Source organism: Sedimenticola selenatireducens DSM 17993 (genome assembly GCF_000428045.1).
GTDB classification, from domain to species: domain Bacteria; phylum Pseudomonadota; class Gammaproteobacteria; order Chromatiales; family Chromatiaceae; genus Sedimenticola; species Sedimenticola selenatireducens.
Genome location: NZ_ATZE01000004.1, coordinates 57,672 through 115,342 on the forward strand (window position 1 = coordinate 57,672; position 57,671 = coordinate 115,342).

At 55.5% G+C, this 57,671-nt stretch carries 50 protein-coding genes (1 of these 50 only partly in view); 24 read left to right on the forward strand and 26 right to left on the reverse strand.

Features of this window, described 5'->3' with window-relative positions:
* Positions 1-118: 118 nt before the first annotated feature.
* From A3GO_RS0104550 to A3GO_RS22530, 5 genes are all read left to right on the forward strand, one after another.
* Positions 119-1,144 (forward strand): TRAP transporter substrate-binding protein, encoded by a 1,026-nt coding sequence (locus tag A3GO_RS0104550; RefSeq protein ID WP_245621663.1) that lies wholly within the window; start codon positions 119-121, stop codon positions 1,142-1,144.
* Positions 1,145-1,220: 76 nt separating this feature from the next.
* Positions 1,221-1,715 (forward strand): TRAP transporter small permease, encoded by a 495-nt coding sequence (locus A3GO_RS22520; RefSeq protein WP_051301832.1) that lies wholly within the window; start codon positions 1,221-1,223, stop codon positions 1,713-1,715.
* A gap of 30 nt (positions 1,716-1,745) precedes the next feature.
* On the forward strand, positions 1,746-3,047 hold the full coding sequence (locus tag A3GO_RS0104560; RefSeq protein WP_029132400.1) for a TRAP transporter large permease: 1,302 nt from the start codon (positions 1,746-1,748) through the stop codon (positions 3,045-3,047).
* A 13-nt stretch (positions 3,048-3,060) separates the two neighbouring features.
* Positions 3,061-3,468 (forward strand): bacteriohemerythrin, encoded by a 408-nt coding sequence (locus A3GO_RS22525; protein WP_051301833.1) that lies wholly within the window; start codon positions 3,061-3,063, stop codon positions 3,466-3,468.
* 26 nt (positions 3,469-3,494) lie between these two features.
* Complete coding sequence (locus A3GO_RS22530; RefSeq protein ID WP_037374686.1) at positions 3,495-3,941, forward strand: MarR family winged helix-turn-helix transcriptional regulator; 447 nt, start codon at positions 3,495-3,497, stop codon at positions 3,939-3,941.
* A gap of 66 nt (positions 3,942-4,007) precedes the next feature.
* Here A3GO_RS22530 and A3GO_RS0104575 read toward each other — a convergent pair whose 3' ends face one another.
* The gene (locus tag A3GO_RS0104575; protein WP_029132401.1) at positions 4,008-5,033 is read right to left on the reverse strand and encodes a class I fructose-bisphosphate aldolase; all 1,026 of its coding nucleotides are present in this window, start codon (positions 5,031-5,033) and stop codon (positions 4,008-4,010) included.
* A gap of 178 nt (positions 5,034-5,211) precedes the next feature.
* Here A3GO_RS0104575 and A3GO_RS22535 point away from each other — a divergent pair, with 178 nt between their 5' ends.
* Positions 5,212-6,939 (forward strand): aminotransferase class V-fold PLP-dependent enzyme, encoded by a 1,728-nt coding sequence (locus tag A3GO_RS22535; protein WP_169720361.1) that lies wholly within the window; start codon positions 5,212-5,214, stop codon positions 6,937-6,939.
* 60 nt (positions 6,940-6,999) lie between these two features.
* Here the strand turns inward: A3GO_RS22535 and A3GO_RS0104585 are convergent, their stop codons facing one another.
* Entirely contained in the window at positions 7,000-8,628 is a 1,629-nt protein-coding gene (locus A3GO_RS0104585; RefSeq protein ID WP_029132402.1) for a methyl-accepting chemotaxis protein, read from the reverse strand.
* A 244-nt stretch (positions 8,629-8,872) separates the two neighbouring features.
* On the opposite strand from A3GO_RS0104585, the gene hrpA reads away from it, so the two are divergent.
* Entirely contained in the window at positions 8,873-12,781 is a 3,909-nt protein-coding gene (gene hrpA, locus A3GO_RS0104590) for an ATP-dependent RNA helicase HrpA (protein WP_245621664.1), read from the forward strand.
* 31 nt (positions 12,782-12,812) lie between these two features.
* Here the strand turns inward: hrpA and A3GO_RS22540 are convergent, their stop codons facing one another.
* On the reverse strand, positions 12,813-14,222 hold the full coding sequence (locus A3GO_RS22540; protein WP_037374687.1) for a diguanylate cyclase domain-containing protein: 1,410 nt from the start codon (positions 14,220-14,222) through the stop codon (positions 12,813-12,815).
* A gap of 218 nt (positions 14,223-14,440) precedes the next feature.
* Here A3GO_RS22540 and A3GO_RS0104600 point away from each other — a divergent pair, with 218 nt between their 5' ends.
* Both A3GO_RS0104600 and A3GO_RS26660 read left to right on the forward strand, forming a co-directional pair.
* The gene (locus A3GO_RS0104600) at positions 14,441-14,926 is read left to right on the forward strand and encodes a YchJ family protein (protein ID WP_029132404.1); all 486 of its coding nucleotides are present in this window, start codon (positions 14,441-14,443) and stop codon (positions 14,924-14,926) included.
* A gap of 346 nt (positions 14,927-15,272) precedes the next feature.
* Positions 15,273-16,040 carry an OmpA family protein gene (locus A3GO_RS26660; protein WP_051301835.1) on the forward strand — a complete coding sequence of 256 codons (768 nt, stop codon included), beginning with the start codon at positions 15,273-15,275 and terminating at the stop codon, positions 16,038-16,040.
* A 221-nt stretch (positions 16,041-16,261) separates the two neighbouring features.
* Here the strand turns inward: A3GO_RS26660 and purB are convergent, their stop codons facing one another.
* Positions 16,262-17,629 carry an adenylosuccinate lyase gene (purB, locus tag A3GO_RS0104615; protein ID WP_029132405.1) on the reverse strand — a complete coding sequence of 456 codons (1,368 nt, stop codon included), beginning with the start codon at positions 17,627-17,629 and terminating at the stop codon, positions 16,262-16,264.
* 353 nt (positions 17,630-17,982) lie between these two features.
* Here purB and acnB point away from each other — a divergent pair, with 353 nt between their 5' ends.
* Positions 17,983-20,571 carry a bifunctional aconitate hydratase 2/2-methylisocitrate dehydratase gene (gene acnB, locus A3GO_RS0104620; RefSeq protein WP_029132406.1) on the forward strand — a complete coding sequence of 863 codons (2,589 nt, stop codon included), beginning with the start codon at positions 17,983-17,985 and terminating at the stop codon, positions 20,569-20,571.
* Positions 20,572-20,670: 99 nt separating this feature from the next.
* On the opposite strand, the gene A3GO_RS22550 is transcribed toward acnB, so the two are convergent.
* The 14 genes from A3GO_RS22550 to A3GO_RS0104690 form a co-directional block, all read right to left on the reverse strand.
* Positions 20,671-23,253, reverse strand: coding sequence for an EAL domain-containing protein (locus A3GO_RS22550; protein WP_051301836.1), 2,583 nt, complete (start codon positions 23,251-23,253; stop codon positions 20,671-20,673).
* Positions 23,254-23,625: 372 nt separating this feature from the next.
* A complete protein-coding gene (locus A3GO_RS0104630) occupies positions 23,626-24,054 on the reverse strand; it encodes a hypothetical protein (protein ID WP_029132407.1) in 429 nt (142 codons plus the stop codon).
* A 360-nt stretch (positions 24,055-24,414) separates the two neighbouring features.
* Complete coding sequence (gene hflD, locus A3GO_RS0104635; RefSeq protein ID WP_037374688.1) at positions 24,415-25,032, reverse strand: high frequency lysogenization protein HflD; 618 nt, start codon at positions 25,030-25,032, stop codon at positions 24,415-24,417.
* The gene (gene mnmA, locus A3GO_RS0104640; protein ID WP_029132409.1) at positions 25,032-26,120 is read right to left on the reverse strand and encodes a tRNA 2-thiouridine(34) synthase MnmA; all 1,089 of its coding nucleotides are present in this window, start codon (positions 26,118-26,120) and stop codon (positions 25,032-25,034) included. Before mnmA ends, hflD begins: the two co-directional genes overlap by 1 nt.
* 3 nt (positions 26,121-26,123) lie before the next feature.
* Positions 26,124-26,687: a hypothetical protein gene (locus A3GO_RS0104645; RefSeq protein ID WP_157606710.1), complete on the reverse strand. Its 564-nt coding sequence runs from the start codon at positions 26,685-26,687 to the stop codon at positions 26,124-26,126.
* On the reverse strand, positions 26,684-27,298 hold the full coding sequence (locus A3GO_RS22555; protein WP_051301838.1) for a hypothetical protein: 615 nt from the start codon (positions 27,296-27,298) through the stop codon (positions 26,684-26,686). Before A3GO_RS22555 ends, A3GO_RS0104645 begins: the two co-directional genes overlap by 4 nt.
* Positions 27,285-27,734 carry an NUDIX hydrolase gene (locus tag A3GO_RS0104655; protein WP_029132411.1) on the reverse strand — a complete coding sequence of 150 codons (450 nt, stop codon included), beginning with the start codon at positions 27,732-27,734 and terminating at the stop codon, positions 27,285-27,287. Before A3GO_RS0104655 ends, A3GO_RS22555 begins: the two co-directional genes overlap by 14 nt.
* Positions 27,735-27,777: 43 nt before the next feature.
* Entirely contained in the window at positions 27,778-28,362 is a 585-nt protein-coding gene (locus tag A3GO_RS22560; RefSeq protein WP_037374689.1) for a pseudouridine synthase, read from the reverse strand.
* 314 nt (positions 28,363-28,676) lie between these two features.
* Entirely contained in the window at positions 28,677-29,597 is a 921-nt protein-coding gene (locus A3GO_RS22565; RefSeq protein ID WP_051301839.1) for a GGDEF domain-containing protein, read from the reverse strand.
* A gap of 458 nt (positions 29,598-30,055) precedes the next feature.
* Positions 30,056-30,862, reverse strand: coding sequence for a YciK family oxidoreductase (locus A3GO_RS0104670; protein ID WP_470406607.1), 807 nt, complete (start codon positions 30,860-30,862; stop codon positions 30,056-30,058).
* 19 nt (positions 30,863-30,881) lie between these two features.
* Complete coding sequence (locus tag A3GO_RS0104675; protein ID WP_051301840.1) at positions 30,882-31,592, reverse strand: HAD family hydrolase; 711 nt, start codon at positions 31,590-31,592, stop codon at positions 30,882-30,884.
* Complete coding sequence (gene ubiG / locus A3GO_RS0104680; RefSeq protein WP_029132414.1) at positions 31,585-32,301, reverse strand: bifunctional 2-polyprenyl-6-hydroxyphenol methylase/3-demethylubiquinol 3-O-methyltransferase UbiG; 717 nt, start codon at positions 32,299-32,301, stop codon at positions 31,585-31,587. Before ubiG ends, A3GO_RS0104675 begins: the two co-directional genes overlap by 8 nt.
* A 77-nt stretch (positions 32,302-32,378) precedes the next feature.
* Entirely contained in the window at positions 32,379-32,861 is a 483-nt protein-coding gene (locus A3GO_RS22570) for a hypothetical protein (RefSeq protein WP_051301841.1), read from the reverse strand.
* Between the two features lie 81 nt (positions 32,862-32,942).
* Complete coding sequence (locus tag A3GO_RS0104690) at positions 32,943-34,259, reverse strand: TRZ/ATZ family hydrolase (RefSeq protein ID WP_029132415.1); 1,317 nt, start codon at positions 34,257-34,259, stop codon at positions 32,943-32,945.
* A gap of 61 nt (positions 34,260-34,320) precedes the next feature.
* Here A3GO_RS0104690 and mtnA point away from each other — a divergent pair, with 61 nt between their 5' ends.
* The 8 genes from mtnA (at position 34,321) to A3GO_RS0104725 (ending at position 44,420) form a co-directional block, all read left to right on the forward strand.
* Positions 34,321-35,397 (forward strand): S-methyl-5-thioribose-1-phosphate isomerase, encoded by a 1,077-nt coding sequence (gene mtnA, locus A3GO_RS0104695; protein WP_394707555.1) that lies wholly within the window; start codon positions 34,321-34,323, stop codon positions 35,395-35,397.
* 173 nt (positions 35,398-35,570) lie between these two features.
* On the forward strand, positions 35,571-38,150 hold the full coding sequence (gene gyrA, locus A3GO_RS0104700; RefSeq protein ID WP_029132417.1) for a DNA gyrase subunit A: 2,580 nt from the start codon (positions 35,571-35,573) through the stop codon (positions 38,148-38,150).
* A 43-nt stretch (positions 38,151-38,193) separates the two neighbouring features.
* Positions 38,194-39,273 (forward strand): 3-phosphoserine/phosphohydroxythreonine transaminase, encoded by a 1,080-nt coding sequence (serC, locus tag A3GO_RS0104705; protein WP_029132418.1) that lies wholly within the window; start codon positions 38,194-38,196, stop codon positions 39,271-39,273.
* Between the two features lie 255 nt (positions 39,274-39,528).
* On the forward strand, positions 39,529-40,704 hold the full coding sequence (locus A3GO_RS0104710) for a phosphoglycerate dehydrogenase (protein WP_029132419.1): 1,176 nt from the start codon (positions 39,529-39,531) through the stop codon (positions 40,702-40,704).
* Positions 40,692-41,030: an excalibur calcium-binding domain-containing protein gene (locus A3GO_RS25645; RefSeq protein WP_335340006.1), complete on the forward strand. Its 339-nt coding sequence runs from the start codon at positions 40,692-40,694 to the stop codon at positions 41,028-41,030. The genes A3GO_RS0104710 and A3GO_RS25645 overlap by 13 nt, the downstream gene beginning before the upstream one ends.
* 280 nt (positions 41,031-41,310) lie before the next feature.
* Complete coding sequence (gene pheA / locus A3GO_RS0104715; RefSeq protein ID WP_029132420.1) at positions 41,311-42,396, forward strand: prephenate dehydratase; 1,086 nt, start codon at positions 41,311-41,313, stop codon at positions 42,394-42,396.
* A 33-nt stretch (positions 42,397-42,429) separates the two neighbouring features.
* Positions 42,430-43,542 carry a histidinol-phosphate transaminase gene (hisC, locus tag A3GO_RS0104720; protein ID WP_029132421.1) on the forward strand — a complete coding sequence of 371 codons (1,113 nt, stop codon included), beginning with the start codon at positions 42,430-42,432 and terminating at the stop codon, positions 43,540-43,542.
* Positions 43,542-44,420 carry a prephenate dehydrogenase gene (locus tag A3GO_RS0104725; protein WP_029132422.1) on the forward strand — a complete coding sequence of 293 codons (879 nt, stop codon included), beginning with the start codon at positions 43,542-43,544 and terminating at the stop codon, positions 44,418-44,420. The genes hisC and A3GO_RS0104725 overlap by 1 nt, the downstream gene beginning before the upstream one ends.
* Positions 44,421-44,719: 299 nt before the next feature.
* On the opposite strand, the gene A3GO_RS25650 is transcribed toward A3GO_RS0104725, so the two are convergent.
* On the reverse strand, positions 44,720-44,953 hold the full coding sequence (locus A3GO_RS25650; protein ID WP_084609774.1) for a DUF1289 domain-containing protein: 234 nt from the start codon (positions 44,951-44,953) through the stop codon (positions 44,720-44,722).
* Between the two features lie 256 nt (positions 44,954-45,209).
* Positions 45,210-45,410, reverse strand: a complete 201-nt coding sequence (locus A3GO_RS0104730; RefSeq protein WP_029132423.1) for a (2Fe-2S)-binding protein — start codon at positions 45,408-45,410, stop codon at positions 45,210-45,212.
* Between the two features lie 173 nt (positions 45,411-45,583).
* On the opposite strand from A3GO_RS0104730, the gene bfr (A3GO_RS0104735) reads away from it, so the two are divergent.
* The 3 genes from bfr (A3GO_RS0104735) (at position 45,584) to A3GO_RS0104745 (ending at position 47,418) form a co-directional block, all read left to right on the forward strand.
* Positions 45,584-46,051, forward strand: a complete 468-nt coding sequence (gene bfr / locus A3GO_RS0104735; protein WP_029132424.1) for a bacterioferritin — start codon at positions 45,584-45,586, stop codon at positions 46,049-46,051.
* Between the two features lie 25 nt (positions 46,052-46,076).
* Positions 46,077-46,562, forward strand: coding sequence for a bacterioferritin (gene bfr, locus A3GO_RS0104740; RefSeq protein WP_029132425.1), 486 nt, complete (start codon positions 46,077-46,079; stop codon positions 46,560-46,562).
* A gap of 247 nt (positions 46,563-46,809) precedes the next feature.
* Positions 46,810-47,418, forward strand: a complete 609-nt coding sequence (locus A3GO_RS0104745; protein ID WP_029132426.1) for a DUF4202 domain-containing protein — start codon at positions 46,810-46,812, stop codon at positions 47,416-47,418.
* 123 nt (positions 47,419-47,541) lie between these two features.
* Here A3GO_RS0104745 and A3GO_RS0104750 read toward each other — a convergent pair whose 3' ends face one another.
* Together A3GO_RS0104750 and A3GO_RS0104755 are read right to left on the reverse strand one after the other, a co-directional pair.
* Positions 47,542-48,735: a KamA family radical SAM protein gene (locus A3GO_RS0104750; RefSeq protein WP_051301842.1), complete on the reverse strand. Its 1,194-nt coding sequence runs from the start codon at positions 48,733-48,735 to the stop codon at positions 47,542-47,544.
* A gap of 292 nt (positions 48,736-49,027) precedes the next feature.
* A complete protein-coding gene (locus A3GO_RS0104755; RefSeq protein ID WP_462691998.1) occupies positions 49,028-49,459 on the reverse strand; it encodes an Lrp/AsnC family transcriptional regulator in 432 nt (143 codons plus the stop codon).
* 178 nt (positions 49,460-49,637) lie between these two features.
* Here A3GO_RS0104755 and A3GO_RS0104760 point away from each other — a divergent pair, with 178 nt between their 5' ends.
* The gene (locus tag A3GO_RS0104760) at positions 49,638-50,894 is read left to right on the forward strand and encodes a D-amino acid dehydrogenase (protein WP_029132429.1); all 1,257 of its coding nucleotides are present in this window, start codon (positions 49,638-49,640) and stop codon (positions 50,892-50,894) included.
* Between the two features lie 132 nt (positions 50,895-51,026).
* Here the strand turns inward: A3GO_RS0104760 and A3GO_RS0104765 are convergent, their stop codons facing one another.
* Positions 51,027-51,428 carry a hypothetical protein gene (locus A3GO_RS0104765; protein WP_157606711.1) on the reverse strand — a complete coding sequence of 134 codons (402 nt, stop codon included), beginning with the start codon at positions 51,426-51,428 and terminating at the stop codon, positions 51,027-51,029.
* Between the two features lie 199 nt (positions 51,429-51,627).
* On the opposite strand from A3GO_RS0104765, the gene A3GO_RS25180 reads away from it, so the two are divergent.
* Positions 51,628-53,361, forward strand: a complete 1,734-nt coding sequence (locus tag A3GO_RS25180; RefSeq protein ID WP_051301843.1) for a sensor domain-containing diguanylate cyclase — start codon at positions 51,628-51,630, stop codon at positions 53,359-53,361.
* 81 nt (positions 53,362-53,442) lie between these two features.
* On the forward strand, positions 53,443-53,913 hold the full coding sequence (locus A3GO_RS0104775; RefSeq protein WP_029132431.1) for an MEKHLA domain-containing protein: 471 nt from the start codon (positions 53,443-53,445) through the stop codon (positions 53,911-53,913).
* On the opposite strand, the gene ppnN is transcribed toward A3GO_RS0104775, so the two are convergent.
* From ppnN to A3GO_RS0104790, 3 genes are all read right to left on the reverse strand, one after another.
* Complete coding sequence (ppnN, locus tag A3GO_RS22580) at positions 53,888-55,324, reverse strand: nucleotide 5'-monophosphate nucleosidase PpnN (RefSeq protein WP_051301844.1); 1,437 nt, start codon at positions 55,322-55,324, stop codon at positions 53,888-53,890. The two genes, A3GO_RS0104775 and ppnN, sit on opposite strands and share 26 nt — an antisense overlap.
* Positions 55,325-55,678: 354 nt before the next feature.
* Positions 55,679-56,854 (reverse strand): vWA domain-containing protein, encoded by a 1,176-nt coding sequence (locus A3GO_RS0104785; RefSeq protein WP_029132432.1) that lies wholly within the window; start codon positions 56,852-56,854, stop codon positions 55,679-55,681.
* Between the two features lie 5 nt (positions 56,855-56,859).
* On the reverse strand, positions 56,860-57,671 hold the 3' portion of the coding sequence (locus A3GO_RS0104790; RefSeq protein WP_037374691.1) for an AAA family ATPase. Its footprint extends 34 nt past the window's final position; the window shows 812 of its 846 coding nt (coding positions 35-846); its start codon lies beyond the right edge, outside the window — the gene reads right to left on this strand; its stop codon occupies positions 56,860-56,862.

Below are 57,671 nucleotides of genomic sequence, written 5' to 3' on the forward strand. Positions count from 1 at the left end.
TCTTTATGTCGATATAGTTCGGCATTACCCCTTTTATTTTGGTGGATTGTTGTTGTTGACAAAGGTTGCATATGCAACTAAGTTCATTTGACAAGCAGATCCTGGAGGAGGGATGCACATGATAAAGAGAACCATAACAGCCGGCTTGTTGATCGCGGCCACTCTGACCAGTTTTGCTGCATCTGCAGCAAATCCGATTGAACTCAAGATGAGTCATTTTCTTCCATCGACACATCCGATTCAGCGGGATTTCCTGGAGCCTTGGGCCAAAGAGCTGGAAGAACGCACCAACGGACAGGTGAAGGTGCAGATTTTTCCGGCGGGTTCATCCTTTGGTCATGTAGCCAAACAGATGGACCAGGCGCGTGCCGGGGTGGTGGATATCGCACATGGTCTTTCCGGAATCCCGCGGGGACGCCTTCCCAAAACTTCGATTATCGATTTGCCCTTTCTGGTTCAAAGTGCCGATGCCGCGAGTAAAACCCTGTGGAAACTCTATCCGGATCACCTGACGGATGAATACAAGGGTGTGAAGGTGCTGGCGCTGCATGCGCACAATGCCGGCCTGATCCATACGCGCGGCAAAAAAGTGACCACCATGGAGGATCTGAATGGATTGCGGTTGCGTGCACCGTCCCTCGCCATCTCCATGATGCTGGAAGAGCTGGGTGCGTCTCCTGTCGGCATGCCACCCACCCAGGTGTATGAAAACCTTGAGAAGGGCGTGATAGACGGTACCGTGTTTCCCTGGGAGGCGGTGAACGGCTTTAAGCTCTACGAACCGTTGAACTACCATCTGGACGCCAAGGCGTATACCACATCGTTCTATTTTGTAATGAATGAGCGAAAGTACAGGTCCCTGCCGGAGGATGTCAGAAAGGTGATTGATGAGATGTCCGGACAGACCCTGGTAAACAAGTTCGGAGACTGGTGGAACCAGTGGGACCAGCCAGGCCTGGATGCCGCTGTCAAGAAGGGTAATGAGATAGCAAGCCTGACCGATGAACAGCGGGACAAGTGGCGGGAGCGCCTGGCACCGGTGATTGATAAGTATCTCGCCAGCCTTGAGCAGCAGGGTGTCAAGGATGCCCGCGAAATTTACAAGAAAGCTCAGGAGTATGTCGCCGAATTTGAAGGCAAGTAAGTTGCAGCTGTGGTGATGGGCGGCGTCCATCACCACATCCGCTCAAACCGACGCACAGGTTACTATGTTTCAACGAATGAACCGCGCTCTGCTACAGATCAGCAAATGGTCGGCCTGGAGTGGCATGATACTGCTGCTGGGCGCTGTATTTACCACCACGGCCGATATCCTGGCCAGAAAGCTGTTCGGTTTCACTTATCAGGGTACGATCGATATTGTTCAGCTGCTTGTTCTGTCATCCGCCTTCTTGTCCATTCCCTACGCCTTTATCACTCGCAGCCATGTCGCGGTCGCCATCTTCACCGATAAATTCGGTGATCGCGGACGGGCCGCTATCTCGGCTCTGGCAGCCTTTTTGGGTACCGTTATTATGGCGGCGTTCGGTTGGTTTGGTTTTAATCATGCAAGCATGCAGATGGAGTATGGCGATGTTTCCCAGACAATCGGCATTCCAATTGTCTGGTATTGGGTCCCGGTGATCTACGGTTGTGCCTTGTCCAGTCTGATTTCCCTGATGATGAGTGGTGAGTCGATTTATAAAACGCTGCTGGGGGAGCGTTCCCTGTCATGATTATTGCTGATTATTTCCCGGTGACTGTCCATGTCTGAAACAGCCATTGGATTAGTCGCCTTCGGGGTGATGTTTGTGCTGATCGGATTGCGTGTGCCCATTGCCATTGCCATGGCGACGGTGGGTGCGATTGGTGGTCTGATTCTCAATGGACCTGACAGTGTTATTTTTGTCATGGGATCGCTCCCATTTGAAACGGTCTTTCCCTACAGCCTATCGGTGATACCACTGTTCATCATGATGGGGGTGTTCGCCGCCCGAGCCGGTCTCTCAAAAAGCCTCTACGCAGCGGTGCATGCCTTTATTGGACACTACCGTGGTGGATTGGGCATGGCGACGGTCGGTGCCTGCGCCGCTTTCGGGGCCATCTGCGGCAGCAGCTTGGCCACGGCCGCCACCATGAGCAAGGTGGCCATGCCGGAGATGCGCAAGCGCAATTATCATGATGGTCTGGCTGCGGCAAGTATTGCGGCGGGAGGCACATTGGGCGTGCTGATTCCTCCCAGCGTCATTATGGTGATCTATGCCCTGCTGACAGAACAGTCCATAGGGCAGATGTTTGCGGCAGCGATTATTCCGGGGATTGTCGCCACGCTGCTCTATATGCTGGCGGTCTGGGGACAGACCCTGGTCAACCCCGCAGCCGGGCCTGCCGACGAGCGGGTGGGGATGCGCGGGCGTATTCAGGCATTAATCAACGTCTGGCCGGTTCTGCTGCTGTTCAGTGTGGTCATCGGCGGTATCTATATGGGTTGGTTTTCTCCAACAGAAGCCGCCGCCATCGGTGCTTTTGGCGCCTTCCTGCTGGCCGCGCTGAAGCGAAAACTGAACCGGGAAGTATTTCTCGACGGTCTCGGTGAAACCGCCACCACCAGCGGCATGATTTTTATGATACTGATCGGTACGGCACTGTTTAACTATTTTGTCGAGACCACCGGCCTGCCGCATCGGCTGGTCGGCTATGTGGGTGAGTTGGGCTGGGCTCCGTTTGCCATTCTGCTCATGCTGATCATTTTCTATATCCTGCTCGGCTGTGTGATGGATGCGCTCTCCATGTTGCTGCTGACCCTGCCATTTGTCTTTCCGCTTATCCAGTCACTGGGTTTCGATCCGATCTGGTTCGGTATCATCATGGTATCCGTGGTGGAGGTGGGTCTTATCACGCCGCCGGTCGGGATGAACCTGTTCGTGATTATGGCAACAACACCTGGCTTGAAGTTGGGCACGGTCAGTCGGGGGGTGATACCTTTTCTGCTGGCCGATGTCGTGCGGATTACGCTGCTGATCCTGTTCCCAGCCCTGGTGCTCTGGTTACCTTCGTTTATGCAGTAGCAAGGAACTGACTATGGCAAGATTGGAATGGAGTGAGAGTTACAGTGTCGGCGTGCCCCGGCTGGATGCACAGCACAAGGTGCTGATCCGGGTTATCAACCAGTTGGAAGAGGAGCGGCGTACCGGCGGCTTGATCGTCAGCGTATTTGCCGAGTTGCGACGTTATGTCAGGGAACACTTCAGGGATGAAGAGGCGATGATGCGGGCGGCCGGCTATGCGGACCTTGAGGCTCATATACAGGGGCATCGGCAGTTTGAAGAGTGGCTGACCTCCATTGAAATGGTTTACAACAGTGGCGGCGCCTCCGCTTACTACATTGCCGAGAGCGTGCATGACTTTCTCAAGGACTGGCTCATCACCCATATCCTGGCCAAGGATATGGCGTATAAAGAGACCTTGACCGGACATATACCGGGGTAAGCGGCGGCACGGGTCGAGGTATTACCATGAAACTTGCCAGTTTTCTGCCCTACCGGTTCTCTGTGTTGACGCACAATATTTCACAAAGTATTGCCTCGATCTATTCAAGTCGGTTTCACATCTCGGCCCAGGAGTGGCGCATCATTGCCAATCTGGGTAATGGGCCGCCGCAATCGGCCAATGAAATCGGCAGCCATGTCAATCTGGATAAGGTGCAGATGAGTCGGGCGTTGACCAAGCTGATCAAGAAGGGGTTGGTGTTGCGCACGTTCGACAAGCTGGATAAACGAAAATCCTCGCTGAAGCTCAGCAGAAAAGGTCTGCAGTTGTATGAAAAAATTGTGCCGATCGCGCTGGAACGGGAGCGGCAGTTAATCGCAGTTCTGAACCGACAGGAGAGGGCGCAACTGGATGCGATTCTGGAAAAGCTGGAGAGGCGGGCGGAAGCGCTGAATACCCTGAAGGTCGACTGACCACCGGATTTGACGTGGTGGCGGGACCGGCGTCAGATTGACTCCGGTCCCGGATGCTCCCTTCCTTTATTCACCTGCCGATTCCATCGTTGACTGATACTCACCGCGCCGTGCTGCGCCATTCAATGCGGCACGTCGGTACAGTGCGTCCTGGGCCGCCGCCACATTACCCGGATCACCCTTCCAGGCCTGCAGTGCAGGCTGTTGCAGCGCCCGTCCGTAGGAGAAGCTCAGCTCCCAGGGCTGCGGGGTGAGGCAGTTCATCGCGTTGAGATTGGCAGTGGCCTCCTCCGGTGTCTGACCACCGGAGAGAAAATTGATGCTGGGCAGGGCGGCCGGAACGGTGCGGCGCAGGATTCGCACGGTCTGTCTGGCCACCTCATCCGGTTTTGCCTGGCGTGCATGGTTTTTTCCCGGCGTGATCATGCTCGGTTTCAGCAGCGCGTGTTCCAGTACCACGTGATGCCGGTGCAGCGCGTGAAACAGGGCATGCAGCACCGCCTCGCTCACTTCCGCACAGCGAGCGATGCCGTGGTCGCCATCCATTAATACTTCCGGCTCGACGATGGGTACGATGCCCTGTGCCTGACAGATGGCGGCATAGCGGGCCAGCATCTCGGCATTGGCCTCGATCGCCAGTCGGCTCGGTGTGCTGTCCGAAATATGATAGACATTGCGCCACTTGGCGAAACGTGCCCCCTGTGCCTTATAGCCCTCCAGTCGCTGACCCAGGCCATCCAGACCCTGGGTGATCTCATCACCTGGCGCATTGGCCAGCGGTCCCTTGCCCTTGTCGACCTTGATGCCTGGCACCACGCCTTGTCGTGTGGCCAGCTCCGGCAGCAGTGTGCCGTCATCCGCGCGTTGTTCCAGGGTCTCCTCGAACAGGATGATGCCACTGATATAATCACCCAGATTGGCTGTCTCCAGGATCAGGCTTCGGTATCGGCGGCGCTGCTCCTCGGTGGATTCAACCCCGATAGCATCGAAACGTTTGGCGATGGTCGGGCTACTCTCATCGGCCGCAAGAATGCCTTTGCCTTTCTGTACCAACAGCTCGATGGTTGCCTGAAGCTGGTCCTGGATATTCATTTTCCCCACCCCCGATGCAGTCTGAACAATTTGACGATCTTCTGTGAAGTATAGACAGTGACCACCCAGGTTCCGACAAAATGGAACAGGGCGGTTGGAAAATAACTAATAGAGCAACAACTGCCCTACACAGGAGTGTAGGATAGGTACAGATAAAACGGTTATGGGTGAAATGGGAATGAAACGGCTGGAACCAGACTATTTACGCAGTCAGATTATTGGTGTGGATACGCTCCTGCAGACCCCTTTCGGCGAGCGGCTGATGGTCTATGCGGACTATACCGCGTCGGGCAGGGGAGTGCGGTTTATCGAGGATTATCTGCAGCGGATTTTGCGGCTGTATGCCAACAGCCATACGGAGGACGATACCAGTGGTCGCACCACCACACAACTGCTGCATCAGGCCGAGCAGGTGATCAAACGGGCGCTTAATGCCGGGCCGGATGGACGCATCATCGCCTGCGGCACCGGCGCCACGGGTGCCATTGATCGCATGCAACAACTGGTGGGTGTAAAACTGCCTGCGGCCAGCCGCCAGGTCATGATGTCACTGTTGCAGGGCTTTGCCGGGAATGCCCAGGCTGGAGCCTTTGCCGACTATTGCCGCGCGCACCAGCCGGTGGTGTTCGTCGGGCCCTACGAACACCACTCCAACGAGGTTTCCTGGCGCGAGAGCCTGGCGACCGTGGTGGAGGTGCGGTTGAGTGAGGACGGGGGTATCGATCTGGCGGATCTGGAAAGGTTGCTGAAACTGCCGGACTATACGGGGCGGCTGCGTATCGGCTCATTCTCCGCGGCTTCCAATGTGACCGGCATGAAGTCGCCGGTGCATGAGATAGCCGCCCTGTTACATCAGTACGATGCCCTGGCTTTTTTTGACTATGCGGCCAGTGCACCCTATGTCGAGATCAACATGAATCCGGAACCTGATCAGGTGGGCGGGGATGCCTCACTGGATGCCGTGTTCATTTCACCCCATAAGTTTGTCGGTGGCCCCGGTGCCAGCGGCGTGCTGGTGTTCAACCGCCACTGTTACCATCCCGAATTGCCGCCCAGCGTGGCGGGTGGTGGAACGGTCGACTATGTCGGACCGGAGAGCCATGACTTCATCAAGGATATCGAAACCCGGGAGAATGCCGGTACACCGGGGATACTGCAAACCCTCAAGGCAGCCCTGGTGTTTCAGATTAAACAGGCGGTGGGGCATGAGGTGATCGAGCAGCGCGAGACGGACTATATTCGCCGGGCGCTCGACCGCTGGGGCCACCATCCCGATATCGAGATCATGGGCAATCCGGATCCGGAGCGGCGCATCGGTATCGTCTCATTCAATCTCAAAGGACCGGGTGGACGCTACTATCATCCGCGTTTCATCACCACGCTGCTGGATGATCTGTTCGGCATCCAGAGTCGGGCCGGCTGCTCCTGTGCCGGCCCCTATGGGCACAAACTGTTGGGTATCGATGATGCCCGGGCAGAGGAGTTCAGGGCGGTAATCGCCGACGGGCACTGTGGCATTAAACCTGGTTGGTGCCGGATCGGCTTTCACTATCTGTTTGACGAGGCGGAGGTGGCCTATCTCTTGGAGGCGGTGGAGTTTGTGGCTGATTATGGTTATCGCTTTTTACCTCTATATCGGTTCGATTCCCCCACCGGCCTCTGGACTCACCGTGAGCAAGCCCAATCGGCGATCGAGTTTTCACTGGATGATGCGCTAGAAAACCCGGCTGAGCCCGAGCAATGTTTTACCGTGGAACAACGGCGTGAGCATTATGCGGCCAATCTTGCCGCGGCACACACCTACGCAGACGGTTTGGGTGATGCCTATCGCCATGAAGTGACTCTGGACGGGGAAGAGGGCGTCCTGCAGTTTTTTCTGCTTACCCGGGAGAGTCTGGCGGGCTAGAACCGGGCGGGTTGCGCAGGATATGCCGATATCTTCCTCAGGCCTGGCGCAGTTCAGTTCTTACACCTTGAACTGTCCCATCACCTGTTTCAGTTCTGATGCCAGTCCCGAGAGCTGCTTGCTGGTCTGGGCGATCTGTTCCGAGTGATCAGCCGTCTGTCCGGTGACATCACTGATGGCAGTGATATTCCGGCTGATCTCCCCGGCCACCATGCTCTGTTGCTGGGCAGCGGTGGCGATATGCTCATTCATCTGGCTGATGGTGTTGATTGACTGGGTAATCTTGTTCAGCGAATCACCGGCGTGGGCCGCCTCGGCGACACTGGTTTCCACCCGTTTCTGGCTCTGGGACATCATGTTGGCGGCATTCTGGGATTGGCGCTGCAGCCCCTCGATCATACTCTGGATCTCCTGGGTCGCCTTATGTGTGCGGGTTGCCAGGGTTCTAACCTCGTCGGCCACCACGGCGAATCCACGACCCTGTTCACCGGCTCGCGCTGCCTCGATAGCCGCATTCAGAGCCAGCAGGTTGGTCTGTTCGGCAATATTGGTAATCACCTCCACTACCTTGCCGATGCCGTCACTGTCCGACTCCAGCTGACGGATCACATCAAACGCCTGGTTAACATCTTCGGCCAGGGTGTTGATGCAGGCGATGGCGTTGTTCACCACATTGCCCCCTTCAAGCGCTTCCGCATCGGCCTGATTGGCCGCCTCGGAGGCGTTACCGGCACTACTGGCCACTTCATTGGAGTTGGCTTCCATCTCGGTCATGGCCGTGGCTACCTGCTGACTCTCCAACTGCTGGCGCCGTACGCCTTCGATGCTCTGGGTGGTGATATCGGTGAGGTGCCCGGACTCCTCGGCCAGTTTCAGGGTGGAGGTATTGACCTGATTGATGATGGAGCCGAACTTTTCCATCATCAGGTTGATGGCAAGCGCCAGCCGGCTGAGTTCGTCATTGGACTTAACCTCGGCCCGCAGGCTGAGATCGGATTGCTGCTCGATGGCGCGAACCACATCGGTGACCCGCCGCAAGCGCGAAACTACCAGTTTTTTCAGGATGAAACTGATGATCAAGAGCCCGGCAATCAAAAGTCCGGAGTTGAGTCCGATATTCATCCACAGTTCTTTTAGTACCGTATTGTCAAGATTCTTCAGCGAGTAATCCACCCGCACGGCACCCAGCACTTCACCTTCGGGTACCTGATGGCAGAGCAGGCAGTTGGTGCCACGATAATCCTTTTGCGCACGCATCGGCATGATGACGGTCAGCACGCGTCCGCTCTCGTCTTTATAAAGGGAGTCGATTTTTTCACCTGCCAGGGCACGTTTATCCAGTTCATCCTTGATGGTGTTCTGTTCGGTGCCGGCACCGAAAACCTTGATGATCCCCTCGCCGCGTATAATGCGGGCATCCAGCACCTCTTCGCGTGCAGTCACCTTCTTTCGGGAGATCTCCTTGTTGGCCATGCCGCCGGTCAGCATCAGGGTGTTGACGTTGTCGAAGTAGGAATCAGCCAGGGTTTCGGTCTGGTCCATGACCAGATGCTCCACCAGGTTACGCTGACTGTTAAACTGGTAAAGGGCGGAGACCACCAGGATCAGCAGAAACAGCACAATCAGGGCAAGGTCAATCTTGGTGCTGATGGAGAGACCACTGGCAGAGGCTTTACTGGCTTGTTTCATTTACAGATCCCCGGGTATGTCGGATTGTGTCAGTCACTGTCTCGATAATGAGAAGGTTGATTCGATGATTTTTCCTCTCTTTATTGCGACTTGCCGGATCGTTTCTTTAGGTATTTCCCTACATTTCACCCAAAAAATGATCTGGATCAATATCTCCGGGCAGGACGGATCCTGTATGGGGGATGTGTGTTCAATCAGTACAAATCTGTAAAATAGCCGCTCTTCTGCTAAACGGACTGCTGTTGTGAAGGTTGAGTCGACAATCCCCGCGCTTGAATTACTGGATAGCTGCCTGATTCAGGATCGCCATCCATTGCGCAAGCGAATCAGAACCTTGCACAGGAAGCAGCGTGAAGGAAAAACCCTGGATTCCGATCTGGCGCACCTGTGGCCAAGGCTTGAACAGTCCCGGAAGGCGGTGGAGCAGCGGCGACAGCTTCGGCCTGAACCCCGCTTTCCGGCGGACCTGCCGATTAGTGAACGACAGGTGGAGATTGCCGACCTGATCGCGCAAAACCAGGTAATCATTCTGTGTGGAGAAACCGGTTCAGGGAAATCCACCCAGTTGCCGAAGATCTGCCTGGGCCTGGGGCGCGGGATATTCGGGCGGATCGGCCACACCCAGCCACGGCGTATCGCGGCCCGTGCGCTTGCCGCCCGCATCTCCGAGGAACTGGGCAGGGAACTGGGGGATTCGGTCGGCTACAAGGTGCGGTTCCATGACCGGGTGGGCCCCAATAGCCACATCAAGCTGATGACTGATGGCATGTTGCTGGCGGAGATCCAGCAGGACCGCTATCTGAATGAGTATGACACCCTGATTATCGATGAGGCCCATGAGCGCAGCCTGAATATCGATTTTCTTCTGGGTTATCTGAAAGAGCTGCTGCCGAAACGGCGTGATCTGAAGCTGATTATTACCTCGGCGACCATTGACCCCGAGCGCTTTTCCAAACATTTCTGGGATGCCCCTATCATTAACGTCAGCGGCCGCACCTTCCCGGTGGAAGTGCGCTATCGACCACCCCAGGAGGAGAGCGGCGGTGAACGGGACGATGCCGTACAGCAGGCAATCCTGTCAGCGGTGGATGAACTGTCGCGTATCGACCGGGGGGATATCCTGGTGTTTCTCAGCGGCGAGCGTGAAATCCGCGAGACTGCGGAAAATCTGCGCAAGCACAAACTGCCCCTGACCGAGGTGCTGCCACTGTATGCCCGGCTTGGACCTGCCGAGCAGGCACGGGTGTTCAGGAGTGGAGGTAAACGGCGCATTATTCTCGCCACCAATGTCGCGGAAACTTCGCTCACCGTCCCCGGAATTCGCTATGTCATCGACGCGGGCTATGCCCGCATCAGCCGCTACAGCCACCGCAGCAAGGTGCAGCGCTTGCCGGTGGAGCGCATCGCACGGGCCAGTGCCGACCAGCGCAAGGGACGCTGCGGCCGGGTCGCTGCCGGTATCTGTATCCGGCTTTATGACGAGGAGGACTTTGCTGCCCGTGCGGAATTTACCGAGCCGGAGATTCAGCGCACCAACCTGGCCTCGGTAATCCTGCAGATGAAACTGCTTGGCTTCGGCAATATCGAACAGTTTCCCTTCGTCGATAAGCCCGACAACCGGTTGATCAGGGATGGCTACCGGGTGTTGGAGGAGATCGGGGCGATGGATGCGGATAGGCGGATAACGCCGATCGGCAGGGCATTGTCCCGTCTGCCGGTCGATCCCCGGGTGGGGCGCATGCTGCTGGCCGCTACGGAAAATCAGTGTCTGAGTGAACTGCTGGTAATTGCTTCTGCGCTCAGCGTGCAGGATCCGCGGGAACGTCCGATGGACAAGCAGCAGGCAGCGGATGAGGCACATCGGGAATTCCGCCATGAAGAGTCGGATTTTCTCGGTACCCTCAATCTCTGGCGACATCTTGAGGAGATTCAGCACCATCTCTCCCGGCGCAAGTTCCAGGCCCATTGCCGGGGCCGGTTTCTCTCCTGGAACCGGGTGCAGGAGTGGCGCGATATCCATCATCAGTTGCGTGGGCAACTGCATGAAATGGGCTATCGGGAAAATGAAAAAGCGGCGGATTATGAGGCGATACACAAATCACTGTTGAGCGGTCTGTTGAGTAATATCGGCATGCGCCAGGCAGGTAACAGCCGGGAATACCTGGGGGCCAGAAACAGCCATTTTTTCGTCTTTCCCGGTTCAGCCCTGTTTAAAAAACAGCCCAAATGGCTGGTGGCGGCCGAACTGGTTGAGACCAGTAAACTCTATGCAAGAACGGTTGCCGGAATTCAGCCGGAGTGGGTGGAAGCGGTCGCCGGGCACCTGGTCAAGCAGGAGTATTCCGAACCCCACTGGGAAAAGAAGCGCGGACAGGTGGCCGCCTATACCCGTATCACCCTGTTTGGCCTGCCTATTATCCCTCGACGCAAGGTCAATTATGGCCCGATCAATCCGGTCGAGGCGCGGGAGATTTTCATCCGTTCGGCCCTGGTGGATCAGGATTTTCATACCCGGGCCCCGTTCTGGCGCCACAACCGACAGGTGATCGACTCGATTCATCTGCTGGAGGAGAAGACCCGAAGACGTGATCTGCTGGTGGATGAGCAGACCCTGTATGACTATTACGACCAACGGATACCGGTCGGTATCTACAGTGCCGTTCAGTTTGAAAAATGGTTGCGTCAGGAAACTCGGGAGAAGCCCAAGCTGTTGCATATGCGAACGGATGACCTGATGGCCAATGCGGCCGGCGATGTGGCGGATCAGTACCCCGATACCCTGGAGATGGATGGTCTGCGGCTACCCCTGGAGTATCACTTCAACCCGGGCGACCCGACTGACGGCGTCAAGTTGAAGATTCCACAGGCGGTACTTAATCAGGTCCCTGAAGCACGCACCGACTGGCTGGTCCCCGGGCTGTTGCGCGAGCGGATAATCGCCCTGTTGAAATCCTTGCCGAAGGCGTTGCGTAAATCATTCGTGCCGGTTCCGGATTATGCAGATGCCTGTCTTAAGGTGATGACCCCGTCGGACAAGCCGTTGATCCGTCAGTTGTCGGAACAGTTGCATAAGATGACCGGAGTCTATATCCCCGAGGATGCCTGGCAGGAGGCGGCGGTCGAAAAGCACCTGCGAATGAACTTTCAGGTGCTGGATGAAGCAGGTCGCCCGATAGCGGAAGGGCGTGATCTGCAGGCGCTGAAAAAGCAGCACGCCAGTCAGGGTGAGTCACGCTTCCACTCCTCCACGGAAACCGGCCTGGAACGTGAAGAGGTGACCGACTGGGACTTCGCTCCGCTGCCGAAATCAGTCATGCTGCAACGCGCCGGGATCAGACTGCCCGGTTTCCCCGCACTGGTGGAGACGGAACAGGGGCTGGCCGTGCGCGTAGTGGATTCCGAACAGCATGCCAGGGACGCCCACCGCGCTGGCGTGGGACGACTGGTGATGCTCCGGCTGGCCAAGGATATTCGCTACATTCGGCGCAATATCCCGCAGCTGCAGAAGATGCGGCTGCAGTATGCCAAGGCACCGGTGCTGTCAGATCAGGATCAGGCCGACGCGGTCGATCTGGAACAGGAGTTGGTAACGCTTATTGTGGATTTGACATTCGTTGCCGATCAGCCGGAGATCAGGGATGCCGAGTCGTTTAATGCGCGTATCAATCTATGTAAACCGCAACTGGTACCGACAGCCAACACGGTGATCCAGCTTGCGGGTGAAATTCTCGAACAGTATCAACAGGTCGCAAAAAAGCTGGCCGCCTGTACCCAGATCAACTGGATGTCCTCCCTGGCCGATATGCGCCAACAACTGGACCGTCTGGTATTCAAGGGTTTTTTCAGGCTGACTCCGATACAACAGTTACGCCAGATACCTCGCTACCTGGAGGCCTTGCAACGCCGGTTGGACAAGCTCAACCACGCCGCCGCACGTGATCAGCAACTGCTGCGGGAGATGCAGACACTGTATCAGATGTGGTTGGAACGCGATCAGCGGGAGCGTAAGAGCGGCACAGTGGATGAGCGGCTGGAAGAGATCCGCTGGTCACTGGAGGAGTTGCGTGTTTCCCTGTTTGCCCAGGAACTGAAAACGGCTTATCCGGTTTCCATAAAGCGAATAGCAAAGCGTTGGAAGGAGTTGGGCTTATAAAACAGCCACCGCGGGATGCCGGCAAAGACGTTCAGATCGGAAGAGTGGCTTGCTCTCCAATAGGCTGGTTTGACGGCGGCGATGCAAGCACCCAGTGTGTTTCCGGATCATGCTTGGCGTGATACATGGCAATGTCTGCATGGTGGAACAGCTCGGTAAGATTTTCACCGTGAGTGGGGTAGAGTGCAATCCCGATACTGACGCCGACATTCATCTGTCGTCCTTTCCAGATAAAGGGCTCCAGCAGACGCTCGGTCAGCTTTCTTGCGATTACGCTGATATTTTTCATGGAATTGATTTCAACCAACAGCAGTGTGAACTCGTCACCACCGGTCCTGGCGACAACATCCTCCTGACGCAGTGTACTGCGGATTCGGTTAGCCACCTGTTCCAATACATAGTCCCCGGCAAGGTGGCCGTATGTGTCGTTGACCGGTTTGAATTTATTCAGGTCCAGAACGGCAATGGCCACCTGACCCTGATTACGTTGGGCGTGGGCCAGTGCCTGGGTAACCCGTTCATTGAACTGCAGTCGATTGGGTAATTTGGTTAACTGGTCATGCAGCGCGATATGCTTGATACGAAGATTATTGCTGTAGATGACGGTGGTCAGGATGGCCAGTAGCAGGGATATGATGATACCGGTAACCATGATCCACAGGAGATCCTCACTGAGGATGTCGCTGTTTCCCTTCGGGATGGCGGCAAGTTGCCAGGAACCGTTGGGAAAGGTGACATCCAACAGTTCCGGGCGCTGTTCAAATAACGCGGGGTCACCAAAAAGCACCGCACCATCGGCGCCTAGTCCATCCTTTCCGCGGATGGCGACCTGGTATTTTGAGCCGGTATCGGGCAATCCCGCGGACTCGAATACCGCATTCATGTCGATCACCATGCTGGTAATGCCCCAGTAGTCACCCGAGTCTGGTTCGGCAGAGAAGCTCGATTTGAATATCGGTGTCCGGTTGATAAAGGCCTTGCCACCCTGAACCAGGTCGACGGGACCGGCCACGACGGTCTGTCGCGTTTCGATGGCCCGTTTCACAGCCTTCCACTGGGCTGGAATTTTTCGATAGTCCAGGCCGACTGCCTTCTCATTTCCAGTTAACGGATACATGAGTTTGATTACATACCCCTCCGCTACAGCCACATTTCGGACATAGGGATTGCTGTTCATGAGTTCGCGAGCGATCAGGTTGAATTTCGTTTGGCTGATGCCGTTTTCCGCGGTGATGATTACCGACAGGGCGCGGTTCAGGTAAATAGTGGAGTTAAAGGTGCCTTCCAGCCGGGCGCGTACGGTACTGAGATAGGTAAGGGTTTGGTTTCTACTCTCCTGTTCATGCTTTCTGGTTTGATTGATCGCGATCAGCAGCGTAATGCCTATCGAGATAATAAGGATCACCGTACCGAGGATATAAGGAGAGTAGGTTCTTTTCATTCTTGATTGTCCAAAACAACTGACTGGTCAGCCATTTATTCTATCCATGGAAAAATGCCGACCAATTGCGACAAGTTGACATGGAACCCACGGGCCCCAATATAACCGATAAGCGGCAGGATGGGAAAACACACACTGTTAATCGCATCTGGTATCGCAGCCCGGATAACTGCATACTTAAACGATTCAATGGTCCATGAATTAGGAGATTTTTTCAGATGTCGCTTTGCCTTTGTGGTTCCAACAAACTTGCAGCTGACTGTTGCAGTCCCGTAATCAATGGTGAACGCAAGGCGGTCACGGCCGAGAACCTGATGCGAGCACGTTACTGTGCTTTTGCATTGGGGAGAGTTGATTTTCTCAGCAGCAGTCTGCATCCGGATCATCGTGATGATCATGACGTGGAAGCCACCAGACGCTGGGCTGAAAATTCCGAGTGGCTTGGATTGCAGATTGTGGAGAGTGAGCGGGGTGGGGAACCGGACACCGAAGGTGTCGTGGAGTTTATCGCCAGATTTAAAGAAAAAGGGGTAATCCGCTATCACCACGAGCGCAGTAACTTCAGCAAGGTGGATGGTGAGTGGTATTTTGTTGATGGCGAATTGGTACTGCCTGAAACCAAAATCAATGAGTCGCCAAAGATCGGCAGAAATGATCCCTGTCCTTGCGGTAGCGGAAAAAAGTTTAAGAAGTGCTGTGGCTAGTGATGGCACCGTGGAGTATGTTTATCCGGACATTTCAGCCGAAGCAACTATACTGGACTTTATAAAAGCCTTACTCAGCATGGATATGTGGGGCATGTTATGGGTCACGGGTATCTGTATAGATGAACTGTAAATAGTAGATATCCCTGCTTTTATTAAGAAAATTATCAATTGTAATAAATTGTTTCGTACTCTGGATATTCCACGGATGCTGTGACAAGCTTCTTACACGCAACCGATAAAGGACAAGGTTGAAGTAACTGCATACTTCATGTGTTCAATTCAAAACTTCAAGGCAGAAGACGTCTGGGCATCAGGCGCCATAGTTAATAATAGAGAGGAAAAGATGGCACAATTCAAACACAAAAAAATTATCGCAATGCTGGCCCCCTTGGGTTTGATCAGCGGCATGGCGATATCTACAGCAGGGCTGGCTGATAACCATAATCGCTATGCGATCGATGCATCCAAGGGCGTTGTCAAAAACAGTGCAAATGAGTGCTGGATAACCGCAGGTGGTTTGCAGGAGAAAATTGAGGCTTGTGGTGACGTTATCCTGGTTGACACAGACGGCGATGGCGTGACCGACGACAAGGATATGTGCCCCGATACCCCACGGGGAGCACCGGTGGATGCCAAAGGCTGTCCGCTCGACTCCGATGGCGATGGAGTGCCGGACTATCTGGATAAATGTCCGGGCACCAAAGCGGGCGCTAAGGTTGATAAAGATGGTTGTGAGATCATGATGAAACCGATGGCCAAGACGGAGAAGGTGGTGATCGACAACATTCTGCTGTTTGACTTTGATAGTGCAGAACTGAAGGAAGGTTCCACCGATGTGTTGGATAACAGCTATGCCAAATTCAAAGGCAACGATGCTGTCAAGTCCGTTACCATTACCGGTCATACCGACAGCTCGGGACCTGATGCCTATAACCAGGGCCTGTCCGAGCGTCGTGCCAATTCGGTACGTGATTACCTGATCAGCCAGGGCGCAGATGCCAGCAAGCTTCAGGCGCGTGGCGCCGGTGAGTCTCAACCGGCCTTTGGTAACGACACCAAGGCGGGACGGGCAATGAACCGTCGGGTGGAGTTCAATGTGATGATGAAGTAATCCGGGCACGGCCTGAAAAGGCCAGGTTCTGATAATAAACCGGGGCTGAATCAGCCCCGGTTTTTTCGTTATGAGTAATGTTTCGCGGCTGAAGCCGCTCCTACTAAAGTTACGCTGCTGTAGGAGCGGCTTCAGCCGCGATTAAACCACCACCAGTGGTGACGATCCGCAATACTGCGAAGTTGAAGCGCTACCGGCATTCGGCTAGGCAGTGCAGATAGTCAGATTTTTTTTGCCTGCTCGATGGCGTTGCCGATATAACTGCCGGGTGTCATTTCCCTTAATGCCTTTTTGGCCGCTTCGGGTATGTCCAGTCCATCCACGAATGTGCGCATTTCATCGGCGCCAATGCGCTGTCCCCGGGTCAATGCCTTCAGTTTTTCATAAGGCTTCTCGATACCGTAGCGGCGCATCACGGTCTGGATCGGTTCTGCCAGCACTTCCCAATTGCCATCCAGGTCATTGGCCAGTATCGCCGCATTCGCTTCCAGTTTGCCGATGCCTTTCAGAATGGACTGCAGGGCTATCGAGGTGTAGGCGAAGCCGACACCCACATTGCGTAACACGGTGGAGTCGGTCAGGTCGCGTTGCCAGCGGGAGATCGGCAGTTTCATCGCCAGGTGACTGAACAGGGCATTGGCAATGCCCAGGTTGCCTTCGCCATTCTCGAAGTCGATCGGGTTGACCTTGTGCGGCATGGTGGATGAGCCTACCTCGCCGGCAATGGTGCGCTGTTTGAAATAGCCGAGCGAGATATAGCCCCAGATATCCCGGGAAAAATCGATAACGATGGTGTTAAAGCGGGCCGTGGCGTCAAACAGTTCCGCCATGTAGTCGTGGGGTTCAATCTGGGTGGTGTAGGGGTTCCAGACCAGACCCAGGGATTCAACGAAGCGTTGTGCGAACTGCTCCCAGTCGATGTCCGGGTAGGCTGATATATGGGCGTTGTAGTTGCCCACCGCACCGTTGATCTTGCCCAGCAGCGGGACCTTGGTTACCTGGTCCCGCTGACGCTGAAGCCGGTAGACCACATTGGCCATCTCCTTGCCCAGGGTCGTGGGGGAGGCGGGCTGGCCGTGGGTGCGGGAGAGCATGGGTATTTCGGCGTGTGCGTGAGCGAGCTTGCGGATGGCCTCGATCAGCTGGTCCATTTTCGGCAGCAGTTGCTGTTCGCGCCCCTGTTGCAGCATTAGGGCATGGGAGAGATTGTTGATGTCTTCGGAAGTGCAGGCGAAATGTATAAACTCGCTAACCGCCTCCAGTTCGCTGTTGCCGGCAATTTTGCGCTTTAGGAAATATTCAACCGCCTTCACGTCATGATTGGTTTCGCGTTCGATCTCCTTGACCAGGCCGGCATCCGCGGTACTGAAGTTGTCCAGAATACTGTTCAGTGCCGTCTCGGCCTCCTCGCTGAGTGGGGGCACTTCCGTGATCTGAGGATTGGCGGCCAGAGCCTGAAGCCACCTGACCTCGACCTGCACCCGGGCACGGATCAGTCCGTACTCGCTGAAAATAGGACGAAGATCAACGGTTTTGCTGCCATAGCGACCGTCAACCGGGGATATTGCGGTTAAAGTAGAGAGTTCCATGGGATTTCTGCGCGCCTGCGTTAGTTTATTCAAAGCCAAGACTGGTAAAGCAGCGGATTATACCATTCGATTCCCGGTAGTGACCAAAGGTTAAGTTCTGCCCAACAGCACGTGGTCGGCCTGCTCGCTAATGCCGGCATGATGGGGTAATATCGCCGACATCTGCTCCAAGATAAAACAGACGGTTGTCCTAATATGCAGGACCTTTTTGAGAAATATTTCTGCTGCAGTGCAGAATTTTTCCCGGTTTTGAGTTATAAATAGGCATCGTCCCTGAAATGACGAACGCTAATTCCTTGAAAATTTAGATGAAACAGAGCCTGATCCAGGCGCCAACCCAGGAGGATCACTCGGTGTTAGAAAGCTATCGCAAACACGTAGAAGAGCGTGCCGCGGAGGGCATCCCCCCGCTACCGCTCAATCCGGAGCAAACCGCTCAGCTGGTTGAACTGCTGAAGAATCCTCCTGCTGGTGAAGAAGCCTATCTGTTGGACCTGATAATCCACCGTGTACCTGCCGGAGTGGACCAGTCTGCTTATGTGAAGGCCGCCTTCCTGGCGGATGTGGCCAAGGGAAGTTGTAACTGTCCCCTGATTGACCGCGTTAAGGCGACCGAACTGCTCGGTACTATGCTGGGTGGTTACAATATCGCTCCGCTGGTGGAGGCGCTGGATGATGAAGCGCTGGCACCGACCGCGGTCAAGGCGCTCTCCCACACCTTGTTGGTGTTTGATGCCTTTAATGACGTCAAGGAGAAGGCCGATGCCGGCAATGACCACGCCAAGGCTATTCTGCAGTCCTGGGCTGAGGGAGAGTGGTTTACCCAGAAGCCGGAACTGGCCGAAAAGGTCACATTGACCGTGTTCAAGGTCACCGGCGAGACCAATACCGATGACCTCTCTCCGGCGCCGGACGCCTGGTCCCGCCCGGATATCCCGTTGCACGCCAATGCGATGTTGAAGATGGAGCGTGAGGGCATCACTCCGGATCAGCCGGGAGTCATTGGGCCGATCAAGTTCATTGAAGAGCTGAAACAGAAGGGCCATCCGGTGGCTTATGTCGGTGATGTAGTGGGTACCGGCTCGTCGCGTAAATCGGCTACCAACTCAGTGTTGTGGCACATGGGCGATGATATTCCCTTCATCCCCAACAAGCGTGCTGGCGGCTTCTGCCTCGGCGGCAAGATCGCGCCGATTTTCTTCAATACCATGGAGGATGCCGGCGCACTGCCGTTCGAATGTGATGTCTCCAACCTGAACATGGGGGATGTCATTGACGTCTACCCCTACGAGGGAGTGGTCAAAAACCATGAGAGTGGCGAAGAGCTGTGTCGCTTCGAGTTGAAAACCGATGTGTTACTGGATGAGGTGCGTGCTGGCGGACGTATCCCATTGATTATCGGTCGCGGCCTCACCGCCCGGGCCCGTGAGGCGCTGGGTCTGGATCCATCCACCCTGTTCAAATCACCGGCCCCGGCGGCTGACAGCACCAAGGGTTACTCCCTTGCGCAGAAGATGGTCGGCCGTGCCTGCGGTGTCGAGGGTGTCCGCCCAGGCGCCTACTGCGAGCCAAGGATGACCACGGTCGGTTCCCAGGATACCACCGGTCCCATGACCCGTGACGAGCTGAAGGATCTGGCCTGCCTCGGTTTCTCCGCCGATCTGGTGATGCAGTCTTTCTGCCACACCGCGGCCTACCCGAAACCGGTGGATATCACCACCCATCACACCCTGCCTGATTTCATTTCCTCCCGTGGCGGTGTGGCCCTGCGTCCGGGTGACGGCATTATTCACTCCTGGCTGAACCGCATGCTGTTGCCCGATACCCTGGGTACCGGCGGTGATTCCCACACCCGCTTCCCGATCGGTCTCTCGTTCCCGGCTGGTTCTGGTCTGGTCGCCTTCGCCGCCGCCACCGGTGTGATGCCACTGGATATGCCGGAGTCGGTGCTGGTGCGCTTCAAGGGAAAAATGCAGCCGGGCATCACCCTGCGTGATCTGGTCAATGCCATTCCCTACTATGCCATCAAGCAGGGCCTGTTGACCGTCGCCAAGGCGGGCAAGAAGAACATCTTCTCCGGTCGCGTGCTGGAGATCGAGGGTCTGCCGGACTTGAAGGTGGAGCAGGCGTTTGAACTCTCCGATGCCTCGGCAGAGCGTTCGGCGGCCGGCTGTACCATCAAACTGGATAAGGCGCCGATCATCGAGTACCTGCAATCCAACATCACCCTGTTGAAGTGGATGATCGCCAACGACTACCAGGATCCACGTACCCTGCAACGGCGCATCGAAGGCATGGAGAAGTGGTTGGCGGACCCGCAGTTGCTGGAAGGTGATGCCGATGCCGAATATGCGGCGGTGATCGAGATCGATCTGGCGGACGTGAAAGAGCCGATCCTGGCCTGTCCGAACGATCCGGACGACGTCAAGCAGCTCTCCGAAGTGGCTGGTCAGAAAATAGACGAGGTGTTCATCGGTTCCTGTATGACCAATATCGGTCATTTCCGGGCGGCGGGTAAGCTGCTGGAAGGCAAGCATGACATACCGACCCGTCTGTGGATGGCACCACCAACCAAAATGGACGCCTATGTGCTGAACGAAGAGGGCTATTACGCCACCTTCGGTAAGGCGGGAGCACGCATGGAGATGCCGGGCTGCTCACTCTGCATGGGTAACCAGGCACGGGTGAAAGACAACGCGACTGTAGTCTCTACCTCGACCCGCAACTTCCCCAACCGTCTCGGTACCGGGGCCAATGTCTACCTCTCATCCGCCGAACTGGCGGCCGTTGCAGCTATCATCGGCAAGTTGCCGACGGTTGAGGAGTACATGGTCTATGCGGATCAGATCGATGCCATGTCTGCGGATATCTTCCGCTACATGAACTTTGATCAGATCGAGGCCTACCAGTCGGTAGCCAATCGGGTGGAATTCGTCGCCTGATCCCACCTTCTCGGGTGGAAACTGCAAAGCCCCTGGATCACCCAGGGGCTTTTTTTATGCGCCCGGCACGGGCGCACTTTTGCGGGTTTGAGCCTTCACTTAAGTATGTAGGGGGAGCAGATAACGCTGTTCGAATTCCTCGGCTGGCATCGGTCGTCCCAGGAGATAACCCTGGCCATGATCGCAGCCCAGGTGTTTGATCAGCTCCAGCTGCCGGGAGGTCTCGATGCCCTCCGCCGTTACCTGAAGATCCATGTTTCTGGCCAAGGCGACAATGGATGAAACGATAGCCGCATCATTGCTGTCGTCGGTCATGTCCATGACGAATGATCGGTCAATCTTCAGACTGGCGATGGGAAAGCGCTTGAGATAACTGAGGGAGGAGTAACCGGTACCGAAATCGTCAATGGATAGCGATATCCCCATTTCTCGCAGTCGTGTAAGTATCTCAATGGCTGAATCTGCATTGTCCATCAATACGCTTTCCGTTATCTCCAGTTCGAGAAACCGGGGCTCAAGCTGATTTTTATTGAGTGCCTTGATAATGGTCTCAATAATCATCGGATTGAAATGGCGGGCCGATATGTTGACCGCTACGTGCAGATGGTCGATTGCCAGTTTCTGCCACGCCTTGATTTGCCGGCAGGCCTCCTGTATCACCCATTCGCCGATGGGAATGATCATGCCGGTATCCTCCGCCAGGGGGATAAAATCGGAGGGCGGGATCAAGCCTTTTTCAGGGTGGTTCCAGCGGATCAGGGCTTCCATGCCGACCAGCAGGTCGTTCGTCAGATCAAATTTCGGTTGGTAGAACAGGCAGAGTTGATTTTTCGATATGGCGTGACGCAGACTGCCCTCAAGCAGCAGCATCTTGACTGTCCGGTCGTTCATGTCCCGGGTATAGAACTGGAAGCTGTTGCGGCCGGCATCCTTGGCCCGATACATGGCGGTGTCGGCGCATTTCATCAGCCCGTCCACCGTGGTGGCATCATCCGGAAAAAGGCTGATGCCTATACTGACAGTGGGAAAAATCTCTATTCCATTGATCACCATCCGCCGCGACAGGGTGGTAAGACATTTTGACGCAACAGCGGCTGCGCTGCCCGGATCGGGTAGTTCTTCCAGGATAATGACAAACTCGTCGCCGCCCAGGCGAGCCACTGTGTCATCTTCCCGCATGGCTCGCTGCAGGCGTGTGGAGACCGTCTTGAGCATGCCGTCGCCGACATCATGACCCAGACCGTCATTGATGTTTTTAAACCGATCCAGGTCCAGGAACAGAACCGCTACCGGATGTCCGGTCCGGTGTGCCTTGTGCATGGCGTGTTCCAGTCGGTCATGGAATAGCAGCCGGTTTGGCAGACCGGTCAAGGCGTCATGTTGTGCCAGGTGGCTCAGTCTCGCCTCGTTTTCACGCAGCTGCTGTTCCGTGGCCAACTGATCAGTAATGTCTTTGGAAGTTTCGATTATACCGATCAGGGTGCCGTCGCTCTCCCAGAAGGGAGATGCATCCAGTTCGTACATTCTTGGTTTCATGCCGACACAGTGATGTTCGTGTATCAGGGTGACCGGTGCCGCCTGATCCATCACCTGCTGGAGCGGGCAGGGGTGGTCTTTGCCGGAGCAGGGTGTGTTCCGGTGATGAGAGGCCTCATAGCAGTGATATATCTTATCCCTGGGCGCGTCGTCAGGAAGGCAGTTTCGGGCAGCCCTGTTCATCATAATGACCCGATAATCCTTGCGTATCACCATGATAGGATCGATTACCCCATCAATGACCGCCTGCAGGAACTGCTGTTTTTCCCGCACTGCCTGTTCGCTCTGCTCCATGTGCTGAGTGCGGACCGCAATCGCTTCCGTCATGGAGTTAAAGGCAGCCCCCACCTGGGCGATTTCGTCACTTCCGGCTGTGGGTACGCGTGTTGTATAGTCTCCCGCCGCCAGTTGTCGGGTTGCCGAGGTGAGGGCCGTGATACGGTTCAATACCGTGTGCCTGATCAACAGAAAGACCGCCAGAAAGGTACAGAAAAAGCCGAACAGATAATTCAGGCTGGAGTTCCAGACCTGATTGATAGCGCGTCTTTCCAGTTCCTCGGCCGGGAGTTTGATGCTGAAAATTCCTTTCAGATCACCCAATTGGTAATGATAGGATGCTTCGTACATCTCACGAATGCCGGGTGGCGCGTCTTCGGGTTTGCCGTGGCATTTCAGGCAGTCCTTGGTGATCCAGATGGGACTCGAGAAGTGATAGAAGGATTTTCCCTCGGGGGTCGTAAACGGGATCATTCGCTCCTGTTGACCGGGGTTGTCTCTGAAATGCTGTATCGCCTCCATCTCTATCCTGTCGGCTTTGAGGTCCGGATTGCGCGGCCGGTCGGAGACGTTGTTGAATGAGAGACCCGTGGTAACCCAGTTAGAAAACTCCCTGGATATCCGGCTCAGTGCGTGCGCCGGCAGGAAGCCGATGGTGTTCTCATTCAGAGGTAATCCGCTGGTCATAAACTGGTGACGATAGACTCGGCGGGTGGCTGCCATCATGCCACGGATGGAACGGGCTTCGTTGATCAGAGATTCGGCGATCTCCTTGCGGGTGTCCTGGTAGTCAATATAGGTGAGAACTCCAAATGCGATCAGAAATACCGTACCGATAGTGAGCAGCAATCTGGACTTCAGACCCAGCATCGGAATAGGTAAACCGGGTGATAAGGATAAGAAAGGTTGTGCCAATTCATTGCTGGTCTGGGTCTCTGGATTTAACTCAACTCGGTTATATATAGCGGATATATTGGCCGTACAGTGAGTGTTGTTCAGGATACTGTGTCAAATGACACAATTATTGGCAGTTTACGGGGGTATCTACGCCAGATAATTGACTTGCAGCAAAAAAATGCCACTAATCAAATTTAGGCGATCCCGGGCTTCGCCGGGGGAGGATTGTTTGCTGATCCGGAAGCTGTCACAGTGCGCCGCAAAAGTACAGGCAACCGCGTGGGTTGCCCGGATCACTAGCGCAACATCGCGTGTGAGGGGGTGATTGATAGAGGAAAATTTGTCTCAGATATCCTGTCTGGGGGCCGACTCAACAGGTTGGGTGGCCTGGCGGTAGAGGGATTTTGACTTCTCCGCAATACTGGAGCCGAATTCGCTTGCCTTCTCAGCTACCAGTGCCCCGGTCTGTTTGGTCTTTTTCCAGGCGTTGCGTGATGTGTCGGCAATTACCTCGCCGGCCGCGCTTCCTTTCTCCTTGACGGTCTGATAAACCTCTTTCGACTTCTGCGCGACCGTTGAGCCAAATTCCTGACCGCTCTGAACCGTACTCGATCCCACCTCACGGGTTTTATCCCATGCCCCGGTTTTATCCGTATCGCTCGCCGCGGAGGGCTGGCTTTGATCCTGTCCCGCGTCGCTGTTTGCAAAGACGGAGAGGCTCATGAGTGAAAACAAGAGCATAACTATCAGCAGTTGAACGTGTCTTTTTTGCATAGCAATCAGTTCCAGGTGTTGGTTTTACGGCATTGTCGCACGCCACAGAAGCTGGGGGTTATCGAACCGTTCCCACTTTTCGTTGGATCATGGCGAAGCGTAAGAAGATCTGTGACTCCCCACACAGTTGCCTAGGAGTTTGTCGGGCTTGACCGATCGTAGCGAGGGAAAGCCGATTTGTTCCGCACGTCCCTGTGCTCCACCCCTTCGGGGTTGGCACGTCAATCGCTCCAGGCGATTGAATGAGACAGATTTTTTGATCTTTCGAGGCGAATAGTGGACCTATCCAACGAGGAAGATCGGAAAATATGGCCAAATCCGGCTTTTCCGCAGTAGATCAGTGTTAAGTCCGACAGACTCCTAAAGAATATGCAGAAGCCGCCGTGCCTGCTCTGCCATTTTTTTGCGCCCCAAGATCACCTGCCATCTACCGCCGTCGCACTGACGCCAGAGCATGGCGGAGCGGATGCCCGCCAGCAGCAGCGCCCGGATTCGATTCACATTGTCAGGATTTTGCAGGTGTAGCGGTTCACCCTTGACCATGATGCGTGGCTTGAGGGTGCTTATCGTATGGGCATAGATGTCCGCGAGTTGGGCGATGATGTTGGTATGCAGCAGGTGAAAATGAGTGATCCTGCCTTCGGCCGATCTGATACCCTCCTGGATCTGTTGCTGCATGGGTCTGTTTTTACTCAGCTTGCGTTCGAGGTGGAGCAGGGCGATGACATACTGGGTGACCAGAACGTTATCTGTGCGTTTTTCTCCCAACTGCTGTTGAATCAGGCGCAGTCCGGATTCCACGCCCTGCAGGCCACCATAGACGTTATCCACACTGTCTGCATCGATCTTGAACAGGCTGTGGATGCTGGCCTCCATCGACTGGGTATCCACAATGCCCTGCTCGGCGATCTGTGCTGCCATGTTGGCAGCCTGGAAAACACCAGCCAGGGCGATGCATCTATCACGGTCACTCTTCATTAATATGCCTGTTCGATTATGCCGCCGCCGAGGCACACCTGGTCCTGATAAAAGACGATGGATTGTCCCGGTGTCACGGCGCGCTGTTTTTTATTAAATTGGACCCGCAGATGACCGTTTTCAAGCGGTGACAGGGTGCAGGCCTGAAGTGGCTGACGGTGCCGGATACGGGCCATGCAGGTGACGGGTAGTGGCGGAGCAGAACCGGCAACCCAGTGTAGTTGACTCGCATCCAACTCCTGTTTCAGCAGCAGTGGGTGATCATGTCCCTGTGCGACAATCAGCCGGTTGCTCTCAAGATCCTTGTCGACGACAAACCAGGGATCGGTTTCACTGTCCGCCCGTCCGCCGATGCCCAGGCCCTTGCGCTGACCCAGGGTATAGTACATCAGACCCTGGTGCTCACCGATCACGCTCCCCTCAGGGGTGACCATCTGGCCCGGTCTGGCCGGCAGATAGCGGCTGAGAAATTCGCTGAATTTACGTTCGCCGATAAAGCAGATACCGGTGCTGTCTTTCTTTTTGTGGTTGGGCAGACCAGCCTGTTCGGCAATTTTTCGCACTTCCGGCTTTTCCAGGTCACCCAGGGGGAAGTGGCTGTGGCGGAGTTGTTCCTGACCCAGCATATAGAGAAAATAGGTCTGGTCCTTGTTTTCATCGCGTGCCCGCAACATCTGCCAGTTATCTTCCCGGCGGCCGATACTGGCGTAATGCCCGGTGGCGATGCCGGCGGCGCCCAGGTGCAGGGCATAATCCAGAAAGGCCTTGAATTTGATTTCACGATTACACAGGACATCTGGATTGGGTGTGCGCCCGGCGCGATATTCAGCAAGAAAATGCTCGAACACATGATCCCAGTACTCCCCGGAGAAATTAATGGTGTGCAGCCGGATGCCGAGCTGGTCGGCAACGGATTGAGCGTCGGCCAGATCAACTGCGGCTGAGCAGTACTCCCGGGAGTCGTCTTCCTCCCAGTTCTTCATGAACAGGCCTTCGACCTGATAGCCCTGCTCAATCATCAGCAGGGCGGCAACGGAGGAGTCGACACCGCCGGACATGCCGACGATTATCTTTTCTATTTTAGCCATGATTCACTTCAGTCTGAAATCCTGCCCCGCCAGCCATGCTTCGATCGGTTGCATGACAGGCGGTTGGCCGTTTGCAAAAAACCAGGAATCTACCGCGTACTGCTGTTTGGTCTGGATATCCATGATGCTGGCGGTCCAGTGAATATCGAACAGCCAGGGATTGCGACGTCGCCGTTCCTTCACCTGATGCCATTTTAACAGGTTGTCCTTTGCAATGAGCTGCAGATAGATGGTGGTATTCTTTGACTCGGCAATGCAGTCCAGCTGACCGACTTCGGATCCCTCGCCGTCATTTTCCGCCAGGTCGCGCCAACTGCCGGTCTGTTCGCCCACCTGTTGTTCCATTTTCGCTATAGCGGCCTGGATCTGCTGCCGCTCCTCCGCGGCTGTCCGGGCGGCGGAAAACAGGGTACGGATCTCCCGCCATTGATGGTCGCGAAGTGTAACAGGTTTCCGAATATCGCAGTGAAAATCGGTGCAGGCCTGAAATGGCGGCGGTGCCCCCCGGGCCTGCAACTGACCGGCAGGAAGGAGACAGCAGAATAGCGTGATTGCCCGATACATCATGACCCGGCCGGACGCCAGCCCTCCTGCCACTGCTCCAGTGGCAGGATTTCAGGGGCCAGACCATTGTCATAAAACCAGGAGTCGACCGCCCAGAGGCTGTGATCCTCCCTCGCTTCTATCACCGCGGTGGTGTGCGGCCAGCCGAAGAAAAAAAAGCCGCGGGTCACCGGGTCTCTAAGTCGGTGCCATTTCAGCAGTCCATCCTGTTGCATCATATACAGATAGGTGGTGGTGTTGGTGGACTCATCAATGCAGTCCATTCGGTGTCCTGCCGGATTGTCGCTGGATTTGTTCAAGCCTTTGTCATTCTCGGTGCCGGTCATGGGACCGACGATCTGTTCCAACCTGGCCACCGCTTTTCCGATCATCGCGCGTTCCTCGCCAGCTGTCTCCGAGCCAGGAAGGAAAATAGCCCGGATACCCTGCCATTGATCATCCGACAACGCCAGCTGGCTGATGGATTGGCAGCTGTTATCAAAACAGATGGAGAAGTTATCGGGAGCAGGTGTGGTGTTGATCTCGCTGCTGACAAATACCACGGCGTTGGCACCGCCGGAACCGGTCAGCTGCCAGAGTAATAAACAGAGACTGGCTGCCTTACTTAAGGTCATTGATCAACCCCAGCGGGTATCGGCATCCGGCCAGGTAGTCATCAATGCAGCGCAGCACCATGGGGCTTCTCAGTTGTTGCGGATTGGCGGCCAGTTCATCACGGCTCAACCAGAGAGCACGCAGAATCCCGTCATCCAGCGGCAGTTCCGGTTGATGGTCGTGACAGTCGCCGTGAAAGCAGAAACGCAGATAAGTGGTCTCGGCTGGCGGTACCTGCCAGCGGTAGATACCGATGAGGGTCTGTGGAGTAAAACCCCAGCCGGTCTCTTCCCGGGTTTCCCGGATGACTGCATCCAGCAAGCTTTCCGCCTCTTCCAGATGGCCCGCCGGCTGATTGAAGACCGTCTTGCCGTCAGCGTCCAGCTCTTCAACCATAAGAAAACGTCCGGATTGTTCAATAATAGAAGCGACGGTGGTGTGTGGAGTCCAGATCATAGGATCATTTTAACCTGAAATTGGCCTGGTGGCGTACGTGGGATCAGCGGCGTTTCTTTTTTCCGGGCCGGGGTTTTGCGCCATCCTCAGGCAACTCAATGACTTGATACTGGCCGGGCAGGAGTCCGCCAAGTTCCCATTCCCCGATACGGACGCGCACCAGGCGCAGTGTAGGAAAGCCGATAGCGGCGGTCATTCGGCGAATCTGCCGGTTGCGGCCTTCGCGAATCTCGATTTCCAGCCACTGGGTCGGAATATTGGCACGAAACCGCACCGGCGGATCGCGTTCCCAGAGTGTCGGTGGATCGATCAGTCGTGCTCGTGCCGGCAGTGTCGGGCCGTCTTTCAGCTCCAGGCCGTCACGGAGTTGCTGAATAGCGGTGGTGTCGGGAACGCGTTCAACCTCAACCCAGTAGCGCTTCCAGGTCTTCTCCTTTGGATTGGCCAGTCGGTGTTGCAGCTTGCCATCATCGGTAAGCAGTAGCAGTCCTTCGCTGTCCCGGTCCAGCCTGCCGGCGGGATAGACCCCGCTGATAGGGACGAACTCAGCGAGAGTTCTGCGTCCCGACTGATCGGTAAACTGGGTGAGTACACCATAGGGTTTGTTGAACAGAATCAATCGGGACATTATCAGTTCTTGCAAAGAAAAGGGCTGTCCGATTATCGGCAGCCCTGTCCATACGTCAAGACGCTGGAGATGATTATCCTAGAAACCTCAGTTGGACGAGATGGAGTGTACGGTTATGGGGGTGCAGGGCAAGGCGCAATGACGCGGAATGGTTGTTCCATTCCAAGGAGTTGCAACGCGGCCATGTGCCGCCAGAATCGCGCAATCGATCACGTAGCGTGTTCACCCAACGGGTGAAGCGGTTAAACTGCACAATATCCACTTGCGTCATTGCCTTATCTATTCCTCTGAGCGGTCAGCTGAGGTTTCTAGGATTATACTGCTTTGTCGATGACTGTCCGGTTTCTTCCGGCATCCTTGGCGCGATAGAGGGCATTGTCCATGCGCTGGAACAGGCTGTTGATATCATCGCCCTGGATCAGGGTAGTGACGCCGAGGCTGACCGTCATCTGAATCGCCTTATCCGTCTGTGGTGACATAGTCTCGATATTTTGACGGATACGCTCCGCCAGCAGTTCAGCTCCGCTCAAATCGGTGCCGGTCAGTAAAATAAGAAACTCTTCGCCACCATAGCGGAAGATCATGTCAGACTCACGTACGCTCTGTTCGGCGCATTGGGCAACCGCCTTCAGCGCCTGGTCGCCATACAGATGACCATGCCGGTCATTAATAGACTTGAAGTGGTCGATATCCATCAATATGACCGAGAGTGGAGTTTTATGCCGCAGGGCGAGGCCGATCTCTCGTTTCATTGCGCTGTCCATGGCTGCACGGTTTCTCACTCCGGTCAGCGGGTCAATGGTGGCTGATTCTACCGCCCGTTGATAGAGCAGGGTGTTGCGAAGCGGATAGAGTAGCCCGGCCAGCAGATTTTCGATCATCTCCAGTTCAGATGTCTCGAATGGATAGCTGCGGAAGAAGTTCAGGTCACCCAGATGATCCCCGGCAACTACCAGTTCATAGGCGCAGTTATTGGCCGGCTGGTCGCCCAGCTTGATGTCAATTTTGAGTGACGGGAAGTTATAAGTGAGACCATCATACTGGATGAACTGCCGGATCTCTTTAGCAAACAGTGCCAGTAACTCATTAATCTCCAGGGTGCTCTGAAGAACGCCGCTGAGGGCCAGTATTTTTGAGGCAAACCGATAATGGCTTTCCGGATTCCGATCCGGATGGGATGGATGGGGTGTGACCCTTTTGGTGTTGCCTGAAACATGCTGCATGTGGTTTGTCATAATCACTGTTTCCAACTTGTTTTTATATGTCACAGAATATGCGCCGTTAAATATGCTATTTCTGTGCCATTAGTAAAAAACATTAAAAAAACAGATAGATATAAGCATCAATACTTAAATAGCCAAAAAAATGACGGATAATTGTGGCCGTTTGTTGCCGCCGGATGGCGTGCAGGCGGCAGTATTGGCCGCCTACTGCCGTCATCTATCAGCGGGTAGATGGGCACGCTACGCTGCAATCAATGGCTACGGCACAAGATGTGAAGAGTGTGTTTCATCGCGAATGCTGGCTTTGCCCATCCTACGGAGCGTGACGTGGAATTACGCGTATTGATAGGTAGGATGGGCAAAGCTTGCGTTCCCATCAATTCCCGGGAATTATGAGTATCACACTACCCCCCGCATTTAAGGTAATCGGCCTGGTAGAGGAAGGTTTGATCATCTGTTTCCTCCCAATATCAACTGTATTCCAATGCTTCTCCGCTGGTGCCAATGCTGTCCGGTCCCATGAGCCAGAGGTAATCGGGTATCAGACTGTCGGGGGTTTTAAGGCTCTCGATCTCTTCTCCGGGAAAGGCGAGCAGGCGCAACTTGGTGCGGGTTGGTCCGGGGGCAAAACTGTTGACCCTTATGTCGCTGCTATCACGGGTCTCCTCGGCGAGCAGTAGCATCAGTCCCTCCAGTCCGAACTTGGAGACACCGTAGGCGCCCCAGTAGGCCTTCGATTGACGGCTCACCTGGTCTCCGGTAAATACCACCGAGGCGTCCTTCGCCTTGCGTAACAGCGGCAGGCAGGCCTGGGTCAACAGAAACGGGGCATTGAGGTTTACCTGCATCACCTGATGCCAGATTTCAGGATCGTAGTCGTCGAGACGGCTCAGGTAGGGCAGCATCGCGGCATTGTGCAGCAATCCCTCCAGGGAACCGAACTCCTTGGTCAGGGTCTCCGCCAGTTCAGTGTAGTCGTGCGGGCTGGCCCCTTCGAGATTCATCGGGTAGATCGCAGGCTTGACCCCGCCGGCGTTCTCGATCGCGTCGTAGACCGCCTCGAGCTTGGCGATGGTCCGACCCAGCAGAATCACGGTGGCCCCGTGAGTGGCAAAGGCGATAGCCGCCGCCCGGCCGATGCCGTCACCGGCACCGGTGACTAGAATGGTGCGTCCGGCCAGCAGATCTTTTGGTGGGTGATAGTCGCGCATGTCGGGGTCCTGATGTTTGTCGTCCGAATATTCTAACCGGGCGGCGTCCCCGATTCGAGTCTTCATGGGTTTGGGTGCCCGTTAATCAGCCGTTTGATTTGAGTCCCAGCTTCTCAAGTATCTGGGTGGGTGAGGCGACACTGTCGTCGGCGCCCCAGGTATCCGGGCGGTCCGCGGCATCCAGGTAGCCAAACAGGGCGGTAAGGGTGGTGGTTCCCGCTTCCCGGCCGGCAATGATGTCGCGTTCCGCATCACCGATATAGAGGCACTCTCGAGGGAGTGTGCGGGTCAGTTCGCAGGCATGCAGTATTGGTCCTGGGTGGGGTTTGCTGTTCGGGGTGGTGTCGCCACTGACGATGCAGGCGGCACGTCGGTTCAACCCCATGCCCACCATCAGCGGATCGGTCAGCCAGGCGGGTTTGTTGGTGACAATGCCCCAGCCGATAGCGTGTTGCTCAAGCTGTGCCAGAACCTGCTCCATTCCAGGAAACAGGGTGGTTTCACGGGCGATGTTGTCCTGGTAGATGGCCAACATATCATCACGGTAACCCTGGAACTCCGGATGGTTCGGTTCAATGCCGAAGCCGGCGCGAATCAGCGCGATACCACCATGAGAGACATGAGGGCGTATCTGCTCAAAGGGCAGCGCTTTACGGCCATGCCGAATCAACGTCTGGTTCAGCGCATAGGCGAGATCCGGCGCGGTATCGGCCAGGGTGCCGTCCAGGTCGAACAGCACCAGCCTGATTGGTTGTCCGCGAAAGCGGGCGCCATCAATCACTGGGTGATCAGTCATGTGCTTTACGACAGCTCACCATGTAATTGACATCCACATCGCCGGGCGCCAGGCGATACTGGCCTGTCAGTGGATTGTAGGTCAGGCCGATCATTTCATGAGTCAGCAGTTCGGCTCGGCGGATCCATGCGTCCAGTTCCGACGGCTTGATGAACTTGGAGAAGTCATGGGTGCCCCTGGGCAGGAGTCGCAACAGGTACTCCGCGCCCACAATGGCGAACAGATAGGATTTGGGGTTGCGGTTCAGGGTGGAGAAGAATACGTGGCCCCCCGGCTTTGTCAGGCTGGCGCAGGCCTCCACCACGGAAGACGGGTCCGGCACATGCTCCAGCATCTCCATGCAGGTGACGATATCGAATGATCCCGGCTGCTGTTCCGCCAGCTGCTCCACCGGAATACGCTGATAATCCACCTCCAGGCCCGATTCCAGCAGGTGTAGCCTGGCCACCTGTAACGGTGCCTCGCCCATGTCAATCCCGGTGACTGTCGCTCCCTCGCGCGCCATGCTCTCGGAGAGAATACCGCCGCCGCAACCAACATCCAGTACCCGCTTGCCCTTCAGTCCGGCAATTTGGTGGATATAACTCAGGCGCAGGGGATTGATCTCATGGAGCGGCTTGAACTCGCTATGTGGGTCCCACCAGCGGGCAGCCAGTTCCTCAAATTTATTGATTTCGGCGTGATCGACATTGATGCTGCTGTCAGTCATGTTGTTTCAGGCTCTTCATGAATCCGGAGTTGGTGGTTTCAGTCGACCGGGTCGACGGGCTGAGAGTATAACCCAGATTACTCCATCGCCTCCCTGATAATGCCCTCATACAGTTTGATCAGTGCCAGTTCCGCTGCTGCCGCTTCTTCCGCTTCTCCCAGTATCGCGGGACGGCGATAACTGAGGAATACGTCATCCGGTTGCCCCTGCAAGGTATAGATGCCGACCGTGAGCGGACAGATTGACAGGTTGGCGGGATGGGCCGCTGACATCTGCCAGGAGAGTTTGAGATTGCAGAACTCGAAGGCCTCGGCCTTGGCGTAAAACGTGTTGGCCAGGCCGGTATCGGCCGCGGTGCGGTTGAACATGTCACTGATATGCAGGGTGCTGCTGATCAGCATGCCGCGACCGGTGATGGCCAACTCTAGGTTCGAGCGTATGGCGTCGTAGTCATCGCTGGTCTGGTAGACCACGATCGGCGCCCCGGCGGGAGTGATGGGGGTTTGGGCCAGGGCCAGTCCGGCCTGAAGAAAAAGCAGGAAAAAGATAACCGGGCGCATTATTCGCTCCTTAAAATGTCGTATGTTCGTAGCCCGATAGTCAAGCCACGTAGAGAATGGTTGTTATTGGGTTTCAGGCGTTTATTCGAACTCACTGATGCGTCCCTGCCACTCTGCTGCCCGGCTGATAATCTCACGCTGGTCAAGGGTGGTGAGGCGTCCGTTATGCAGTACCGGTTTGCCGGCTATCCAGACATCGGTCACCTTGTCTCGTCCGGTAGCATAGACCAGTTGCGAAATCGGGTGATAGAGCGGCTGGGTCTCCAGGCTGCCCAGATCCACTGCCGTGATGTCGGCGGCCTTGCCCGGCTCCAGTGAGCCGGTTCGCTCACCCATGCCCAATGCGATGGCACCATTGAGAGTTGCCATGCGCAGGGCGGTGTGGGCGGGGATCGCGCTGGCGTCATCGGCCACGCCCTTGGCCAACAGGGCGGTGCTGCGCATTTCACTGAACATATCCAGGTCGTTATTACTGGCTGCACCGTCGGTGCCGATGGCGATATTGATCCCGGCCCGATGCAGCTTGGCCACCGGGCAGAAACCGGAGGCCAGTTTCAGATTGGATTCGGGGCAGTGGACCACACTGGCGCCGCTTTCGGCGAACAGGTCGATCTCCTCTGCCTCAAGCTGGGTCATGTGCACCGCGGTGAGGGCGGGGGAGATGAGTCCCAGCTGCTGCAGGCGCTCAATGGGCCGGTTGCCATAGCGACTGATCCCCTGAGTGATCTCGTCCCGCGACTCATGCACATGCATGTGGATCGGGATCTCCAGTTCATCTGCCAGCACCCGGATACGTTCAAATGGCTGATCGGAGACGGTATAGGGGGCGTGCGGGGCGAAGGCGGTGCTGATCAGACCGTGGTTGCGAAACTGATCCTGCACCTCCAGTCCACGGCGGATGTACTCATCCGGGCCGCTGGCCCAGGCCGACGGGAAGTCGATAATGATCAGACCCACCACGGCTCGCATGCCGGCGGCGGCGCACACCTTGCCGGTCACTTCGGGAAAAAAGTACATGTCATTGAAGCAGGTGGTGCCGCCCCGCAGCATCTCGGCCACGGCCAGCCGGGTGCCGTCGGCGATGAACTCCTCGCTGATCCAGCGGCCCTCCGCCGGCCAGATGTGTTCATTGAGCCAGCTCATCAGTGGCAGGTCGTCCGCCAGTCCGCGCATCAGGCTCATGCTGGCATGGGTGTGGGCGTTGATCAGTCCGGGGATCAGGGCGTGCTGCGGCAGTTCGTGCAGACTCTTTGGGTGGTATTTGGTACGGGCCTGCTCTGCCGGCAGGATCTCCAGTATGGTTCCTCCATGAATCGCCAGTGCATGCTCTTCCAGCACCTGCTGGTCCGGTACCACCGGGATGATCCAGCGGGCAAAGATGAGGGTATCGATATTCAAATGACTGTCCGTTCTGAATGCGTTGATTTAACTTAATCGGTTAGAATAGGACGAATTTGCCATGGGTTTGAACAAGATGGAAGCACAACCGCTCACGATTCGTCCCAGCGCCGATCAGGCTATTGTCTGGGCCAACGACCGTCTCTACCTGTTGGACCAGCGTATTCTCCCCAATGAAACCGTATACATCGAGTTGCAGAGCGCAGTCGACACCGCCCGGGCAATACGTGACATGGTGGTGCGCGGTGCCCCGGCAATCGGCATCACTGCCGCTTTTGGCGTGGTCCTGGCGGCACGCGACAGTTTCCGTGCCGCGCCCGATAGCTGGCGTGACCGAATTGTCACCGACCTGCAGGCCCTGGCCGACTCACGCCCCACCGCAGTCAACCTGTTCTGGGCCCTGGAGCGGATGAAGCGAGTGGTGGCTGAGATTGGCGATGAGGATCCCGAAGCGCGCCTGCTGCAGGAGGCGCTGCTGATCCACCAGGAGGATATTGCCGCCAACCGGGCGATGGGGGAGTTTGGTGCCAGTCTGATCGAGTCGCCAACCTCGGTGATCACCCACTGCAATGCCGGCGCTCTGGCGACCGGTGGCTACGGGACCGCCCTGGGGGTGGTTCGCAGTGCCCACGCGGCTGGACGTATCCAGATGGTATTTGCCGATGAAACCCGTCCCTGGTTGCAGGGTTCGCGGCTGACCGCCTGGGAGCTGGCGCAGGACCGGATACCGGTTACCCTGCTGACCGATGGCGCCGCCGCCAGTCGCATGGCGCAGGGTGGGATCGGCTGGATCATTGTCGGATCGGACCGGATTGCCGCCAACGGGGATGTGGCCAACAAGATCGGCACCTACAACCTGGCGGTGGCGGCAAAATACCACGGGGTGAAGGTGATGGTCGCGGCGCCCACCTCGACCATCGACATGGCGGTGCGTTCCGGCAAGGAGATTCCCATCGAATCGCGGGACCCGGCCGAGATCCTCCAGTGCGGCGGGCAGCGGGTTGGAGCCGCGGGTGTGGATGCCTGGAATCCGGTGTTTGATGTGACCCCGGCCGAGCTGGTGGACGCCATTGTCACTGAAAAGGGAATTGTGCTGTCGCCAGACAGCGAAAAGATGGCTGAATTGATGGCCAGATAAGCTGAGAGTCGCAAAAAGCCGTTTTCAGGCGCTTTATTTTCAGGCGGCACCATCCCGGAATGTGTTACTATAAGCGGCTTAAAAAAGCGTAACCTGGCTCTGCACAAATATCACTCCGGGATACGTAAATCAGATTGAAGCCGTCATAAAACAAAAAGGTTAATGAACCGCCTATGACCGAATTTGCGAAAGAAGTTCTACCGGTCAATCTCGAAGACGAGATGCAGGCGTCCTATCTCGATTACGCCATGAGCGTGATCGTCGGACGCGCCCTCCCGGATGTGCGTGATGGACTGAAACCGGTCCACCGTCGTGTGCTCTATGCCATGAGCGTGCTCGGCAACGACTGGAACAAACCCTACAAAAAATCCGCCCGCGTGGTGGGTGATGTCATCGGTAAATACCATCCTCATGGAGACACGGCGGTGTATGACACCATCGTGCGCATGGCCCAGCCATTCTCCATGCGCTACATGCTGGTGGACGGGCAGGGCAATTTCGGTTCGGTCGATGGCGACGCCCCGGCCGCCATGCGTTATACCGAGGTGCGGATGGCCCGGATTGCCCACAGCATGCTGGACGATCTGGACAAGGAGACGGTCGATTTCATCCCCAACTACGATGAATCCGAACATGAACCTGCGGTATTGCCGGCCCGGGTGCCCAATCTTCTGGTCAATGGCTCCACCGGCATCGCAGTGGGCATGGCCACCAATATCCCACCGCATAACCTGACCGAGATCGTCAATGGCTGTGTCGCCATGATTGATGATCCGGCTATCACTATCGATGGGCTGATGGAGTACATCCCCGGTCCCGATTTCCCCACGGCGGCGCTGATCAATGGTGCCCGGGGTATCCATGAGGCATACAAGACCGGTCGTGGCCGTATCTATGTACGGGCCCGCACCGAGATCGAAACCAACGACAAGACCGGGCGGCAGACCATTGTCGTGCACGAGCTGCCTTATCAGGTAAACAAGGCGCGGTTGCTTGAGAAGATCGCCGAGCTGGTCAAGGAAAAGCGCATCGAGGGAATCAGCGAACTGCGTGACGAGTCCGACAAGGACGGCATGCGCATGGTGATCGAGCTGCGTCGCGGCGAGGTGGCCGAGGTGGTGCTTAACAACCTCTATCAGCACACCCAGATGCAGAACGTGTTCGGCATCAATATGGTATCGCTGGTGGACGGTCAGCCCCGGCTGCTCAATCTGAAGCAGATGCTGGAGTATTTCATCCGCCACCGGCGCGAGGTGGTGACGCGGCGTACCCTGTTTGAATTGCGCAAGGCACGGGATCGGGCCCATGTGCTGGAAGGTCTGGCGGTCGCCCTGGCCAATATTGATGAGGTGATCAAGCTGATCCGCGAAGCGGCCAGCCCGGCAGATGCAAAACGGGAACTGTTGGCACGGCAGTGGAAATCGGGCGCGGTCGAGGCCATGCTGGAGCGGGCAGGCTCGGACGCCTCCCGTCCCCAGGGACTGCCTGCCGAGTTTGGTTTGAGTGAGCAGGGATATCGGCTGACCGAGACCCAGGCGCAGGCTATTCTGGATCTGCGCCTGCACCGTCTGACTGGGTTGGAGCAGGACAAAATACTCAGTGAATACAGTGAGATAATAGGTAAAATTAAAGACTTACTTGATATTCTTTCCAGCCCGGATCGGCTGATGCAAGTGATTCGTGATGAGCTGATAGCGATCCGCGATCAGTATGGTGATGAACGCCGTACCGAGATTATCAGCAACCGTCTTGATCTGACCCTGGAAGACCTGATTACCGAAGAGGATGTGGTGGTTACGCTCTCCCACGCCGGTTATGCCAAGGCCCAGACCCTGGATATCTACCAGGCGCAGCGACGTGGCGGCAAGGGCAAGACCGCCACCAGCACCAGGGACGAGGATTTTGTCGACCAGTTGTTTGTCGCCAACACTCACGACACCATTCTCTGCTTCTCAAGCCGGGGTCGGGTCTACTGGATGAAGGTGTATGAACTGCCCCAGGCGGGTCGAAACGCCCGAGGGAAACCGATCGTCAACCTGCTGCCGCTGGAGAAGGACGAGCGGATCAATGCGGTATTGCCTATTCGCGAGTATTCAGAAGACAAGTACATCTTCATGGCCACCAGTTCCGGCACCGTGAAGAAGACGCCGCTGATCAATTTCTCCCGTCAGCGGGCCAGTGGCATTATTGCAGTGGATCTGCGCGATGATGACCAGTTGGTAGGTGTTGCGGTGACCGATGGTCAGCAGGATATCATGCTGTTCACCTCAGCCAGCAAGGCGATCCGCTTCAATGAATCCCAGGTTCGCCCCATGGGCCGGACCGCCTGCGGGGTGCGTGGGGTGAAACTGGGTCCGGGCCAGCGGGTGATCTCGCTGATGATTGCCGAGCCGGGTCGCACCGTGTTGACGGTGACCGAGAACGGCTATGGCAAGCGCACGCCGGTCGAGCAGTTCCCTCTGCGTGGCCGCGGCGGCATGGGTGTCATCTCGATCAAGGCCTCGGAGCGCAACGGCGAGCAGGTCGGCGCGGTCCTGGTGGAAGAGGGTGACGAGGTGATGCTGATCACCAACGGCGGTACCCTGGTGCGCACGCCGATTTCCGATGTGTCGGTGATGGGCCGGGACACCCAGGGTGTCACCATGATCCGTCTCTCCAAGAAGGAGAAACTGGTCAAGATCGAGCGCATCGAGTCACTGGATGACGAGGTCGTGGCCGAGGCCGAGGGCGAAGCGGAATCTACTGAGGAGTGAGCCACTTCTCGTTCTGTAAAAATTGAGAGCTGGAGAGTAAATCATGTCAAGAGTCTACAATTTCAGCGCCGGGCCAGCGGCCCTGCCTGAAGAGGTGTTGAAGCAGGCCCAGGAAGAGATGCTGGATTGGCAGGGCAGTGGCATGTCCGTCATGGAGATGAGTCACCGCGGCAAGGAGTTCATGTCCATCGCCGCCCAGGCCGAGGCCGATCTGCGCGAGTTGATGGCGATTCCGGACAATTACAAGGTGCTGTTCCTCCAGGGCGGTGCCTCGAGCCAGTTCTCCATGGTCCCGATGAACCTGCTGCGCGGCAAAGCGAGCGCCGACTATATCAACACCGGCTCCTGGTCCAAGAAGGCCATAGCCGAGGCGAAGAAGTATTGCCAGGTCAGCGTGGTGGGGGAGACCCCGGCCGGTGAATTTACCGTACCTTCTGCCGAATCGCTAAAACTCAATGCGGATGCTGCCTATCTGCACTACACCCCGAACGAGACCATACAGGGCATCGAGTTTCCCTATGTTCCGGCCAGTGGCGATGTGCCGCTGGTGGGTGATTTCTCATCCACCATCCTCTCCCGGCCGGTGGATGTGAGTAAATATGGGGTGATCTATGCCGGTGCCCAGAAGAATATCGGACCGGCCGGCCTCACGGTGGTCATTGTCCGGGACGATCTGGTCGGCGAAACCGTGGCGGGAACCCCGGCCATGTTTGATTACCAGATCCAGGCGGACGGTGAGTCCATGTACAACACACCGCCGACCTATGGCTGGTATCTGGCGGGACTGGTATTCCAGTGGTTAAAGCGCAATGGTGGTTTGACTGCGATGGCCGAGACCAACCAGCGCAAGGCGGCCGCCCTTTATGCCGCCATTGATGGCTCCGGTTTCTATAACAATCCGGTCGAGCTGAGCTGCCGTTCCTGGATGAATGTGCCATTCACCCTGGCCGATGCCGGGCTGGACGCCAAGTTCCTGACCGAGGCCAAGGAAGCGGGACTGGTGACCCTGAAAGGTCATCGCTCGGTGGGCGGTATGCGGGCCAGCATCTACAACGCCATGCCGGAAGCCGGGGTACAGGCCCTGATCGACTTCATGGCTGATTTCGAAAAACGTAACGGTTGAACTATCAGGGACGTGGGATAGTTTGAGATGGGGTGGCGGCATCGTTTGATCAAGTAAATAGATTTCGATTAATAAACTTATAAAACAGTTAATTATTGACATAATATAATCTATTTTATTAACTACTGAAGGCCTGTCCGCCAACTCCTGCAGCACGCTGCCGGGGAGTTAGAAACTCCCCGGCGCACTTCATGCAGTCTCCGGATGTTCCGCGTTCCCTCACTAAAATACCTATAAGAGAGAGGGAGAACATCTATGCACAAAATCTTGACCCTGAACAACATCGCTGTCGCCGGCCTGGACAGGCTGCCCCGCGACAGTTACGAGATCGCCTCTGAGATCACCCACCCGGACGCCATTCTGTTGCGCTCCTACAAGATGCACGATATGGAGATACCCCCGACCGTCAAGGCCATCGGCCGGGCCGGTGCCGGGGTCAACAATATCCCGGTGGATCGCATGACCCAGCAGGGCGTGGTGGTGTTCAATGCGCCTGGTGCCAATTCGAATGCAGTCAAGGAACTGGTGCTGGCCGGCATGCTGATGGCTTCGCGCAACATCGTCCAGGCCTGGAACTTTGCCAGAGGGCTGAGCGGTGAGGATGGGGAGATAAATAAGGCGGTCGAGGCGGGCAAGAAAAATTTTGTCGGCTTCGAGTTGCCGGGACGTACCCTGGGCGTAGTGGGGCTGGGGGCGATCGGGGTCAAGGTCGCCAACGCGGCCCACGCTCTGGGTATGAATGTTATCGGCTACGATCCCACTATTACGGTCAGGAGCGCCTGGCAGCTCTCTTCCGATATCAAGCAGGCCTTGAGCGTGGATGATCTGGTTTCCAAGTGTGACTACATCACTTTCCATGTCCCCCTGATTGATTCCACCCGGCACATGATCAATGCCGAACGCCTGAAGTGCATGAAGAAGCACAGCGTGCTGCTCAATTTTGCCCGCTCCGGGATTATTGATGACGAGGCGGCGGTGGCGGCGCTCGACAGCGGCCATCTCTACGCCTATGTGTGCGATTTCCCGAGCAATCTGTTGAAGGACCACCCCCGCTGCATCACCCTGCCGCACCTGGGGGCCTCCACGGCGGAGGCGGAAGAGAACTGTGCTGTGATGGTGGCGGATCAGGTACGCAGCTATCTGGAGGATGGCAACATCACCAATTCGGTCAACTTCCCGGATATCAATCTGCCGAGAAACGGTGGCCACCGTATCTCCGTGGTTAATTCCAATGTGCCCAACATGCTGGGTCAGATCTCCACCGATCTGGCTGAGAGCAACCTGAATATCATCGATATGCTGAACCGGTCGCGCAGCGATGTGGCGGTGACTCTGATCGACGTGGATCAGGCCCCGGACGAGGCCACGCTGCAACGCATCGCAAGTATTGCCGGGGTGCTGTCGGTGCGCTGTCTGGGATGTTCAGAATAAGTCGGTACAGCATTGAAAAGGATTTTAAATTGAAAAAAATAATTGTATTTGCTGTTATCTGCTTTGGTGCATGGAGTTATTACCAGAAGGAATATCTGCATGTAAGTTCGAATGAGCGTGGGCAATCTGAGAGCGTTGCTAAGATAATTAAAAGGGAGCAAGTAGTGCCCCCTCAAATAGAGTCGAGGTTCCGATGTGATGGTAGGCAGTATTGCAGTCAAATGACCTCAAGAGCCGAAGCGGTGTTTTTCATCAAAAATTGTCCAAATACCAAGATGGATGGAGATTATGACGGAATACCTTGTGAACGCGATTCACGTTTTTAAATGACTCTAACAGGATATTTAGTCACTGCTTGGTTTTTTTCTGAGCATCTCTCCGCTCAGTAATTTATTGTAGTGTTAAGCCGGCCTTGCGAAACCCGATTAATCCGATCGGGTTTCGCCATTTATTAGACCAGATTCTGGCTGATATTTCCTGGATGTAGCAGACTCTGCTGGCTGTGCTGGTCAACCGTCATAATGTAGAATGCCTATCTTTATGGCGGGCCGGCGTACGACTCCCCGGCACGTCATCAACACTTTCTATTTTACTTGGCCGACAACTATGAGTGACCCGGAGAGCCTGCAACAGATCAGATCACGTATCGATGCCCTGGACAGCCAGATCCAGGAGTTGATCAATCAGCGTGCGGCGGCTGCCCAGGCGGTGGCCAAAATAAAACAGAGTGAAGACGCTGATGCCTTTTTTTACCGTCCGGAGCGGGAAGCCGCCATTCTCCGGACCATCAAGCGGCGCAATACCGGACCGATGGGCAGTGAAGAGATGGCGCGGCTGTTTCGTGAGATCATGTCTGCCTGTCTGGCCCTGGAACTGCCGATGCGGGTCGCCTTTCTGGGCCCGGCCGGTACCTTTACCCAGGCGGCGGCCCTGAAGCATTTTGGCCATTCGGTCGAGACGGTTCCCATGCACTCCATCCCGGACATCTTCCGTGAGGTGGAATCGGGCAATGCGCACTACGGGGTGGTGCCGGTGGAGAACTCCACCGAAGGGGTGATCAACCATACTCTGGATATGTTCATTTCGTCCTCCCTCTCTATCTGTGGTGAGGTGATGATGCGCATTCACCACCACCTGCTTAGCCAGGAGTCCGATCTGGGCAAGATCCAGCGGGTCTACTCCCATCAGCAGTCACTGGCCCAGTGCCGGCTCTGGCTGGATCGGAATCTGCCTCAAGCTGAGCAGATCACCGTGGGCAGCAATGCCGAGGCTGCGCGCCTGGCTGGCAAGGAGAGTGGCAGTGCTGCCATCGCCGGTGAGATGGCCGCAGAGCTGTACAAGCTGAAAGGGCTGGCACGCAACATTGAGGATGAACCGGACAACACTACCCGTTTTCTGGTGGTCGGGCGCCAGCTCGCCTCTCCCAGCGGAGAGGATAAGACCACGCTGATGTGTGCCACGCGCAATGTCGCGGGCGGCCTCAACGCGCTGCTGACCCCGCTGGCCAAGCATGGTATCAGCATGTCGCGGATCGAATCCCGACCCTCCAGGCAGGGTAACTGGGACTACCTCTTCTTTATTGATATCAATGGGCATCGGGATGACCAGAATGTCCAGCAGGTGCTGGCTGCCCTGGAATCTGAGTCCCGTCTGCTAAAGGTGTTGGGCTCCTACCCCAACGCCGTGCTTTAAATACGCCGTACTTTAAATACAAGGAAATCCATTATGACCGAGACGACCAACCGATTTCTGGAGCTTGCAGTGCCCGGTGTCACTAATCTCAAGCCCTATGTGCCAGGCAAGCCGATATCCGAACTGGAACGGGAGCTGGGTATTACCGATTCGGTCAAACTGGCCTCAAACGAGAATCCACTGGGCTGCAGTGAGCTGGCCAAAGCGGCGATTCGGGCGGAACTCGCCCAGGTGGGTCTCTATCCTGATGGCGGTGGGGTGGAGCTGCGTGCCGCGCTGGCGGCCAAGCATGGCATTGCACCCAATCGGATCACCTTGGGTAACGGTTCCAATGATGTGCTGGATATGATCGCCCGGGTGTTCCTTGCGCCGGGTTACGAGTCGCTGTTCTCTCAGTACGCCTTTGCCGTCTACCCCATCAGCAGCCAGGCGGTGGGGGCTACGCTGAATATTGTTCCGGCCAAGGATTATGGTCATGATCTGGAGGAGATGCTCAACCGGGTGGGGGAGAAGACCCGGGTGATCTGGATCGCAAACCCGAACAACCCGACCGGAACCTGGCTGAACGGGGAGGAGCTGGAAGGCTTTATCGCCGCCGTGCCGTCCAATGTCATCGTCGTAGTGGATGAGGCCTATATAGAATATGTCGATGAGCCGGATTATCCCGATGCCAGTCAGTGGCTGGATAAGTATCCCAATCTGATCGTGACCCGCACCTTCTCCAAGAGCTATGGCCTTGCTTCACTGCGCGTCGGTTATGGTCTCGCCCATGCCGATATTACCGATTTGCTGAATCGGGTGCGTCAGCCCTTCAATGTCAACAGCATGGCCCTGGCGGCCGCCAAGGCGGCGCTGGAGGATCCGGCGTTTATTCAGCGCTCGGTAGAGATGAACCGGGTCGGCATGGCGCAGATGACCAGCGCTTTTGAAACCATGGGACTGGACTATATCCCATCGGTGGGCAACTTTATTACTGTGGATGTCGGGCGCCCGGCGGCCGAGGTGGATCAGGGATTGCTGCGCACCGGCTGCATCACTCGCCCGGTGGCCAACTACGGCCTGCCCAATCACCTGCGTATCACCATCGGCACTGAGCCCGAAAACAGTCGCGTGTTGGCGGCGCTGCGGCAGGTGCTGGCAGGATGATTATTCGCCGACTGGCCATCATCGGTGTAGGACTTATCGGTGGCTCGTTGGCACGTGCACTGCGCGTGGCCGGTGCGGTGGACGAAATTGTCGGCTGTGGCAGGGGGCGTGGGAACCTGGAGCGGGCTGTCGAACTGGGTGTGATCGACCGTTACACTCATGATGTGGGTGAAGCGGTAAGCGGTGCCGATATGGTGTTTCTGGCAGTGCCGCTGGGGGCCATGCGGGAGACCTTCGCTGCCATGCAGGGGCATCTGGCCGCCGATGCGGTCATCACCGATGGCGGCAGCGCCAAGTTCAGTGTGATTGACGATTGCCGCGCGGTGTTCGGTGAAGTGTTGCCCAACCTGGTGGCAGGGCACCCCATTGCCGGCACAGAAAACAGTGGTGTGGAGGCCTCTTTTGCCGAGCTTTACCGGAACCGTCGGATCATTCTGACCCCCACGGAAGCGACCTCCGCAGAGGCCCTGTCGCGAGTACAGGCCATGTGGCAAGCCTGTGGCGGCGAGATCACCCTGATGAGCGTCGAGCATCATGACGAGGTGCTGGCCGCTACTTCACATCTGCCCCATATGCTCGCCTTTGGTCTGGTGGATACCCTGGCAAGGATGAAGGAGAACGATGAGATTTTCCGTTATGCTGCCGGTGGATTCAGGGACTTTACCCGGATCGCCTCAAGCAATCCGGTAATGTGGCGTGATGTCTGTGTGGCCAACCGCCGAGCACTGGGGGAGATGATGTCCCACTACCTCAGCGAGATGCAGGAGCTGGCCGAGACCATTGAGCGCGGCGACGGTGATCAGTTGCTGGAGATATTCAGTCGGGCGAAGAGTGCCCGTGACCGCTATATCGATGGGGTGTTGGACTCCACGGAGTGATCCCGTGCTGATGTCTCGTGGGGTAAAAAAGGTTATGTCCCAATTAGTTGTTGCTCTTGTTTTGGCTTAGCTTGGCGATTCGCCCGGTAGGAGCGGCGCCTCGCCGCGAATTCGGCCCGGGGCGGGCCTCCTGCAGGTCAAACCCCTCTCCGGCGACCAAGCGTAGCGCTAGGAGTGGCTTCAGCCGAGAATTTCGCGGTTAAACCCGCTCCTACAAAAAGGCCGCTTCTCATGCAACAGTTAACTGGGCATAGCCTAAAAAAAGGGCGTCAAGCCGCCCGCCACTGACGCCGGTCTAACTACCAGTCGCCCAAACCCAATTGAGGGCGCGCCGCCAAGCGCTTCCTGCACAACTGCAGTAGCGCGGCTCGTGTGCTTGCGCTATACGATGTCCAGCCTTTGATCTCATCGAGTGATCTCCCGCAGCCGATACAGATGTCATTATCGTCCAGGGTGCACATGCGCACACAGGGGGAGTGCAATGCCTCATTCTGAGTCACCAGGTATCGATGATGGTAAATGTCACGATCCATACTATGGGAGGCTAGGAGAGGTGGGGCATGGGTTAAACCATGCGAAAATAAAGGTCGTGTATTCCACGCCACATTTCTTCTGATCAACCCTTTCCCTGGCCCGGTTCGCAAGCCAGTTTCTGCAGAATTCTCCAACGTTTGTGGTGTCCGGAGAGCGGGCTTCTTTTAGCCATGCGGTCAAAAAAATCTGCAAGGCCTGAGTGTGCCCTCTTGTCACCGGTCCCGGTGTGGATATGTCGCTTCATCTATAGATCCCTCAGGCCGCGGCTGCACAATTCGGGGCGCACGCTGGCGACTGAATCACCTCAAGCAGCACGCTGCGGGCGCAATCGGCGCAGCGGCCACAACAGGTCGCGACATTCAGCTGCTCACCCAACGCCTCCAGAGAGTTCGCTCCATTGTTGGCGGCTGCCCGGATATCCTTATCGGTTACACCATGACAAATACACACATACATATTGAGAGTCTCCGCTAAGGGTGCAAATGAGAATGATTCATAATATAATTAAGATCACCGCATTTGTCCAGAGGTACGGTCGGCGATTAGCGGACAAGGGTTGAACAGAGCGTTGGTATGGTGCCGTGGTTGGACTATACCTAAAGGGTATCCAGGTTGAATTGGGAGGGGAGATGCGAGGTGAAAAACAGGTAATTGCCGAACTTAACGGCACTTTACGCAGCCAGTTGACGGCTATAAACCAGTTTTTTTTGCATGCGCGGATGTTCGGAAACTGGGGGCTTGGTGAACTTAACAAGCATGATTACGACTGGTCAATCAAGGCGATGAAGCACGCGGATGTACTGATTGAGCGAATCCTGTTTCTGGAAGGCCTGCCCAATCTGCAGGATCTGGGCAAGCTTTTGCTGGGTGAGGATGTACAGGAGATGCTGCAGGGGGATCTGAAGCTGGTGGCGGATCTCCGTGCCGGACTGCTCGGGGCGATCGCCCTGTGCGAGGCCGAGCAGGATTATGTTTCACGAGATCTCCTGGAGGATATTCTGGAGGCCGAAGAGGCACATATCGACTGGCTGGAGAGCCAGCTCTGGCTGATCGCCAATGCCGGGTTGGAGAATTATCAACAGTCCATGGCTTCCTGAATGATGACCGACGAGGAGAAAAATAATGAAGGGTAATCAGCGGGTTATTGAGCAGCTGCAACACCTCCTGGCAGGCGAGTTGGCGGCCAGGGATCAGTATTTTATTCATTCACGCATGTACGATGACTGGGGACTGCCCAAGCTCTATGAGCGCATTAATCATGAAATGGAAGACGAGACCCAGCATGCCGATGCCCTGATCAAGCGTATCCTGTTTCTGGAAGGAGTGCCCGATCTGTCGGTTCAGGACCCACTGCGCGTCGGTAAAACCGTACCCGAGATGTTACAGAATGATCTGGATGTGGAGTATCAGGTGGTTGCCGCGCTGAAAAAGGTCATAGCCATCTGCGAAGAGGAACGGGATTTCCAGACCCGGGAGATTCTTGAAGTGATGCTGGATGACACGGAAGAGGATCACGCCTACTGGCTGGAGAAACAACTCGGCCTGATCAAGCGTGTCGGGCTGGAAAATTATCTGCAGTCACAGATGGGACAAGACAACGGAGTCTAGTTCGCTGGCGATCAGGAGTCTGATTAGCTATTCAGAGAATAATTATTCTGATCCGGTTTTCAGACCCGTCTGCTTTAGGCGCCCAGGGAGCGCCCAGTGCACTTTGTCTCCCCACCTGTTTTTCCTGGACTCATTAGCATGCTATTCCTAAGGTATTGAATAAACATGGTTATTGATATCAGTGGTTTTTGATTTTTTCATCTCGAGCAGGTATATAATAGACCGCTAATGAAGTTTTGGAGGCGGTATGTCGGCACAAGAAAAATTTGAAAAGGCCCTGGCCCTGTTCGATGAGGCCAATGGGGAAGATCCAAATCGGGTAACCGTCGCCGGTGAGGAGTGGCCAAAAGAGCTGCTCTATTCCCATCGTATGTCGGAGATGCTGTCACGTTATGCGCCGCAGACGGACGATGCCATGAAGCTGGCGATTCACGCACAGCATATTCAACGCTGGAAGACCCCCCGGAATTCATACCCTGAAGGACGCCAGGGCTACTTTCAGTGGCGCACCGGTCTCTATAAATTTCATGCGGAAACAGCCGGCCGGCTGATGGCCGAGGCGGGCTACGATGAGGCGAGTATCGAACGTGCGAAGACGGCCGTCGGTAAAAAAGCCCTGAAGGTGAATCCGGACAGTCAACTGCTGGAGGATGTGGCCGACCTGGTGTTCATTGAACACTACATGCTCGAATTCGCCGAAAAACACCCGGAATATGACGAAGAGAAGTGGCTCGACATTATTCGCAAGACCTGGGCGAAGATGTCGCCTGCGGCCCGGCAGTTTGCCCTCTCCGGGGCACTCACGCTGCCGGAACCCCTGATACCCCTGATCCAGAAGGCGGTCAGCGGCAAATAGCTCTTCTCCGTTTGTCGGGTTACGCTTACGGCGAACCCGACCTACACCACACCGCGTAGGTCGGGTTAGTAGCGTGTAACCCGACGAATAAACCGGCTGTATGATCTTCCGTGGACAGCTGATTCAGAGGGTGATCGGCTCCATATCGTCCAACCAGCCCGCCTGCTCATCCAGCCGCCGGACCATGATTCGTGACGCCTGTTCCTGCTCTTCGGCGCGTGCGTGAATATGCTTGAGTATCAGGTTGTCGCCGCTACGACCGCAGATCTCTATCTTGCCGATATCGTGTCCGAGGATGAACTTGAACCGTTTGGCGTAACCGTCCAGGCGGCTGCGTGCCCGATCCACCATGTCCACGCCACGCTTCAGTGGCACTTGGAAGTGGTGGCGCACGCGTGACACCGGCATGCACTGGTAGAGGTAGTAGGGGTTGACACCGATCCGGGTCAGACCACTCATTAACTGTACCAGTGTCTCTTCGTCGTCATTAATACCCCGTAGCAGCACTGCCTGATTATTCACGGCAATGCCTGCGTTGCGCAACCGTGCCACCGCATTTGTGGCTTCAGGGGTGATCTCGTTCGGGTGGTTGAAGTGGGTCGGTACATAGAGCGTTTTTGTCTGATTGAAATCGGCCAGATATTCAATCAGTTCATCGTCCTGAAAACGCAGCGGATAGACCACCGGTGCCCGGGTACCTATCCGCACGAAGTTCAGATGGGGTATGGAGCGTAGTGTATCCAGCATGGAGCGGATAATGGTTGTCGGCAGCATCATTGGGTCGCCACCGGATACCACGACATTGCTGATCTCGGGGTGTGCGGCAATATAATCCGCGGCGGCGCGGAAGTTCTGCACGGTCTGATCATTGGGTAATCCAACCAGCCGTTTACGGAAACAGTGCCGACAGTACATGGAACAGTATTCGGTGGCCACGACCAGGGCGGTATAGTCGTACTTGTGCAGTACGCCGTTTCCCTTGTCATGTTTGTCGTCCCCGTAGGGGTCGCCGGTGGTCGCACCCATTTGGCCTGCCACTACCAGCTCATCGCCCGTGGGAACAGCCAGCTTGCGGATCGGATCGTTCGGGTCATTCCGGTCGATCAGGCTGAGATAATAACGCGGGATATTCATCGGATGTGATTCAACCACCTGGTTGATATCACGCTCCTCTTGGGCTGAAAGATCGATAAATGCCTTCAGATCCGCGACGTTGTGAATATTGTTTTGTAGCTCTTGCTTCCAGTCCATGGTCGACCAGTCGGTCGTATTATTTGATGCTTGGTGGGATGTTATAGATTTGTGCGCTAAAGACATGATGCTCCGTAGTTAAGATTGCTCATCCAAAAATTATTGTTTATACAGGTAAAAAACGCCGGCCATAATAACACAGGCAGAAAAATATTTAGTGCACAAATAATAATTGATGATCTGGTGCGGGAGTGGGTGGAAGCGGATACCGGCTGCCAGACATTACAGTGGTAGTACCCGGTAGTGTGGAAGTGAGAGCAATAGCTGTCGATTGAAACTGCTGGCCGCGGGATGAAATGATCAGCAGGTCGTGCGCCGAGGCAGACGTACTGCTCCCGCATTGTGGATGGATTTCTGTCTATTCCAGCGGATAAGCGGTGCTCTTGCAGACGGTGCGTATGCCAAAAGCCGTTTTGATACGGGCGACACCGGGAAGCCGTGACAAGTGGTGCCGGTGTAGCCGTTCATAATCAGTGGTACCGGCAGCGGCAACCCTTAACAGGTAGTCTGCTTCGCCGGTCATCAGATAACATTCCATGATTTCGGGGTTCTTGCGAACTGCTGTCTCAAAGGCCTCCTGGCATTCGACACTCTGACTGTTCAACGTAATCTCGACGAAGATGGTGGTCGGCCTGCCGATCGCCGTCGGGTCAACCAGCATGACATAACCAGCAATCACCCCGCGCTCCTCCAGCTGTTTGACCCGCCTGAGACAGGCCGAAGGCGAGAGATTGATCCGTTCCGCCAGCTCGGCATTAGTCAATCGTCCGTCGAGCTGGAGCGTGCTCAAGATCTTTCTGTCTATCGGATCCAGTTTCATTTGTCGCATATTATGTTAGAAAATCATCTAATAAAAGCATTAAGTTGCGCTTAATCAGTATTCATTGACTGTATTTGCAAGCACCTGTCTGTCGCTTTCACGTATGCTTTTGCCTGTTTTTGGCATTTCATCACTGGAGCGGACACAAATGAAAGTCATCATTCTTGGCAGTGGCGTCATCGGCGTAACCAACGCCTATTATCTTGCTCGGGAGGGTCATGAGGTGACGGTCATCGATCGTCAGCCGGAGGCCGCCCTGGAGACCAGTTTTGCCAATGCCGGCGAGGTCTCTCCCGGTTACTCGGCACCCTGGGCCGCGCCGGGCATTCCACTCAAAGCGATCAAATGGATGATGATGAAACACAGCCCACTGGTGATCCGTCCACAGTTTGATCCGGCAATGTGGTCCTGGAGTCTGCAGATGCTGCGTAACTGCACCACTGCGCGCTATGAACAGAACAAGGGCCGCATGGTCCGACTGGCCGAGTACAGCCGGGATGCGATCAAACAGCTTCGGGCAGAGACTGGAATTCAGTACGATGAACGCAGCCGCGGCACCCTGCAGATGTTCCGCAATCAGAAACAGCTGGATACCGCGCAGACCGACATGGCCATTCTTGACCGCTATGGCGTCCCTTATGAATTGTTGGACAGGGACGGGTGCCTGATGGTGGAACCGGGCCTGGTCCATGTAAAAGAGAAGGTGGCAGGCGGGTTGCGGCTGGTGAATGATGAGACCGGCGACTGTTTTCTGTTTACCCAGCGTCTGGCTCAAGAGGCCGAGCGACTGGGTGTCGAGTTCCGCATGGGAGTCAATATACGACGGTTGCTGATGGAGCGGGGCAAGATCAGTGGCGTGGAGACCGATGCCGGTATCTTTAACGGAGACAGCTATGTGATGGCCCTGGGCAGCTATTCGCCTCTGTTGCTCAAAGCGGTCGGCATCAAGGTGCCGATCTATCCGGTCAAGGGTTATTCCATCACATTGCCGATAGTGGATGCTGATGCAGCACCGGTGTCCACCCTGATGGATGAGACCCACAAGGTTGCGATTACCCGCCTGGGTGACCGCATCCGGGTGGCGGGTACCGCGGAGCTTGCCGGCTATAACCTTGACTTGGATGAACGTCGGGGTGAGACGGTCAAGTTTGTCGTTTCTGATCTGTTTCCCAAAGGTGGGGATCTGGCCAGAACCGATTTCTGGTGCGGACTGCGTCCCATGACCCCGGATGGTACGCCCTGTGTCGGCGCTACCCCTATTTCCAATCTTTATCTCAATACCGGACACGGTACGCTTGGCTGGACCATGGCCTGTGGCTCAGGTCGACTGTTGACTGATCTGATTAGCAGCAAGCGTCCAGATATCGACACCAATGGACTCTCCATTGACCGCTATGCGGCATGATTTTTTACAGGAGATGAAAACATGAAGACAAGTCAGACCAGTGATGCGCCGATTGAGATCGAGGTGATCGCAAAACTGTAACGGATTTTACAGCATGCGTGACGGACCCCTGGTTCGTCACGCGGTTGCATGTCATTTAGTTACTTGTGATAAACGTTCAATGATTTGTAGAACCTCCCTGTGGGCCGCCTCAATCTTTGCCTCTGTTTGCTCCTCTTCCTGGGTTTGCAGCAAGGAGAGGCATGTCTCATGATAGGCGGTGAGTGCTTGTTTAAGTTCATCCAGACTTGCGGTCTTGTTTAATCTATCTGAAGGTTGTGCGTCCAACAGTTCTACGGCCGCCGCCCGCATAATGATCTTCTCATTTCCGGTTGCATTTTCCATGGCCTGAAGCGGCCCGCTTTTCTCCAGTTCCATATCCTTGTAGAAAAATTTCTGACCAATTTCAAGATCGCTGAATTTCATAAAAAAGCCTGTTTGCCCAGGGTTGGTTATGTGATTACCCAGTATTTTACCTTGTAAAAATCTGCCCATGGTATTTACTTTAACGGGTGGGTAGAGAGACAAATCCTTGAGGTATGTCAATAATTAAGGGGAGGTGTTTTTCATTAAGAAATCCGTTCCCGGTTTTTTTTGCCAGACTCTGTTTTTATATGCGTTTTTAGTTGCAGGCAAGAATTACCCTATCTAGAGTATGCAAACGACATGACCAGCCCACTAGCGGGATTTCTACATGGATCAGTTTAATCAGGCGCATATACTGCTTGCAGGAACAGCAGATACCGCGAACGAGTTTTTCAGGCATGCCGCCCAGGCAATAGCGGTGGCTAGCGAAAGTCGCTGGGGCGGGATCGGTTTCAGTAAACCGGAATCATCCGAGATCGAGGTTGTGGCGCTCTGGGATGGAGAGGGGTGGGGTGACCCTTTTCTAATCCAAATCCCCGGCTCTCCCTGTGAGCTGGTCTATCAGACGACTCCTGAAAATATGCATGTTTACTTTGCTGATGGTCTTCAGGATACCTTCAGCACCTGTGATTTACTGAAGTCATTGGGAGCAGAAAGTTATCGCGGACAGGCGTTTTATGGAGAAGACCGGCGGATAGCGGGTCATATATTCGCTCTGGATGACAAACCACAACCCGACAGTGCAGGTGTTCGCTTCTTTTTCGATTTGCTGAGCCGAAGGATGAGCACGGAACTTCGCAGATTCAATCAGCAGAATACACTGCGACGTTACACCAACATGATCGCTATTACCCGAAATATGATGTCCTTTATTGATAGGACGTATACCTATCGGGCGGTGAGTCAGGGATATGTCGATACATTCAATGCCCCACATGAAAAACTGATTGGAAAAAGAGTTGATGAGATACATGGTCATGAGTTATTTCAAACAGTACTGAAGCCGCTATTGGACAGCAGCTTTCAGGGAGAAAGTATCAATACCCGGCACTGGATCTACCCTCCCGATATGGCACCGAAATATATCGATGTCTGGCAGACACCCTATGTGGAGGCGGATGGCACGATCAGCGGCACTGTGGTCAGTGGCCATGACATCACTGAACAGAAGGCGATTGAGGAGACACTGCAGAAGTTATCCCTGGCCATCACTCACAGTCCGGTATTGACGGTAATCACCGATCCCAACGGCGTGATTGAGTATGTCAGCCCGATTGTCGAGAAGATCACCGGTTACCGACCGGAAGAGGTGATCGGCAAAACACCCAGTCTGTTTAAATCCGGCAGGACAGACCGCAAGCTTTATCGTGAGCTCTGGCTGGCAATTAAAAACAAGCGGCCGTGGCAGGGCGAGTTGGAGAATCGGCGCAAGAGTGGTGAGTACTATTGGGAGAGTATTTCTATTGCCCCGGTACTGAATGAGCGGGCTGAGCTGGTTGCTTTTGTCGGCATCAGCATGGATGTTTCAGAACGCAAACAGATGGAGCAGCAACTCAAGGAGCTGGCATCTACCGATCCGTTAACAGGTATTTTTAACCGACGTCATTTTATGGAAGAAGTGGAATCCCAGCTGGCCTATTCAAAGCGTTACCAAACTCCGCTTTCCTGCATGATTATCGATATTGATCATTTCAAGCAACTCAATGATAACGGCGGCCATGCACTGGGAGACGAGGCAATTCTGAAATTTGCCGAAGTAACCCATGAGACGATACGAGTTGTGGATGTATTCGGTCGCATGGGAGGTGATGAGTTCGCCATTGCGTTGCCCGATACGGATGACAGAGAGGCGCTGGTGCTTGCGGAACGGTTGAAAGAGAAGGTCAGTAAGTTGACCATCCAAAACAATTTGCACTCCAGTCAAATGACCATCAGTATCGGTTTGGCCACATTTCCGAGTCATGGTGACATTAGTGAATCGGTGAACAAGCTGCTCAGCCGTGCCGACAAGGCGTTGTACGAGGCAAAACGGGGTGGCAGAAATCTCGTTGGTATTGCATGAAAATGCGGGAGTGGATAACTCAAACCCGATTCCATCCCGATTATACCAGGGCAATATTTCACTACCATGCAGCAGCACGCCATGTCGAACCGGATAATCCCCTCTGCTGAAAACTGCTATCGGCAGGATCAAGCTATAATCTTGTGTGATAGCTTCTATCGATTGACCGGCAGAAAGCTGCTTGACTGTGACGAGGCATCATTGGGTGAGTCGCTTTATTTCGCTCCCTTCGTTGTTGTGTCACATGACACCGCTGTTGAACCGATATTCAATTATGCCAATAAGATGGCACTGGACCTGTTCGAGATGAGCTGGGAACAGTTCACCTCGCTTCCGTCACGCCAGTCAGCGGAACAGCCGCAGCGGGAGGAGCGGGAACGCCTGCTCAGCGAAGTCGCTGCGCGGGGTTATATCGACAACTATACCGGTGTCCGCATATCCCGCACCGGCAAAAGATTTTTTATCCGCAACGCCACGGTGTGGAATCTCCAGCAACTGGGGGAATTTGTCGGACAGGCCGCCATGTTCAGGGCGTGGTCACCGGTTCAATAATCCGTGGTCGATTGCCAGTGGCCGTAGCTGTTGCTTTCACGATCTCATAACAGGGCACATACTCACCTGTTACCTTCATGCGTCCCTGACGGGCAAATGAGGTCAATAATTCGTCCATGGCATTCATCAGCTCCGGCTCCCCGTTAATCTGAAACGGTCCATGCTCACGAATGGCATTGATCCCTTGTTCCTTTACGTTTCCGGTAACGATCCCAGAGAGTGCGCGGCGCAGATTGGCCGCCAGTTCCTGCATGGGAAGATCCCGGGAGAGTTGCAGTTTCGCCATGGATTCATGATCCGGCACAAAGGGTTCCTGAAACTCCTTTTCGATATGTAGTGACCAGTTGTAATGAAAGGAGTCGTCGCGCTGCCGGCGCTCCTTGGTGACGTGCAGCAGGGCGTCGCTGACCAGTTTGGCAATAAGGGTGTGATTGCCGATTACTTTTCTTACCAGATTCAGCGCCGTGCTTCCCAGTGTCATCTCGATAAAACGAATTACCGCATCAAAATAGCTACTGGAAGATTCCGGACCGGTGAGGAAGATAGGCAGTTCAATATCGTGGTTATCCGGATGCGATAGCACGCCGAGGACGAACAGCAACTCCTCCATGGTGCCGACCCCGCCGGGGAAAACTATCAGCACATGGCCCAGCCGGATAAAGGCCTCCAGACGTTTCTCGATATCGGGCATTACAATCAGTTCGTTGACAATGGCGTTGGGTGCCTCCGCGGCAATGATGCCAGGCTCGGTGAGTCCGATATGTCTCTCATTGGTGTGTCGTTGCTTGGCGTGGGCGATCGCAGCGCCTTTCATCGGCCCCTTCATGGCGCCCGCGCCGCAACCGGTGCAGATATCGATTCCCCGCAGGCCGAGGTGGTAGCCGATCTCCTTGGTATAGTCGTATTCCTCAGCCGGAATGGCATGTCCACCCCAACAGACTACTGTATTGGGTCGTTTGCCGGGGTGGAAAGCACCGGCATGCCGCAGCCGATAAAAGATCTCGTGACTGATCTGCATATTGGGCGCGATCTGTTTGTGATTACTGGTGGTGTCATGCAGATAGAGAATGTCGCGCAGTATCGAGAAGAGGTGATAGCGGATACCTTCGATTAACTGATCATCGACGAATGCGTCCGCCGGCGCGTTGGCTACCTCCAGCACAATACCCTGGTGCCGCTCCCTGACCTGGATATCGAAGTCCGGATACAGGGACATCAGCTCTTCGCAGTTGTCGATCTGGGAGCCGGAGCTGAGAACCGCCAGTGCGCATTTGCGGAACAGTCGATGCAGTCCGGTACCGGTGACATCTCTCAGTTGTTCGATCTCCCGTTGGGAGAGGATGGCCATGCGGGAGGCGGGGCGGATAGTGCTGTTGACTACTTTTTTATGAAATACAGTCTCTTTTAACATTGGACATCCTGCTGGGCCGGCATTACCCAGCCACCAAAAGTGTTATCTGGTAGATGCCGGGGTGGGGCAATTGTTCAAACGGATCTGTAGTCGATCTCTGTGAACTGCCGGAATCCGGCGATCCCTGTTGTTTTTCTGGAATAGTTTAAGCATAGACGATTAGCGCATTATCGTCCGGAAACACCGTCGACGCGCAGAGCGTACAGGGCCTGGGTTAAGGTTCCATGAATGGACTTTTTCGGATCGTGACGGGGTAGAGTCAATTCAAGTCAGCGCCAAAATTTCAAACAGCCGTATTCTGACCCGTTTGATCCCGTCCGTGCCAGTGAAGTCATGAGATTCGGACGAGTGTCGCTACTGACTCAGTAGCCTCATGCCGCCTTCAAGACCCTCCAGGGTAAGCGGGAACATGCGGTTCAACATGATTTCCCGAATCAGCTGGATCGATTCGATATAGGGCCATTGATGCTCCGGCTGCGGATTGATCCAGATGGCATTGGGGTAGGCCTCAAGCAGCCGTCCCATCCAGGCCATGCCGGTCTCCTGGTTCCAGTGTTCCACCGAGCCGCCGGCATAGGTGATCTCGTAGGGGCTCATGGTGGCATCACCCACAAAGATCAACTGGTAATCTGAACCGTAGGTGTGGATGACATCCCAGGTGGAGAGGGGCTCGGTGTGGCGGCTGCGGCTGTCTTTCCAGACCGCTTCATAGACACAGTTATGGAAATAGAAGTGCTCCAGGTGCTTGAACTCCGAGTGCGCGGCCGAGAACAGCTCCTCGCAGATCTGCACATGGTCATCCATGGAGCCGCCGACATCCAGAAACAGCAGCACCTTCGCCTTGTTGTGCCGTTCCGGTACCATCTTCAGGTCCAGCAGCCCGCCGTGATGGGCAGTTGAGCGGATGGTCGCCTCCAGGTCCAGCTCTTCCGGCGCGCCACTGCGGGCGAACCGGCGTAACCGCTTCAGCGCCACCTTGATATTGCGGGTGCCCAGTTCAACCGAATCATCCAGATTGCGAAACTCGCGCTTGTCCCATACCTTGACCGCCCTGCGATGGCGTGAACGATCCTGTCCAATGCGTATCCCTTCCGGGTTATATCCATAGGCGCCGAATGGGGAAGTGCCGCCGGTGCCGATCCACTTGCTGCCGCCCTGGTGCCGCTCCTGCTGCTCTTCCAGCCGTTTTTTCAAGGTCTCCATCAGCTTCTGCCAACCCATGGCATCGAGTTTTTTCTTCTCCTCTTCACTGAGGTGTTTCTCCAGCTGCTTGCGCAGCCAATCCTCGGGAATCTCGGCGGTAATATCGCCGCCGGCATCGACGATCCCCTTGAAATAACTGCCGAAGGCCTGATCAAAGCGGTCGAACAGCCGTTCATCCTTTATCAGGCAGGTGCGGGAGAGATAGTAAAAATCATCCACGCTGGAGAAGATGACCTGCGCCTGCATGGCTGCCAACAGATCCAGAAACTCCCGGATGGTGATCGGCAGTCCGGACTCTTTCAGATGATAGAAGAACTCAACCAGCATGACGGTCAGGAGCGGCTGCGACGATGCATGAAGGCGAGACGCTCAAACAGATGGATGTCCTGCTCGTTTTTCAACAGGGCTCCGTGCAGGGGTGGGATCGCCTGGCGCTGGTCGCCGCTGTGAAGTGCCTCCGGGGGGATATCCTCCGCCATCAGCAGTTTGAGCCAGTCCAACAGTTCCGATGTGGACGGTTTCTTTTTCAGGCCGGGAACTTCGCGCAACTCGAAAAACACCTCCAGCGCCTGTTTCAGCAGCTGTTTTTTCAGGTCAGGGTAGTGTACCGCGACGATTTGCTCCATGGTTTCCTTGTCAGGGAAACGGATGTAATGGAAGAAGCAGCGGCGCAGAAAGGCGTCAGGCAGCTCCTTCTCATTGTTGCTGGTGATGATGATCAGCGGCCGGTGTTTCGCCTTGATCAACTGCTGGGTTTCATAGACATAAAACTCCATACGGTCGAGCTCGCGCAACAGATCGTTGGGGAATTCAATATCTGCCTTGTCCACTTCATCAATCAGAACCACGGAATGTTCATCATGGGCAAAGGCGTCCCACAACCGGCCTCTGACGATGTAATTGCCGATGTCGTGCACCCGGTCATCGCCCAGTTGTGAATCCCGCAGGCGGGAGACTGCGTCATATTCGTACAGCCCGTGCTGGGCCTTGGTAGTGGATTTGATATGCCACTGAAACAGCGGTTGGTTGAGTGACTTGGCCACCTCTTCGGCCAGCATGGTCTTGCCGGTTCCCGGCTCGCCCTTGATCAGCAGTGGGCGCTCCAGTTGAATCGCGGCATTGACGGCGAGCATCAGGTCATCTG

Coding starts and splice junctions, on each gene's coding strand:
- A3GO_RS0104550 (WP_245621663.1), top strand. CDS start 119: ATGATAAAGAGAACCATAACAGCCGGCTTGTTGATCGCGGCCACTCTG.
- A3GO_RS22520 (WP_051301832.1), top strand. CDS start 1,221: ATGAACCGCGCTCTGCTACAGATCAGCAAATGGTCGGCCTGGAGTGGC.
- A3GO_RS0104560 (WP_029132400.1), top strand. CDS start 1,746: ATGTCTGAAACAGCCATTGGATTAGTCGCCTTCGGGGTGATGTTTGTG.
- A3GO_RS22525 (WP_051301833.1), top strand. CDS start 3,061: ATGGCAAGATTGGAATGGAGTGAGAGTTACAGTGTCGGCGTGCCCCGG.
- A3GO_RS22530 (WP_037374686.1), top strand. CDS start 3,495: ATGAAACTTGCCAGTTTTCTGCCCTACCGGTTCTCTGTGTTGACGCAC.
- A3GO_RS0104575 (WP_029132401.1), bottom strand. CDS start 5,033: ATGAATATCCAGGACCAGCTTCAGGCAACCATCGAGCTGTTGGTACAG.
- A3GO_RS22535 (WP_169720361.1), top strand. CDS start 5,212: ATGAAACGGCTGGAACCAGACTATTTACGCAGTCAGATTATTGGTGTG.
- A3GO_RS0104585 (WP_029132402.1), bottom strand. CDS start 8,628: ATGAAACAAGCCAGTAAAGCCTCTGCCAGTGGTCTCTCCATCAGCACC.
- A3GO_RS22540 (WP_037374687.1), bottom strand. CDS start 14,222: ATGAAAAGAACCTACTCTCCTTATATCCTCGGTACGGTGATCCTTATT.
- A3GO_RS0104600 (WP_029132404.1), top strand. CDS start 14,441: ATGTCGCTTTGCCTTTGTGGTTCCAACAAACTTGCAGCTGACTGTTGC.
- A3GO_RS26660 (WP_051301835.1), top strand. CDS start 15,273: ATGGCACAATTCAAACACAAAAAAATTATCGCAATGCTGGCCCCCTTG.
- purB (WP_029132405.1), bottom strand. CDS start 17,629: ATGGAACTCTCTACTTTAACCGCAATATCCCCGGTTGACGGTCGCTAT.
- A3GO_RS22550 (WP_051301836.1), bottom strand. CDS start 23,253: ATGCTGGGTCTGAAGTCCAGATTGCTGCTCACTATCGGTACGGTATTT.
- A3GO_RS0104630 (WP_029132407.1), bottom strand. CDS start 24,054: ATGCAAAAAAGACACGTTCAACTGCTGATAGTTATGCTCTTGTTTTCA.
- hflD (WP_037374688.1), bottom strand. CDS start 25,032: ATGAAGAGTGACCGTGATAGATGCATCGCCCTGGCTGGTGTTTTCCAG.
- mnmA (WP_029132409.1), bottom strand. CDS start 26,120: ATGGCTAAAATAGAAAAGATAATCGTCGGCATGTCCGGCGGTGTCGAC.
- A3GO_RS0104645 (WP_157606710.1), bottom strand. CDS start 26,687: ATGATGTATCGGGCAATCACGCTATTCTGCTGTCTCCTTCCTGCCGGT.
- A3GO_RS22555 (WP_051301838.1), bottom strand. CDS start 27,298: ATGACCTTAAGTAAGGCAGCCAGTCTCTGTTTATTACTCTGGCAGCTG.
- A3GO_RS0104655 (WP_029132411.1), bottom strand. CDS start 27,734: ATGATCTGGACTCCACACACCACCGTCGCTTCTATTATTGAACAATCC.
- A3GO_RS22560 (WP_037374689.1), bottom strand. CDS start 28,362: ATGTCCCGATTGATTCTGTTCAACAAACCCTATGGTGTACTCACCCAG.
- A3GO_RS22565 (WP_051301839.1), bottom strand. CDS start 29,597: ATGACAAACCACATGCAGCATGTTTCAGGCAACACCAAAAGGGTCACA.
- A3GO_RS0104670 (WP_470406607.1), bottom strand. CDS start 30,862: ATGAAGACTCGAATCGGGGACGCCGCCCGGTTAGAATATTCGGACGAC.
- A3GO_RS0104675 (WP_051301840.1), bottom strand. CDS start 31,592: ATGACTGATCACCCAGTGATTGATGGCGCCCGCTTTCGCGGACAACCA.
- ubiG (WP_029132414.1), bottom strand. CDS start 32,301: ATGACTGACAGCAGCATCAATGTCGATCACGCCGAAATCAATAAATTT.
- A3GO_RS22570 (WP_051301841.1), bottom strand. CDS start 32,861: ATGCGCCCGGTTATCTTTTTCCTGCTTTTTCTTCAGGCCGGACTGGCC.
- mtnA (WP_394707555.1), top strand. CDS start 34,321: ATGGGTTTGAACAAGATGGAAGCACAACCGCTCACGATTCGTCCCAGC.
- gyrA (WP_029132417.1), top strand. CDS start 35,571: ATGACCGAATTTGCGAAAGAAGTTCTACCGGTCAATCTCGAAGACGAG.
- serC (WP_029132418.1), top strand. CDS start 38,194: ATGTCAAGAGTCTACAATTTCAGCGCCGGGCCAGCGGCCCTGCCTGAA.
- A3GO_RS0104710 (WP_029132419.1), top strand. CDS start 39,529: ATGCACAAAATCTTGACCCTGAACAACATCGCTGTCGCCGGCCTGGAC.
- A3GO_RS25645 (WP_335340006.1), top strand. CDS start 40,692: ATGTTCAGAATAAGTCGGTACAGCATTGAAAAGGATTTTAAATTGAAA.
- pheA (WP_029132420.1), top strand. CDS start 41,311: ATGAGTGACCCGGAGAGCCTGCAACAGATCAGATCACGTATCGATGCC.
- hisC (WP_029132421.1), top strand. CDS start 42,430: ATGACCGAGACGACCAACCGATTTCTGGAGCTTGCAGTGCCCGGTGTC.
- A3GO_RS25650 (WP_084609774.1), bottom strand. CDS start 44,953: ATGGATCGTGACATTTACCATCATCGATACCTGGTGACTCAGAATGAG.
- A3GO_RS0104730 (WP_029132423.1), bottom strand. CDS start 45,410: ATGTATGTGTGTATTTGTCATGGTGTAACCGATAAGGATATCCGGGCA.
- bfr (WP_029132424.1), top strand. CDS start 45,584: ATGCGAGGTGAAAAACAGGTAATTGCCGAACTTAACGGCACTTTACGC.
- bfr (WP_029132425.1), top strand. CDS start 46,077: ATGAAGGGTAATCAGCGGGTTATTGAGCAGCTGCAACACCTCCTGGCA.
- A3GO_RS0104745 (WP_029132426.1), top strand. CDS start 46,810: ATGTCGGCACAAGAAAAATTTGAAAAGGCCCTGGCCCTGTTCGATGAG.
- A3GO_RS0104750 (WP_051301842.1), bottom strand. CDS start 48,735: ATGTCTTTAGCGCACAAATCTATAACATCCCACCAAGCATCAAATAAT.
- A3GO_RS0104760 (WP_029132429.1), top strand. CDS start 49,638: ATGAAAGTCATCATTCTTGGCAGTGGCGTCATCGGCGTAACCAACGCC.
- A3GO_RS0104765 (WP_157606711.1), bottom strand. CDS start 51,428: ATGGGCAGATTTTTACAAGGTAAAATACTGGGTAATCACATAACCAAC.
- A3GO_RS25180 (WP_051301843.1), top strand. CDS start 51,628: ATGGATCAGTTTAATCAGGCGCATATACTGCTTGCAGGAACAGCAGAT.
- A3GO_RS0104775 (WP_029132431.1), top strand. CDS start 53,443: ATGTCGAACCGGATAATCCCCTCTGCTGAAAACTGCTATCGGCAGGAT.
- ppnN (WP_051301844.1), bottom strand. CDS start 55,324: ATGTTAAAAGAGACTGTATTTCATAAAAAAGTAGTCAACAGCACTATC.
- A3GO_RS0104785 (WP_029132432.1), bottom strand. CDS start 56,854: ATGCTGGTTGAGTTCTTCTATCATCTGAAAGAGTCCGGACTGCCGATC.